Origin of the sequence: Rhizobium sp. NXC24, assembly GCF_002944315.1 — a bacterium.
Lineage (GTDB): Bacteria > Pseudomonadota > Alphaproteobacteria > Rhizobiales > Rhizobiaceae > Rhizobium.
This window is the reverse complement of record NZ_CP024314.1, coordinates 1036228-1093898: the sequence shown is the minus strand read 5'-3', so window position 1 is coordinate 1093898 and position 57671 is coordinate 1036228. Positions and strand designations below refer to the sequence as shown.

Below are 57671 nucleotides of genomic sequence, written 5' to 3'. Positions count from 1 at the left end.
CCATCGGCACGAAGGCGATCGGTTCCGGTCCCTTCAAGCTCGACAATTGGGTTCCGAATTCCAAGGAAGTCCTGAGCGCCAACAAGGCCTGGGCCGGCGGCACAGTCGGTGTCGATGGCATCGACATCAGCGTCCTTCCGGATGAAACGGCGATCCTGGCATCGCTTCGCACCGGCCAGATCGATTTCGCGCTTCTGAACGATCCGCTGGTAGCGACGCTGGTTCCGAAGGAGCCGAAGCTACAACTGACCCGCACGCCGGTGCTTTCCTACAACGTCCTGCAGCTCAACCCCTCGCACAAGCCGATGGATCAGTTGGGCGTGCGCCAGGCAATCTCCTGCGCGATCGACCGGCAGGATGTGCTGGATACGGCAGCGCTCGGCGAAGGCAAGGTGACGGGCCCGTTGACCATGCCACTTTATGCGACCGATCCGAGTCAGCTCTTCTGCTATAAGCGCGATGTCGAAAAGGCAAAGAAGCTGATGGCCGGCGCGGGCTTTGCCAACGGCTTCTCCGCAACCGTGATCGCCGCCACTGGCGAGCCGCCAACCGCCACTGCCGAAGCCCAGGTCATTCAGTCGCAGCTCGCCGAAATCGGCATCAAGCTCGATATCAAGGTCATGGAACTCAACGTCTACGTCGATGCCTGGTTGAAGGGCAATTTCGATATGGCGGTTGCGTTGAATGGCGGCAGCGCCGATCCCTATTCGATGTATAACCGTTACTGGACCAAGACCGGCAACCTGCAAAAGGTCGCGAACTATATCGACGATACCTTGGACAGCCTGATGCAGAAAGGTCGTGTCGAAACCGATCCCACCAAGCGAAAGGTCATTTTCGGCGACTTCGAAAAGCACATTGCCGAAGTCTCGCCGTGGATCTGGCTCTACACCGCCTATGGCTACACGGCCGAGCAGAAGAACGTGCAGGGCTTCGTGCCGACACCGACGGGCTCTCTCTTCGGCCTCAGCAAGGTATCCATCCAGTAAGGATAGGTATCTGGTTCTAGAGGAAGTCCCATGGGTTACCTGACGCGCCGGCTGATGACATTCCCGCTGATCATGTTGGGAGTGTCCGTCCTCATATTCGTCGCCATCCGGCTGGTGCCGGGCGATGCGATCACGGCTATGCTCGGAACCAATGCCGGCCTGCTGACACCCGAGCAGAGGCAGGCGCTGGCGGCCTATTTCGGCATCGACCAATCATGGTTCGTGCAGTACTGGCATTGGCTGTTCGGTGTGCTGCAGGGCAATCTCGGCATTTCCGTCACCTACGGCAAACCGGTGCTGGACATCATCCTCGAGCGATTTCCGCTGACGCTTGAGCTTGCGCTGCTCTCCATGGTGATCGCGCTGCTGATTGGCCTGCCGGCAGGCGTCTTCGCCGCGACAAGAAATGAAAGACTGTCCGATCTCGCGGTACGCGTCGTTGCCATGGTCGGGCAGTCCACCCCGAATTTCGTTCTCGGCCTTCTCATCATCTATACCCTTTCGGCAGGCTTCGGTGTCCTGCCGGCTATGGGCGCCTTCACGCCGTTCTTGCAGGATCCGCTTGGCAATCTCGGCCAGATGATCCTGCCGGCATTGACACTCGGTTTTGCCTTCGCCGCTTCGGTCACGCGTGTCGTGCGCTCGGCCATGCTCGATGTGCTGAGTGACGACTATGTCCGCACTGCGCGCAGCCGCGGCGTGCCAGCCCGGGGCGTCATCTGGCGTCATGCGCTGCCCAACGCACTCATTCCGGTGGTGACGCTGAGCGGCGTGGAATTTGGCTATCTCCTTGGCGGCGCCGTGCTGGTCGAGCAGATCTACGCGCTGCCCGGTCTCGGGCGGCTGGTGCTCGATGCGATCCAGCAACGCGATTACGCACTCGTTCAAGGCTGTGTCCTGTTCATTGCCTTCAACTTCATGATCGTCAATCTGCTCGTCGACCTCGCCTATGTCGCGCTCGATCCGCGCGTTCGCTTGGGAGAAGGCTGATGCGCACCGTCAAAGCCATTTTCGGGCACACGAGCGGCTGCATTGGCGGCGCCATTGTCGTCGTTTATCTCATCCTTGCCATTCTCGGCATGCTGGGACTGACCCCCTATGATCCGGTAACACGGAGCCCGCTCAATCGATTGCACGCTCCAAGTGGCGCCTTTTGGATGGGGACGGACTTGCTAGGGCGCGATGTTGCTAGTCGGCTAATGAACGGCATCGGCGAGTCCTTCATCGTCGCCTTTCTCTCCGTTGCGCTTGCAAGTCTGATCGGCACCGTGCTCGGCCTGACCGCCGCCTGGTTCGGCAAGCGCTGGGACGGGGTGATCATGCGCACGATGGATGTATTGCTGGCATTCCCCGCCATCCTTCTCGCGCTATTGATCATCGCCATAGTCGGCCCCGGCACCTGGACCAGCGTCGCGGCGATCGCCATCGTCTATACGCCGATCTTTACCCGCGTCGTGCGCGGGCCGGCCCTCTCGCTGAAATCGCGCGATTTCGTCGATGCCGCTCGCACGTTCGGCAGCAGCAAACCCTATATTCTGACGCGGCATTTGCTTCTGAACCTCGTCGCGCCGTTGACGGTCCAGATCACCCTGGCGCTGGCATGGTCTCTCCTGACCGAGGCCGGCTTAAGTTTCCTCGGCCTCGGTACTCAGCCGCCGGCCTCTTCGCTCGGCTTGATGCTCAGCGACAGCCGCAACCTGATGGAAACCGCACCCTGGCTGCTGATCTTCCCCGGCCTTACCATCATGATCAGCATCCTCGGCTTCAATCTGCTCGGCGATGCCTTGCGCGATGTTCTCGATCCGAAAATGCGGAGGTCCAGCCTGTGAACCCTCTGCTTTCTGTATCAAACCTGCAAGTGGGCTTCGGCCGCAATCCTGAGGCCAACAAGATCGTCCGTGGCGTCAGCTTCGATCTCGAAGCCGGTGAGACGCTGGCGATCGTCGGAGAGAGCGGCTCGGGAAAATCGGTGACCGCACTCTCGATCAATCGCCTCGTCAATTTCGGCGGCGGTCGCATCGTCGGCGGCTCGATCAAGCTGAGGCGGGCCGACAACAGCATTCTCGATCTGACGACGGCGACGGAAGCGGAACTCACCAAAATCCGCGGCGCCGAGATCGGCATGATCTTCCAGGAGCCGATGACCTCGCTCAATCCGGTGCTGACCATCGGCACGCAGATCGAAGAGTCTTTCCGCCTGCATCGCGGGCTGACCGGTCGTCAGGCGACCGCTGCAGCAAAGGATGCACTGGATCGCGTCCGCATCCCCGATGCTGCGCGGCGGCTGAAATATTGCCCGAACCAGCTCTCCGGCGGCATGCTGCAACGTGTGATGATCGCGACCGCGCTTGCCTGCAATCCGCGCCTGCTGATCGCCGATGAGCCGACGACGGCGCTCGACGTGACGGTGCAGGCGCAGATCATGGCGCTTCTGGCCGAGCTGAAGCGCGAGACCGGCATGTCGATGATCTTCATCACCCACGATATCGGTCTCGTCGCCGGTATCGCCGACAAGGTCATGGTGATGCAGGCTGGCGAGGCGGTCGAGCAGGGCGAGTTGAATCAGATCCTCGATAAACCCAGCCATCCCTACACCCAGCATCTCCTTCATTCCGTGCCGCATTTTTCGACCGGCCGCGCGACCCGTTCGGATTTTAGCCGCGATGAGACCGCAGAGGCTGCGCCGGCGCTTAAGGTTGATGGGCTGACAGTTCGCTTCCCGGTATCGGGCGGCTTCTTTTACCGTCCGACTGGCGCGGTGCATGCGGTCGAAGGCGTCGGTTTCGATCTTCTGCCCGGCGAAACGCTGGCGATCGTCGGCGAAAGCGGCTCGGGTAAATCCACTACGGCGCGGGCAATTCTCGGATTGGTGAAGTCGACGCGGGGCACATTTACCGCAAATGCCGGAAAGACGGCGGACCGGACGAGCGCCGTGCAGATGGTGTTCCAAAACCCCTATGCCTCGCTCAACCCGAGGCTTCGCGTCGATAGCATCCTGGCGGAACCCGTCATCGCCGCCGGCGGACGGGCGTCGGGGGAAACACGCAACAGGATGGCCATGCTACTGAAGCGCGTCGGACTGCCCGAAAACAGTCTCGAACGCTATCCGCATGAATTTTCAGGCGGGCAGCGCCAGAGACTGTGCATTGCACGCGCGCTAATGCTGAACCCTTCGGTTCTGGTGCTGGACGAAGCCGTCTCGGCGTTGGATGTTTCCGTTCAGGCTCAAGTCTTGGATCTTCTGATCGAATTGCAGCGGGAGTACCGGCTTGCCTATCTTTTCATCTCGCATGACATGGCGGTGGTCGAGCGGATTGCGCACCGGATCGCGGTGATCTATGCCGGCCAGATCGTCGAGATCGGCGATGCCGTGTCGGTGCTGTCGCAGCCGAAGCATTCCTATACCAAGCGGTTGATCTCGGCCGTTCCGGCGGTTGATCGCCGGCGGGAGAATTTTGCGCTGGATACGCGTCAGGTCCCCTCTCTGGTGCGCCCGCTCGGGTTCGAGCCGGCGGCAACCGAATGGCGACAATTCGCTCCGGATCATATAGCCCAGGCGGAAGCCTGAAAGAGAGACGCGGGGGAAGCATGACGGCGACAGGGAAGACGGAATTCGCGCAGCGCTTCGATCGGGCATTCCAGCCCGTTGAAGCCGCCGTTGCGACCGGGCGCATTCCCGGCGGCGTGCTCGGCATTATCGATCGCGACGGCGATCGGATGGTCCGCGCGGTCGGCTCAGCGCAGAAGGTTCCGATCACGCGGCCAATGCTTGCCGATACTTGGTTCGATCTGGCCTCCCTGACCAAGGTCATCTTCACCACGCCGCGCATCCTGGCCTTGGCGGAAGCCGGCACGATCGATCTCGACGCGCCGCTGATTTCGTTGCTGCCGGATCTGCGCCAATATGATGCGGCTGCCTGGGAGCGGAAGGTGACCTTTCGCCAGTGCCTCGGCCATCAGACGCCCTTTCCGGCCGTCGAACCGCTTTATACCTACGGCCGCGATCCCGATCTGCTGCGCGCCTTTGTTCTACAGCGCGAATGGCGAGCCGTGCCGCCCGTTTATTCCGATATCAATTTCATCTTGCTCGGCTTCGCCTTGGAGCGCCTGACGGGTCAGACGATCCGCGACATGGATGCCGGCCCGGGTTTTGCGTTTTCCGCTACATCCGATCAGGCTGCCGCGACGGAGGATTGCACCTGGCGCCACCGCATTCTCTCGGGCGAAGTCCATGATGATAATTGCTCCGCTTTGCAGGGTGCCGGGCATGCCGGCCTGTTCGGAACGGCCGACGCGGTCCTCGATTTTGCCGTGGGTTTGCTTACAGGCTCCGGCGCCTCCGAGCGCTCCATCGCGTTGATGCGCTCGCCGTTATCGGCGACCCGCACGCATGGATGGGAGCGGCCTTATGACGGCTGGTCGGGTGGCAGCTTGTGCTCGCCGGGCACGATCGGCCATACCGGCTTTACCGGCACCGGCCTCTGGATCGATTTCGACAAGGGAAGGGCCTGGACGCTGCTCACCAACCGTATTCACCCGACACGCCATTTCGACAGCGGGATCGTGGCGCTTCGCCAGACCGTCGGCGATCTCGTCAACAAAGCTTAGGAGCTTGATCATGGAACCAATCTGGGCCGTGGGTCTGATGACCGGAACCGTTCTCGACGGCAATATCGATGTCGCCCTGCTCAAGACGGATGGCGAGCGGATCGAAGAGTTCGGTCCCTATGTGCTGGCGCCCTATCCGGAGTGGATCAAGACATTGCTGGAAGAGACATTGGCCCAGGCCCGGGTCTGGAATTTCAACGGGCCGGAGCCGGAAATCTTCAGACAAGCCGAGGAGGCCTTAACGCGTGCGCAATCGGACGCGGTCAAGGATCTTGTTGAAAGCCACGGGCTGACGATGGCCGATATCGGTGCGGTTGGTTTCCACGGCCAGACCGTGCTGCATCGCGCGCCGCAAAAGGAGCGTCGCGGCGATACACGCCAGCTCGGCGACGGCGAATTGATGCGCTCCATCCTTGGCACCAAGGTTGCCTATGACTTCCGTTCCGCCGATGTACGCGCCGGCGGGCAGGGTGCGCCTCTGGCGGCCGTCTATCATACCGCCCTGTTGCGGCGTGCAGGCGCCGGAGACGATACCGCCATCCTCAATCTCGGCGGTGTCGCCAACATCACTTGGTCGGACGGGGAGGGCAATTTCGTCGCCTTCGACACCGGGCCTGCTAACGCGCCGCTCAATGATTTTGTCAAATCCCATGGCCTTGGCGAGATGGACAGGGACGGCGCGCTCGGCCGAGCGGGTACGGTGGATGAGGCAAGGCTCGCGAAGCTGCTGCAACACCCTTATCTCAGCGCCCCCTATCCGAAATCGCTGGATCGCTTCGACTTCGGAGCCTCCATGGCTGACGGACTTGGCCCCGAGGACGGCGCGGCAACGCTTTCGGCCTTCACCGCATCCGCTGTCGGCAAGGCGCTGGACCTGCTGCCCCGCCGCCCGAAGAAGCTGGTGGTCAGCGGCGGCGGCCGCCGCAATCCGACGATCATGTCGATGCTCAGGACCCGCGCTGGCGTCGAGCCCATCTCGGCGGAAACGCTCGGCTGGCGTGGGGATGCCGTCGAAGCCGAATGCTTTGCATTCTTGGCCGTGCGCGTCTTGCGAGGCCTGCCGATCAGCTTTCCAGGCACGACGGGCGTCCCAACGCCGATGTGCGGTGGCCGGCTTGCAGAATAGGTCGGCTTCGGCGGAGATCACACTTCGATTGTAATCGCACCATTGCCGAGCGAAAATCACTTATGGTGAAGCGGACGTATCCTGTTTCAGGAGGACGAAGTGAGAACCGTTGAACCAAAAATCTTGTATTTTGGAACACCTATTGCACTGATCAGCAGCCTGAACGAGGATGGTTCGACGAATTTGTCACCGATCTCGTCATTTTGGGCACTTGGCTGGACGATGGCACTTGGCCTGTTGAATGATGCCAAGCTCGCGGAGAATCTCGCGCGGCACCCGGAATGCGTCGTAAACCTTCCTTCTCCCTCAATGTGGCAGATGGTCGAAAAGCTTGCGCCGCTGACGGGCAAAGACCCAGTACCCGAACTGAAGTCCAGACAATTCAGGACGGAGAAAGACAAATTCACAGCAGCGGGATTTTCCAGGCACGACAGTGAGCTGGTTCGCCCGGTCCGGGCTGCAGAATGCCCGGTTCAAATGGAAGCCCGTGTCTTGTCACGTCATGAAATGGGCGGAACAAGACTGGCTGAACTTGGAGGCGGCCTTGTTGCGGTTGTTGAGATCTTGCGCGTGCATGCCTGCGAAGAGTTCTTGAAAGGAGATAGCGATCATATCGATCCGCATAAATGGTCTCCGCTGGTTTACAATTTTCGTCATTATTACGATTTGTCCGACACTGAGCTTGGGAAAACATTCCGGGCATAAGATCTCTATCCGGCTGTCTCATAGCGCGCGCGGCTGAGGCTGACGCAGCTAGAGACCGCCGCGCAGATGCCGGCCAAAACAAGTGCGAAACTGGGCGCGCTTGTCTGCGGCATGGCTTCGAAAATGATCGACATACAAATGGCACCAAAAGTTTGCCCGAGCAGACGTGCCGTGCCCTGCATGGCTCCCGCAGCGCCGCTGCGCGCCTTCGGTGCGGTGAGAAGGAGAATGCGGTTGTTTGGGGTCTGGAAAAGGCCGAACCCGACGCCGGCGATCACCGTACCGACTAGAAACGCAATTCCCCGGGGATCGGCGGGACTTAGACCCGCGATGAAAAGGCCTGCGGCCAGGAGCGCGCCTCCAGTGGCGCAGAGCCACGCCGTCTTGATGCGACCCGCCAGCCGCCCGGAAATCGGAGCAATGATGATGGTCGCGGCGGGCCAAGGCATCATGTAGAGCCCCGCCAGCGCCGGCGGCATGTGCAAAGTGTGCTGCAGGTAGAACGGCAGCGCGACGTAGCTCAGCATTTGGCCGGTGAAACACGCGACTGACGCGATGACGGCAACCCGAAAGGCAGGATCGGCCAAGAGGTCCGTCGGCACAATGGGCGTAGTGTTCTTACGCTCAAGACGCAGCAGCGCGATGAGGGACAGAACGGAGCCGCCGATCAGGAAAGAGCCGCTGATCGGTGCGCTGGTTGCGCCAAGCGGTATGTTGACGGCAAACAGCCAAGGCCAACTGGCCACAGAGAGGATTGCCCCGGCGACACCTGGCCCTGCGGCCGACGAAATGGCAATGATCATCGCGTTGATGCCGATGATCGTTCCCAATAGTTGTTGCGGCACCGCAAAGCGCAGGTTCATCATCGCCAGGGCCATGATCGCGCCGGCACCCAACCCCTGAGCAAATCGCGCCGCGACCAGAACGGGCAGATTTCCAGCGAGGGCACAGGCTGCGGAAGCTAGCGTGAAGAGAGCGACACCCATCAGGAAGACACGTCGCGGGCCGTGAATTTCACCCAGCGCGCCACAGGGCAGGAGGGCGACAAGCACAGCAAGCTGGTAGCTGGATACGACCCAGACGGTGTCGCTGGCATCGGCACCAAGCGAGGCCGCGATGGATGGCAGCGCGACATTGGCGATGGCCCCGTCCAACACGACGAGGACGAGCGTCATAAGAAGCACGGCAACGGCCATGTATCGTCGCGGATAGGGCAGGCCGTCATGGGCAGTGGTACCGATTGATGCTACGGACATAGAAGCTCACTTTGTTCGTTTGTTTGCGCCATGGATATCCGCGGTGTATGACTTGCGCCAGACGCAACGCAGGAAACTGAGCGTTGCGTCGAACGCCTCGCCTCGTTAAAACCAGCCTATGCCCGATGTCGACTTGAACCTGCTGGTAGCCCTGGACGCTTTGCTTCGTGAGCGGAGCGTATCGGCTGCCGCGCGAAAGCTTGGATTAAGTACGTCCGCCATGAGCCGGACGTTGTCGAGGCTTCGGATAGCGTTGAGCGATCCCATTCTGGTTCCGGCCGGCCGTGCGATGGTCGCGACACCCCATGCCGAGGCGATAGCAGACCAGGTGCGTTCGCTGACCGCTGCTGTCCAGGCCGTGCTTAGCCCGCAGCCAGCGGTCGAAATTCGCGAGCTGCAACGCGATTTCACGATCCGTGCCAATGAGGCATTCGTGCTCTTACATGCCGCGCGCCTCAGTATCGCCGTCACGAATGCCGCGCCCGGTGTGCGGCTGCGTTTCGCGCCCAAGCCAAACAAAGAAATTCAGCCCCTGAGGGATGCAACGATTGACCTGGACATCGGGGTCATCTCGGGTGATGGCGCGGAGTTGCGCGGGCAAACACTGTTTGAGGACTCCTTTGTCGGCGTGGCGCGGGCTGGACATCCTCTTTTGAGGGCGGAGCATATAACCCCCGAGCGATACGCGGCATGCGAACATGTGATCTCCTCCAGGCGAGGGCATTTCACGGGTCCCGTTGACGAAGCTCTCACCGAACTCGGCCTTTCGCGAAAGGTCAACCTCGTCGTGCCGAGCTATCCGGCAGTTATCGCCGTCGCGGCAGCATCCGATCTTATCGGATTGGTGCCGCGTTCGTATTGCCAGCCGGGCGCTGCGAGCCAGATCGAGATGTTTGAGCTGCCAGTGGCCACCCCCGGCTTCGTCATCGCGCAGACGTGGCATCCGCGCATGGACGCAGACCCTGTCCATCGATGGCTGCGGGCATTGATCTTCGAAGCTTTCAGGCCATAGCCGACCGTTGAACGGAGGTTATCCGGAAGCCTCCAGCAGCTTCCTAGTTTTCGTCGTCGCGCATCGATGCTATCAAGAAGGCAATCTAGCGATTTCGATTTCAAACGGGTTTCGCAGGGATGGCAGGCAACCAGCATCGGTCCGGCTTTGTCGTAAGGGTCACAGGTTTTGTTATTGCGTCCGGCTTCGTCGTCTCGGCCGCTTGCCCCGCGAAGGCCCAGCCTGAATGGAGCGTTGCGTCACCGGCCTGCATTTCCGGACCTTTGGTAACGGATACCGGCAAGACACTTTGCATCCGCAAGGAGAGCTACAATCGCGACCTCTGCGACGCGATCGACTATTTTGCCCACGCCAATCATCTGCCATCGGATTATCTCGCCAGGCTCATCTGGCGCGAGAGCACATTTCGCCCCGATGCGATCAGCCCGAAGGGCGCGCGAGGCATTGCGCAGTTCATGCCGGGGACAGCACGGTTGCGCGGCGTTCAGGACAGCTACGACCTGCTGGAGGCACTGGGCAAGGCGGCGGCCTATCTGGACGAATTGCGCAACCGTTTCGGCAATCTCGGCTTGGCCGCCGCCGCCTATAATGCCGGCGAAAACGGCCTCGCAAATTTCCTCAATTCCGGCAATCTTCCCTATGAGACACGCAGCTATGTGATTGCCATCACGGCACACACGGTCGAGCAATGGAAGGATGACCCGCCCGATACCGTCGCGCCGGAACTCGACAAAGGCAAGCCTTTCGCGCAGGCCTGCATGGCGCTTGCCGGCAGCCGCCGGCTGAAGCAGGTCGCTTTGGAGCAGGAGCGACCCTGGGCGCCCTGGGGCGCCCAGCTTGCGGAGCACCTCCAACTCGATACCGTCCGGCGGCTTTTCTCCGAAGACGTCAGCAAGCTTCCATCACCATTGAATGAAGAAAAGCCGCTTATCGTGCGCCAGCGCAATGCAGATTTCGGTTTCCGCATCCGATACGCCGCCCGTATCGGCCGGCAGACGCGTGAAGAGGCAGATGCCGTTTGCGCTCAAGTCCGCCAAAAGGGCGGCGCTTGTTTCGTCTTCAAGAATTGAGGGTTTCGCCGGGTTCGGAATGCAGCGAAATGCACAATGGGTTTATCGCTCGCTGCTTCTCAATGTGCAAATACTCGTCAATCGGCTAGTCTCATTCCCGGGTCTCGGGCGGGCAACCAAAGGAGCGTGCTATGGCGAAGAAGCGCGAAGTTCCGGGAATTCGTACCTACAGCAATCCCGCGGGCGGCTGGGGTGCCTTGAGGGCGACCGCCAAGGCCGTGCGCGAGCAGATGGATGTCACGGAAGCGCCGCTGCTTCTTCTGCGCACCAACAAGCCTGATGGTTTCGATTGCCCCGGCTGCGCCTGGCCGGACAAGGAACACACATCGACGTTTCAGTTCTGCGAAAACGGCGCAAAGGCCGTCACCTGGGAAGCCACGAACAAGCGCGTGACGCCCGAGTTCTTCGCCAAGCATACCGTGACTGAACTGCTCGAATGGAGCGATTACGAGCTGGAAAATGAAGGGCGGCTCACGCACCCGATGGTCTATGACAGGGTAACCGATACCTATCGGCCGATCGAATGGGACGCGGCGTTTGCCCGCATCGGCGAGATCATGCGCAGCCTGCCAGATCCAAATATGGCGGAGTTCTACACGTCCGGCCGCGCCTCCAACGAAGCCGCTTTTCTGTTCCAGATCTTTGCGCGCGAATACGGGACCAACAATTTCCCCGATTGCTCCAACATGTGCCACGAGGCGACCAGTGTCGGCCTGCCGCAATCGATCGGCATCGGCAAGGGTACGGTCTCGCTGGAGGACTTCGACCGTTGCGAGCTGATCATCTCCATGGGCCACAATCCCGGCACCAACCACCCGCGCATGATGGGCACGATGCATGAATGCTCGCGGCGCGGCGTGCCGATCATCGTCTTCAATCCGCTGAAGGAACGGGCGCTCGAACGCTTCGCCGATCGCAGAACCCGATCGAAATGAGCACCTTCGGTTCGACGCGGATTGCCTCTTCCTACTATCAGGTGAAGATTGGCGGCGATGCGGCGGCGCTGAAAGGCATCATGAAGGCAATACTGGAGTTGGCCGAGGCGGCGGAAGACGTTGTCGACCGAGCCTTCATCGCCGAACACACCAACGGTTTCGATGCCTTCGCCGTCGACCTCAAGCAGACGGCATGGGCGGATATCGAAAGGGCCTCCGGCCTTGCGCGGGCAGAGCTGGAACGGGTCGCAGCCGCTTATGCTAAATCGAATGCCACGATCGTCACCTACGGCATGGGTATCACCCAGCACGCCAAGGGTACCGCGAATGTGCAGCAGATTGCCAATCTGCTGCTGCTGCGCGGCAATTTCGGCAAGCCCGGCGCCGGCATCTGCCCGTTGCGCGGCCATTCCAACGTGCAGGGCAATCGCACGGTCGGGATCAGCGAGAGGCCCAATCCTGCGATGTTTGCCGGCATCGAGCGCGCGTTTGGCTTCAAATCGCCCGAACACCATGGTCACGATGCGGTCGCCGCAATGCAGGCGATGGCGGAGGGGCGATCTAAGGTGCTGCTCTGCCTTGGCGGCAATTTTTCGATCGCGCTGCCGGACCCGGAACTCTGCGCCGCGGGCATGCGCAAGCTCGACCTCGCCGTTCACATGAATACCAAGCTCAACCGCTCGCAACTGCTGATCGGCAGGGAGTCCATCATTCTGCCGGTGCTTGGGCGCACCGAGCAGGATATCCAGTCCTCCGGGCCGCAATCGGTGACGATCGAAGACTCGATGTCGATGGTGCATGCCTCGCGCGGCAAGCTGAAGCCGGCCTCGGACCATCTGCGTTCCGAACCGGCGATCGTTGCCGGTATGGCGCAGGCAACATTGCCCAATAGCAAGGTCGCCTGGATGGACCTGGTAGCCGACTATGATCGCATTCGTGACAAGATCGAAATCGTCTTTCCCGATTTCGCGCGCTACAATGAGCGCATCCGTGTACCGGGCGGTTTCCGCCTGCCTCTTGGTCCAACCGAGCGCATTTGGAAGACGCCTTCCGCCAAAGCGGAATTCCTGCTGTTCCAGGGGCTCAACGAGGATGTCGCAGTGGCAGACGCCGGCCTGCTCAAACTCGCGACGATACGCAGCCACGACCAATACAACACGACGATCTATGGTCTAGACGATCGCTATCGCGGCGTTTTCGGGCGCCGTGACGTATTGTTCATGAATGACCGCGATCTGGCGGCGAAGGGGCTGGAGCATGGCGATCTCGTCGAGATCGAAACAGCGCTGCCTTCGGGCGACAAGCGGCTGCTGAAACTGACAGCGATCTCCTACGACATCGCGCCGGGTTCGGTCGCCGCCTATTATCCGGAGGCAAACTGCCTGATCCCGATCGACTATCAGGACAAGGAAAGCGGCACGCCGTCTTATAAGTCGGTTCCGGTGCGCATCAGCAAAGCCGCGTAACATATTGTTTTTGAGGCGGTTCTTATTCTCGCGGAATCGAAGCATCCGAACTGGCGAACTTCAGTAACTCTTTCCGATCATCTCCGCTGCCTTGGAGCCGATCGCCATTGCCGGCGCATTGGTATTTCCCGACGGGATGAAGGGAATGATCGAGCAATCGATAACCCGCAGGCCTTCAATGCCGCGCACGCGCAGCTTTCCGTCGACCACCGACATCGGATCATTGTCCGGTCCCATGCGCAGGCTGCCGGAAGGGTGGTAATTCGTCTTGACGGTCTGGCCGGCGAATTTTGTCAGAGCCTCCTCGTCCTGCAGCGCCCGGCCGGGCAGGATTTCGTCCGCGATCTTCGATTTGAACGGTTCCGTCTCCAGCAATTGCCGGGCGACCTTCAGCGAGGCAAGCGTCAGGCGCAGGTCGTCCGGATCGCCGAAGAAGTTGCAGTCGACCAATGGCTGATCCGCCGGGTTGCGCGAGCGTAGTTTGACGCTGCCGCGTGCCTTCGGGCGTAGCAGGCAGGAGGTGAAGGTGACCCCATAGCTGGGCTTGGCGGAGGAAACGTCACGGTCGAGATAGACGATCGGGGCGCAATAGAGCTGGATCGATGGCCGTTCGCTGCCGTCCGGATCGTAGAACAGGCAGGATTCTATGCCCGTCGTGGTGACCGGGCCCGAGTTGAAGAGCAGGTATTGCAGCCCGTTGCGAAGCATCGGCCAACCCTTGTCCTCGCCGAAATAGCCGGATTTGGCTTTGGTCGTGGCGATGACCGGCACTTCATGATGGTCCTGCAGATTGGCGCCGACGCCGGGAAGATCGAGCGTAACGGCGATATCATGTTCGCGCAGATGATCGGCCGGGCCGATGCCTGAGAGCATCATCAGTTTGGCGCTGTTGTAGGTGCCCGCAGCGATAAGGATTTCCCGCGCTGCATGGATCGTCTGGCTTTCTCCGTTGCGCGTACAGGTTACACCGGTCGCGCGGCCGTTTTCGATGACGATGCGGTCGACGCGGGCATCCGTAATGATCTCCAGTCTCTTGTCACCGGCGAGTGGATCGAGGAAGGCCTTCTTGGCATCGGAGCGCTCCATCTTGCCGTTCCACTGGCCGTAGGTGTGCTGCATGATGCCGACGCCGTTTTGCCTGACGCCGTTGAAGTCGGGATTGTAGGGATGACCGAGCCCTTGCGCCGCCAGCAGAAAATCCTCGGTCGTGTCCGAGATATGTCCCGGCTCGGAGACGCGCAGATTGCCGGATATGCCGTGATATCTGTTGTTGAAGCGCGTATTGGCTTCGATCCCTTTGAAGTGCGGCAGCATGTTGGCATAGGACCATTCTATCCCATGGCCGAGATGGGCGGCCCAGCCGTCGTAATCCTCTTTCTGCCCGCGCATGTAGACCATGGCATTGACGGCGCTGCCGCCGCCAAGTGCCTTGGCGACCGGAACGATCGGCCCGCGACCGCCAAGCTGCGGCTGCGGAACCGTATGATGCATTTCGAGGAAATCGTCGCGGGCAAGATATTTCATATAGCCCGCGGGAAATGCCATCAATTTCGCGGTCCTGCGCGGCCCACGCTCGATGACGAGCACGGAAAAGCCGAAATCACGCACCAGCCGCATAGCGGCGACGCAAGCTGCCGAACCACCGCCGGCAATGATGAAATCATAGGTCTTCGCCACCAAAGCTCCCCCCTTGGCCAATATTCACTGTCTTAAATTGATCGGATCGTGCCCTCGTCGACCCTGATCCGCGCGCCTAATCTCTTGCTTGACCCCAGCACCAGTGCCTCCTTGCTCGCCAGCCCGAGCGTCATGCGCCGATCTCCTGAAGACGGCGTGCCTGCCGGGCAAGCAGGCGTTCGACGTCCTTCACGTCGAGCGGCGAAAGCTTGGCGCCGGGCTTACGCAAGGCGGCGGATTTGATGACACCGCGTTTGGCGAGGACATATTTGCGGGCGGCGAGGCCAATGCCCTGTTGCTGCTCGTAGCGTGCCAGCGGCAGATAGGCGTCGAAGATTTCATGCGCCCGATCGATATTGCCGGCACGATAAGCCTCTACGACGCCAACCATCATTTCCGGATAGCAGAAGCCGGTCATGGCGCCATCGGCGCCGCGGTCCATTTCCTCCGGCAAAAAGAGGCCGCCATTGCCGCAGAGGATAGAGATACGCCGCGTTTCACCACTGTCGCTGGAGGCACGCAGCGCGGTAATCTTCGACAGACCCGGCCAATCCTCATGCTTGAGCATGACGCAGTTCGGCACGCCCTTGATGATCCGGTCGATGACCTTGGGCGCGATGGTGACATTGGTCGTCAGCGGATAGTCCTGCAGCACGAAGGGCGTATCGCCTAATGCTTCACCGACCGATTGATAGAAGGCAAAGGCCTGGTCGTCGGTCTTGATCGTCCACGGCGGCGCGACCATCACGCCCGCCGCGCCCTGATCCATTACCGCCTCGGCCAGCTCCTTCATCGGCGCAAGCCCCGGCGCGGAGACACCGACGACAACGGGCAGGCGGCCATCGAGGCGCTTCAGCACGCGTTCGACGACGGCGCGCGATTCCTCCGCCGTCAGTTTCGGCGCCTCGCCGAGCTGACCTAGCACCGTCAGCCCGGTCACCCCAACGCTTTCGTAGAAATCCACCATGCTGTCGATGCTGGCGAAATCGAGCGCGCCTTCGTCGGTGAAGGGTGTAACGGCGATCACATAGACGCCCCTGGCGTCTTCGGTCAGTCTGGCCATCCTGCCGCCTCCAAATTCATTCGCCGAAACAGATGCTCCCGCGCTACCGGCAAACATCGTCATAATTTTAGTTGTTCGTCAAATGATTAGGCAGCGCCGCTTTGAAGATGATCCTTCAACGGAGCCGGTTCCCCTGTCCGTCGAAATAGCGGCGTCTTTCCGGCGGGCAACGCAGGTAAAGCGTATCGCCGCGCTGAACATCGGGACCTTCGCGATATTCGGCGATCAGGTTTTGGCCGTCCTCCGTTTGGCAATAGAGATAGCGCGTGCCGCCGAGATATTCGTCGAAATCGACGGTCACGCGGATCGCATCATTATTGTCGGATACGACGACCAGATGTTCCGGGCGCATGCCCAGCATCAGCTTGTCGCCGGCCGCAAGGCTCGCCTGTCCTATGTTCGCCTTGATGGAGCCGCCTGGTACTTTGGCGGAACCATCAGAGGTCCATTCGGCTTCGATCATGTTCATGCGCGGAGAACCGATGAAGCCGGCGACGAAAATATTGGCCGGATCTTCATAGACCTCGCGCGGGCTGCCGACCTGCTCGATCTTGCCGTCCCTGAGGACGACGATCTGGTCGGCGAGTGTCATCGCTTCGGTCTGGTCGTGCGTCACATAGATCATCGTGTTGCCGAGCTCGCGGTGCAGCCGGGCGATTTCGATGCGCATGGAGACGCGCAGTTCCGCGTCGAGATTGGAGAGCGGCTCGTCGAACAGGAAGACATCCGGCTTCCGCACGATTGCCCGGCCGATGGCGACGCGCTGGCGCTGGCCACCGGAAAGCTGGCCGGGACGGCGGTCCAGCAAATGGTCGATCTTGAGGATCGCCGAAGCGGCCCTGACGCGCGCTTCGATCTCTTCGGCATCGGTCCGGGCCATTTTCAGCCCGAAACCGAGATTTTCACGCACGCTCATATGCGGATAGAGCGCATAGGATTGGAAGACCATGGCGATGCCGCGCTCGGACGGGTCGAGATCGGTGACATCCCGGCCCTTGATGGCGATCTCGCCGTCGGTCACTTCCTCCAGTCCGGCGATCATCCTAAGCAAGGTCGACTTACCGCAGCCGGACGGGCCCACGAAGACGACGAATGCACCTTCCTGCACTTCGAGATCGATACCGTGAATGACCTCCAGCCCGCCGTAACTCTTGCGGACGCCGGTCAATCTCATGCTGTTCTTGCCCATGTCAGGCTCCGTGTTGCGTCTGGCCGGCGCGGACCCAGACCAGCATCTCACCCGGCTCGCGATTATCCCACAAATGATAGGGAACGAAACGGGCGGTGGCGGAGCGGCTCTTCGGCGGCGCCGTTCGATAGAGGTCCGTTCCCCAATCCGACTCATCGCGCTTCACCGGAATATCGAGCGCGACTGCGCCCTCCAGTGCGGCAATTTCCGCCGTCTGCGCCAACGCGGGATCGCCGGTAAGCGAGATGCCGTTGAGATCGCGGCCATTATCGGTCGTCTCGACGCAATAGACCAGCGGTCCACGCATTAGCGCTGCACGGCCGGCGTCCTGGCGCACTCTGGGATTGGCAAACAGGGTACGCGGGATCAACGGAATATTGAGGTCGACCTTGTCGCCACTCTGCCATTCGCGCTCGATGCGAGCATAGCCGTCGATGGTGATCGTGGAAAGATCGATGGGCGCGCCGTTGACGGCGAGCGTCGCACCATCAGCCCATCCGGGGATGCGGAGCGATAGCGCGAAGCGGGCGCTGCGGTCTGGATTGACGCCAAAACGGATGGCGCCTTCCCAAGGATAATTCGTCTCCTGAGACAGTTCGACCGTGACGCCGCTTGCAAGCGGAACGCGGGCCTTGCTCTTGCCATAGAGATGGACGGCGATTTCGTTATCCGCAGCCGCATACATGTAGGAACCGACGGAGGCGAGCAGGCGGGCAATGTTCGGCGGGCAACAGGGGCAGTTGTGCCAGATCCAGCGATGATGCTTGCCGGCGCTTTCCAGCGGGTTTTCGTAGAAAAATGTCTTTCCGTCGAGCGACAGTCCGGCCATAGCACCATTGTAAAGCGCCTGTTCCATGATGTCGGCATAACGCCGGTTTGGCCCGCGCCCCAGCATGCGGTTGGCCCAGAAGACCAGACCGACCGAGGCGCAGGTTTCGGCATAGGCGCTTTCGTTCGGCAGGTCGTAATAGTCGGTGAAGCCTTCGTTGGAGGCGGCCGGCCCGATGCCGCCGGTGACGTACATCTGCTTGGTAGTCAGATCGTCCCACAGCGTCTCCAACGCAGAGGTCAGGCTGTCATCATTATATTCCGTGGCGATGTCGGCCATCCCGGAATAGAGATACATGGCCCGCACCGCGTGGCCGACGACCTTTGTCTGCTTGCGCACCGGCTGATGCGCCTGGTTGTATTCATAGGTCTTCTGCACGAATTTTGCCGGATCGCGGCCGTCGCGCAGCGCCTCCTCTGTGAAGAAATGCGGTTCCTGGCCACGTTCGTCGATGAAATATTTGGCGAGGTCGAGATATTTCTTCTCGCCGGTGACGCGGCCAAGCTTCACTAGCGCCAGCTCGACCTCCTCATGGCCGCAATAGCCGCGCAATTGCCCCTCACCATGGCCGAAGACGGTGATCATGTAATCGGCAAAACGGCTCATGACGTCGAGAAGCTTGCGTTTTCCCGTCGCCTGGTAATAGGCGACGGCGGCTTCGATCAGGTGTCCAGCGCAGTAGAGCTCGTGATGGTCGCGCAGGTTGGTCCAGCGGCGGCCTGGCTGCACGCGCTGGAACCAGGCGTTCAGGTAACCGTCCTCCTGCTGCAGCTTTTCATACATATCGATGATTGCATCGGCACGAGCTTCGAGTTCTGGATTGGGGCGACGATAGAGCGAATAAGCGATGGTCTCGATTGATTTGCCGAGATCGCTGTCCCAGAACATCTGCGTCGAGCCCGACCACGTCTGCAGCGGGAGGATAATGCCAGGGCTTGGCTTGTCGACGTCGATGGCCCTGACCATGCCGGCCTCGACGCAGCGGTCGAGCAGGGTGGCGGCCGTGGAGTTGCAGATCGCGTCCTGCCGGGCACCGAAAAGACCGTGAAGTTCGACATTCGGAACGGGCAGGGGGCGGAATTGGCGATTTTGCTTGTCTGACATGGCTTTCATCCGTTTCGTTTGAGGTTCATTTCACCGCGCCGGCCATCAGACCGCGCATGTAATAGCGTTGCAGAAGCAGGAAGACGATGACGCAGGGTAGGGTCATGACGGCAATGCCGGCCTGAACCGCGCCCCAGTTGACGGCGCCGAGCCGCCCGGTCCGGACCGCGATCATCAACACCGGCAGCGTGAATTTCTCATTGCTGGAAAGCAGTACCAGCGCTGCCAGGAACTCATTCCAGGCATTGAGGAAGGCAAAGATCGCAACGGTCGCTACACCCGGTAGCACCAGCGGGAAGAGGACGCGAAAAAGGAGTTTCAGATCGCGTGCGCCGTCGATGCGAGCGGCTTCCTCGATCTCCTTGGGCACCGCGTCGAAGGCGTTGCGCATCATGAAGACCGAGAAGGGTAGCTGGAGGGTGACATAGACGAGCGTCAGCCCGAGCAGCGAATTGTTGAGGCCGAGCCTTGCCAGGATGATGAAGAGCGGCGTCAGGATCGACTGGAACGGGATCATCAGCGTTGCGATGATCAGAATGAAGAAGGCGCCCTTGAACGGAAACTGATAGCGCGAAAAGCCGTAGCCGGCGAGCAGGCTGACCATGACCGTCAGGATGACCGTCGCTACCGAAACGAAGAGCGAGTTCAGCGTATGCTGCACGACACCGGCACCGAAACCGTCGAGGGCACGGTAGGCATCGAAGCTGAAGCCCGATGTCGGCCACGGCGGCAGGGGCGGAAGGCTCGCCTCCGTACCGTGCCGGAACGATGATAACAGCGCGATTGCGAAGGGTGCGAAGAAGAAGATGACGATGATGACGCCGACGCCGTGGTAGCTGACGGCACTCCACATTTTCCGCCGGGCACGACGCTCTTTTGCGGTTCTCACCTTTGTGGTGCTCATATTCGCGATGCTCATGGGCGATCCTCCCCGACGCGCAGCAGCCAGAGCTGGACGATGCTGATCAACACGAGAATGACGAGGAGGGCGATCGACAGCGCCGCGCCATAGCCGAGATTGAAGGACACGAAGGACTGGTTGAAGATATAGTAGACGACTGAGATCATCTGGTTCTGCGGTCCGCCGCTGGTCATGATGTAGAACTGGTCGAAGGCAAGCACGGAGCCGGTGATCGAGATGATCAAGGCAAGCGCGATCGTCCGGCGCATCAGCGGCAGGGTCAGGAATCGGAAGCGCTGCCAACGCCGGGCGCCGTCGATGCGAGCGGCCTCCGTCAGCTCGGACGGGATCGCCTGCAGGCCGGTAAGCAGGATGATCATGGTGAAGCCGGCGATCTTCCAGACCACCATCACGATGATCGTGGCAAAGGCGGTGTCGAAGTCCGCAAGCAGGTTCGGCCTTCGGTCGATCAGTCCGAGTGCCTGAGCCGCGGGTACGAAAAAGCCGCTGTCAACATTGGCGAGCCAGACCCAAAGCAGCGAAGCCGTCGCCAGCCCGACGACGACGGGCAGGAAGATGATGGTGCGGTAAAAACCAACGAGTCGCCGCTGCTTTTCGACGTAGAACGCCAGTGGGAAGGCGACGGCGAAAATAGCGATGGTGACGATGACGGTATAATAGGCGGTGAAGCGCAATGCCGCCATGAAGCGGACGTCCGACACCATCCTTGTATAATTGCCGAAGCCGATCCAGCGCGGACTACCGAGCAGGGGCCAGTTGTGCAGGCTCATCCAGCCGGTAAAGATCACGGGCAGGACAAAAAAGACCAGGACCAGCGCCATGGCGGGCGCGATGTAGAGAAATCCGTGCCAACCGGCACGCCGCCGCCGCTTGCGCTGCCGCAGTGCTGCAATAGCTCCGGGACCAGCCATGGGATGCTCCTGATGTTTTGGTGGGGAAAACCGGGAGGCCAAGCCCCCCCGGTCTGTGATGGTTTATTACTACTGGGCGTTGTCGATGATCGACTGCATTTCCGATTGTGCATTGGAGAAGGCCGTATCGACGTTGTCTCCAAAGATTGCGGCGTTGGTGAAGGCGGCCCAAGGGCCGTTGGCGCTGTTGATCAGGTCATTGAACTGCAGCGTGTAGGGCGTCTTGGCGATGGCGATCGCTTTCAGGCCCACCTGCATGCGCGGATCGAGGCCTTGAAGCACCTGGTCGGCGATATCACCACGCGTCGGCAGGCTGCCATATTTCGCCATGATCTTCTGACCGTCCATCGAATAGGTGTATTCGAGGAACTTCTTCACCGCATCGAGCTTCTTCGTACCCTTGGTGATGACGAAGTTGTCGCCGCCGGCAAAGGAGGACGGCTTGCCATCGACACCAGGGATCAGCGTCACACCGAAATGAATATCGGGGTATTGCGTGATCAGTGTGCCGATCGAGAAGGCGCCGATGCTCTGCTGGCCGATCTTGCCGTTGCTGATGCTTAGGAAGTTGGCGCCGGTGTCACTGGCGGCACCCGCCGGCACCAGATCCTTCTTGACCATGTTGCGGTAGATATCGACAGCCTTGCGCATCTGCGGCGTGTCGAGCGTCGCCTTCTTGCCGTCTTCCGAGAGAATGTCGGCGCCTGCACCCCAGACGAGCGGCGTGAAGGTGAAGATCATGCAGCCGCCGCAGCCGCCACCGGAGAAATAGAAGCCGTAGGTATCGCCGCCGAGCGCGCGGATCTTTTCGGCATTGCTCGTAATCTCATCCCAGGTCGCCGGCGCCTTGTCCGGATCGAGACCAGCTTTCTTGTAGAGGTCCTTGTTCCAGGCGAAAATGGAAGTCTCGACCGAGAGCGGCAGGCCGTAGATATGGTCCTGATAGGTGCCGAGCTTCACATGAGACGGAGAGAGCGAGTTGAAATAGGGCAGGCTCTTGGCCCAGTCGGTCAAGTCTTCCAACTGGCCGGCGGCGGCGAAGGCTGGCGTGTAGATCAGGTCCATCGACAGGGCGTCGGGCGCCTGTCCGCCGGCGATCGCGGTAGCGTATTTCTGCACCAGCTCGGAGAAGGGCACCTCGGTCATGGTGACCTTGTCGTCGTGGCTGGCATTATAAGCCTCGACGACCTTCTTGAAGGAATCGCCGATGCCGGAGCGCACCCACATCGTAATGTTTTCGGCGGCTGACGCGCCGGACATCAGGCATAAGGATATGAGGCCAGTCGCGGCCAGAAGTCGCTTCATCATGTTTCTCCTCCCATGGGGCATTTCCATCAGCCCCTCTTCCTCAACTAATGAACGGGGTGTCCCCCACACGACTGCCGCACGACCAATTCGCACGGCAATGTCCTGATCCCGGGTTCGATGGCGCGGCCCTCCGCCAGCGCCAGAACCGTAAGCCCGGCCTCCCGGCCGAGTGCCTTGAGATTCATGTCAACCGTCGTCAGCGGCGGCCGTGTTTGGGCGGCGACGATCTCCCAATTGTCGAAGCCAACCACGGAGACATCCTCCGGCACGCGCACGTCGCGCTCGCGCAGGGCGTCGACTACAGCGCGGGCGATCTGGTCGTTGCCGCAGAAAATGCCGTCCGGTTTCGGTCCGGGCGTATCCCAGATTTTCGCAACGGCCTCGTGGCCCCAGGCTTCCGACCATGTACCGTACATCACCGGCAACGCATCGCCGACGAGGCTTCGATAGGCCCTTGTGCGCTCGCGTACCGAAACGAAGCTCTCGGGGCCGGTGACATGAGCGATCCGGCGGCGGCCGAGACCCATCAGCCATTCGACGGCAAGAGCGGCGCCCTGAAAATCGTCGGCGCAGAAGGTAACACTATCGGGTGTCCCTTCCGTGAAGGCGTAGACGACGGGCACGGGCAGGTTGGACAGATCCACCGGTAGCCGGCGGTCGATCCTCTTTCCTGAAGCGATGATGCCATCGACGCTCTTGTCCAGCATGGCGTCCACATGAACCTTTCCGAGCGTAGGATCGTCTTCGATCGTGCAGAGAAATACCGAGACGCCGTGATCGACGAGCGCCTCGGTAATTCCGGCCATGACAGGGAGAGTGAAACGGCCGTAGGTATCGTTGGTCAAAAGACCGATAGTGAAACTCCGATTGCTAAGCAGACCCTTGGCCAAGGCATTCGGCCGGAACCCGATCTCAGTCGCGACGCGCTTGACTCGTTCCCGCGTATCGTCGGCCATCCGCCCGGTATTGTTCAACGCTTTCGACGCCGTCGAAATGCTGACCCCTGCGGCAGCGGCAACATCGTGAATCGTTACCCGACCGTTTCTGATCCGCTGGTTTTCCAGATGTCCTCTCCCGAACTTATTTGCAGTGAGAAAACCTTTTCTCAAAGCAAGAGTCAAGATGAGAAAAGCTTTTCTCAAATTTTTTTGATCATGCCCGCCTATGAATGTCTTTGGCTGCAGAGGTGGGATATCTGCGCGACTTCTACGGCCGGTCGAAAGACCAGCGGTTCACCATGTAGGTGCGCGGCGAGGTTCCGAGCATGCGTCGGAACATGGTGGTGAAGGCGGCAACGCTTTCGTAGCCGGCTTCCAGCGCGACGTTGGTCACCGGCTGCCCCTCCGCAAGTTGCGGCAGGCACGCGAAGACGCTCGCCTGCTGACGCCAGGTGATGAAACTGATGCCGGTTTCCTTGCGAAATTGCCGGGTGAAGGTGCGGCGGCTCATTGCCAGCTTCTCGGCCCAATCGTCCAATCTGGCATTCGGGGTCGGGTTTGCCAGATACTCACGGCAGAGCGCCGCCAGCCGTCGGTCGGATGGGAAGGGGAGGCCGAGCGGGCGTTCTTCCAGCGTCGAAATCTCTTCGATGAGGAGGGAAAGGACAAGTTCAGCCTTGCGATTTCCGACCGGCGCTTCCCGCAGCCGGATGGCTTCGAGCAGCAGACTGCGCGCGAGATCCGTCACTTCGACGACGCGGGGTGCCTCGTCCGGCGGGGTCGGGTCGCGCGGCATCACATAGACCGATTTGAGGCTGACATCGCTCAGCATCTCGACGGAGTGCTCCAGCCCAACGGGAATGAGCAAGGCATGGCCGGGCGGCACCATCCATCGGCCGCGGGTCGTCAGGATCAGCACGACACCGGCGAAAACGCAGAGCAATTGTGTGCGGCGATGATGATGCCAGGGAACAGTGTAACCCTGCGGCGGCTCCGAGCTGTGGACGAGCACGCCGGCATTCGATCCCTCCATCCAGAGCATATTTTGCTCGTGATCTCGGTCGAGTGTCGCCAGCAGCTTTTGAGAGAGCTTTTCCATTTTGGCCCGATCGCGAAAGAACTGGACCAAAACACGAAAGAAGGTCACCTGCAAGCCGTGTAAAAGCTGATCAAACGGCATGGCTGAAAGAATCGGTCGGCGCAGGAAGGAATCCTCAATGGTTGCGGCATTTTCGGGCGCGCAGGCCCGATTTGAGAAGACGACAATTTCAATCGTCGTGGCGGTCAGTGTCTGCCATCTTTTGAACGACATCATGCAATCGCTGCTGACGTCGCTCTACCCGATGTTCCGGGAGAATTACGCCCTCGATTTCGTTCAGATCGGTCTGCTGACGATGACGTTTCAGATTACGGCGTCGCTGCTGCAGCCGGTCGTCGGCATTGTCACTGACAAGTGGCCCATGCCTTATTCCCTGCCGGTCGGTATGGTCAGCACATTTTCAGGGCTGGTGCTGCTCGGTTATGCCGGCAGCTTCCCCATGCTGATGGTCGCGGCGAGCCTCATCGGTTTCGGGTCCGCGGTGTTCCATCCGGAAGCCTCGCGCGTCGCGCGGCTGGCTTCCGGCGGGCGCCATGGCCTGGCGCAGTCGCTCTTCCAGCTTGGCGGCAATGCCGGTTCCGCCATCGGCCCGCTGATCGCCGCCTTCTTCGTGCTCCAGCACGGCCAATCGAGCGTCGCCTGGCTCGCGGTTCTGGCGGTCATCGGCTTCATCGTCCTGAGCTGGGTCGGCACCTGGTATGTCAGCCATCGCCGCGAGCATGCCGCGCGTCCGGCTCCCAGCCGCGCCTTGCCGATAGCACGCAACAAGGCCGTCTGGGCGCTTGCAATCCTCATCCTGCTGACGGCAACGAAGAATGTGTATATGGCGAGCATATCGAGCTATTTCACCTTCTACGTCATCGACAAATTCCATCTCGACGTTCGCGATGCACAATTGATGCTGTTCCTTTTTCTCGGTTCTGTTGCGGTCGGAACGATCATGGGCGGTCCGGTCGGAGACCGTCTCGGAGCGCGCTTCGTGATTTGGTTCTCGATCCTGGGCGTCATCCCCTTCGCGTTGATGATGCCCTATGCGAACCTGTTCTGGACCTGCGTCCTGACGGTGGTGATCGGGCTGGTGTTTGCTTCGGCCTTCCCGGCTATCGTCGTTTTCGCACAGGAATTGATCCCCGGCCGCGTCGGGCTGATCGGCGGCATCTTCTTCGGCTTCGCTTTCGGGGCAGGGGGGCTTGGCGCGGCTTTTCTTGGCGATTTTGCCGATACGCACGGGATTTCCTTCGTCTATACGATCTGCTCCTATCTGCCGCTGCTCGGTCTGTTCACGATCTTTTTGCCGCGCATACCGAGACATTGAACGATAGCGGCGGGGTCTATTGCCCCGCCGAACATCTCGCCGCCTGGCGCGGGTGAGGAGACAAGCCCGAAAAATTGCTTCCATTTTGAGACTGGTCATCGGTCTGCTCTTCGCCATAATCTATGCCTGCTTCACGCAGGAGGAGGAGACCGTCGAGTGAGCACAGGCACCAAAGTCCCGGCCGAGGGATGTTTCTCCGGTGGCCCTTCCCATCTGTTTTTGCCGATCACATCAGCCTGATCCCGCCGTCAGCATCCTTCCTGCTTTGCAATGCCTCATTCGCGACGCCATGACCGCCCGTGCGGTCCCGGCCTGACATCAACCAAGTAGGACATGCCATGCAGCTCACCATCGCTCAGCGCCTAGACCGCCTCAAGGTACGCACCGCAGAGCTTAGCCATTGGCGCGAACGCGCTGTACTGCCAATCCACCACTGGACGTTCGAGGGCGAGGATATCGCCATCGGTGAGGCCTGGCCGCATCGCAAAGGCGTGGTGCATTTCGCCTCGCAAGGAAACGTACCCGCCGACTGGCCCCTTGAGGAAACCTGCCTGCAGCTCGATCTCGGCGGCGAGAGCCTGATTACGCTCGCTTATGAAGGAGGCGGGAGCGAAAGCTTCGGCCTCGATCCCTACCATCAGGAATTCCCGCTGAAGGATCGCAGTCTCTCGATCACGACGGACAGCGTTGCCCGTTTCCCATTCGGCGAACCGAACCGCCAGCCGAAGTTAAACCGGGCGCGGCTCGCCTGGCTGGACATTCCCGTGCACCGGCTGAACCTTTTGTTGCGGCAGATAGTGGAGGCTATCGAGGCGCTTGATGATCACGATGTCGTGCCGCATCTGCTCGATGCCGCCGAGACGGCGCTGCGCAGCCTCGACTGGCCTTCCGCGACGGCTCCCTATGTTTCCCGCACGGCGAACGCCGAATGGCAACAAAAGATCTGGGAATTGCCCGAGCTGGTCGAAAGCCCGCAGGGTCTGACCGAGAATGAGCGCGCGACGGTCGCTGCTGCCTATGACGGCCTGCTTGCCCGCATGAAGACGCTGCAGGAACGCTATCCGCAAAACGGCGAATTGCTGCTGACCGGCCATGCCCATATCGACCTTGCCTGGCTGTGGCCCTATGACGAGACGCGCCGCAAGATGCGCCGGACCTTTCATACGGCGCTGTCCTTGATGGATCGCTCGCCCGATTTCCGCTTCAACCAGTCGACGGCGCATTATTATGCGCAGATGGAGGCTGACGACCCGCAATTGCTTGCGCGCATCAAGGAAAAAGTGGCCGATGGCTCCTGGGAAGTGATCGGCGGCATGTGGGTCGAGCCGGACACGAACATGCCGACGGGCGAAAGCCTAGTGCGGCAGATCCTTTACGGCCAGCGCTATTTCGAAAAAACTTTCGGCGCGCGTCACACGGTCTGCTGGCTTCCGGATTGCTTCGGCTTTTCCGGTGCCTTGCCACAGTTGTTGCGTCAAGGCGGCATCGAGAGTTTCTTCACCATCAAGGTCAATTGGAGCGAGACCAACCGGTTCCCCTATGATCTTTTCTGGTGGGAAGGTCTGGATGGCAGCCGGGTGCTGGCGCATACTTTCGACAATCCGATGCAGGGCTATAACGGCTTTGTCCAGCCGGATTGTTTCATGCCGACCTGGAAGAATTTCCGCGCGAAAACCCTGCATGATAGCTCGCTCCTTGCCGTCGGCTATGGCGATGGCGGCGGCGGAGTGACGCCGGAGATGGTCGAGCGCGAAGCGCAGTTGCGCAATTTCCCCGCCATTCCGAAGGCCCGTTGGGGCAAGGTGGCCGATTTCTTCACGAGTGCCCATCGCACGGCGAAGGAAAAGCATGTTCCGACGTGGTCCGGGGAAATCTATCTCGAACTGCATCGCGCGACGCTGACCAGCCAGAGCGGTGTCAAGCGGCTGCATCGCAGGGCGGAGCGGGCGTTGATAACAGCCGAAACCCTGGCATCGATCGCCCATATGATCGGTGGCGCCGCGCCGCAGAGCCTGGAGGCTGACTGGCGTGTCACGTTGAAGAACGAGTTCCACGATATCCTGCCCGGATCGAGCATTCGCGAGGTCTATCAGGATGCCGAGCGCGAGCTTTCCACCGTCATCGATCACGCCAGGACGGCTCAAAAGGACGCTGTGGACGCCATTGTTTCGGCCCTGCCGAAGGGCGGCGTTGCTGATGCTCTCGTCGTCGTCAATCCGTCGCTGGATGCCCGGCCGCTGCGCGCGCTCCTCGCCGACGGCACGGTCCTTTCCACCGGCGACATAGTCTCGCCGCTTTCCATCCATGTATTCGACCGCGCCGCATTGAAGCCCGCCGGCGGTTTGCACGCCGAAGTCAACCGGCTGGAGAATGAGCATCTCGCCGTGACCATCGGCGCGGATGGGGCCGTGCAGAGCCTTGTGCACAAGGCGACCGGCCGCGAGGCGCTGGCGGAACCCGCCAATCAGCTTTGGGTCTATCCGCTCGACAAGCCGCGCAATTGGGATGCTTGGGACATCGACGCAGACTATCCGGAAAAGGGCGTTCGTCTCGACAAGCCGGAAAGCATCGAACTCGTCGAAAACAGTCCATATCGAGCCGCGATCAAGGTCGTCCATCGCTATCGCGACTCCAGCATCGTGCAACATTACGTGCTGACGGCCAACGCCAAGCGGCTGGATATCGAAACTGAAATCGACTGGCATGATCGCCGCACCTTGCTGCGCTCGCTGAGCCCGGTTGCGACGCGGGCGCGCACCGCCACGTTCGAATGCGCCTATGGCGTCGTCAGCCGCCTGACGCATACCAATACGAGCTGGGATGCTGCGATGTTCGAGGCGGTCGCCCATCGCTTTATCGATCTCAGCGAACCGGATTTTGGTGTCGCTTTGCTCAATGACGCGAAATACGGCCATAGTGCCCGCGGCAACGTGCTCGGCATGAGCCTGGTGCGTGGGCCGATCTATCCCGATCCGATGGCGGACGAGGGCGTGCAGCGCTTCACCTACGCATTGCTGCCGCACACCGGCGAATGGCATTCTGGTCGTGTGCGGGAGGAGGCCGACGACCTCAATCAGCCGCTGATCGTCGCGACGGCAGCTGGTCTCGCGGAGACGACGCTCGCTCCGATTGCCGTGACGGGCACGCCGGTCGCGCTTTCCGCCATCAAGCCGGCCGAAGATGGCGACGGGCTTGTGCTGCGCGTCTACGAACCGGCCGGCCGACGCGGCGGACTTGCCGTCATCCCGGCAAACGGCTGGACAATCAGCGAAGCCGTCAATCTGATGGAGGAGCCGGCCCAACGCGATGCGGGTCCCGATATCCTGCCCTTCGAGGTCAGAAGCTGGAAGATGATACGGGCGTGACGGCTGCGCCGACCTGGATGGTCGAATGAAGAGCAGCCGGCGCTCCACGAACAGAGCTCGGAGCAACAAATGAGTACGAAAACTCTGCGTTTGCATATCCCCCAATGGCAAGGGGGAAATTTGGAAGCCTATCATTTCGGGGCACAGTTGCTGGCGTGGCTTGCCCCGGCGGCCGCAGGGCCGGTCGCAACGGTCGAAGTGCCGGAGCCCGATGGCTCCGAACTTCCTCTCGAAGACGGCATCGTCGCGCGGAGTGCATTGCTTCGGCAACTGGATTCGACAGACCAGATCCTCAGGAAGGAAATGCCCGACAGGATTGTCGTTCTGGGTGGCGACTGCCTTGTCGATCTCGCCCCGTTCGCATACCTCAATGAGCGGTATGAGGGCGATTTGGCCGTGCTTTGGGTCGATGCTCATCCCGATGTGATGACGCCAAAGCATTTCGTGCATGCGCACGCGATGGTTCTGGGCAATTTGATGGGAGAGGGCGATCCGGATTTCACGAATAGGGTGGCCCGGCCGGTCAAGCCTGAGAAGGTGATGTATGCAGGGCTCTACGATATGTCGCCTGAGGAATGGGAGATCGTTGAAAGGCTGGGGCTCAGCATGGCGACGCCGTCCCAATTAATCGACACCAGTCAACCGGTGATCGAATGGCTTCGTTCGACGGGCGCCCGGCATGTTGCCATCCATTTTGATCTCGATGTCATCGATCCCGTCCAGTTCCGTTCCCTCAACTTCGCGATGCCGAATGCACCTTCAGACGCGTTCGAGGGAGTTCCACGAGGTAGAATGACCATTGCCCAAGTGGTTCGTCTTTTGAACGACGTAGCCAGGGAGGTGGACGTGGTGGGGCTTGGAATTACCGAACACCTGCCATGGGACGCTATCGCCATCAGAGACATGCTGAGAGCGCTTCCACTGATCGGGGAAGGGCGCGCCTGAGAAGATGGGAATCGAACCGTCAGCGGAGGAATTACACCTTCAGGAACTGTGAGGACTTGTCGAAGCTTAGGCCCGGAAAGATCTTCGAATTGAGGTCGTCGGCGCCGACACCGAACTGCCGGTAAAGCATGGCGGCGGCGATCTCGCGCACGTCTGCGGTGGGCATCAGGTCGCGGTTCTCGAAGAGGTGCTCGTCCTTAATTCCCGGCCATTTTCCGAGTACGCGGCCGCCATTGATGGTGCCGCCCGCCAGCAGGCAGCAACCGCCGGTGCCATGGTCGGTGCCGCCCGAGCCGTTCTGGCGGACCGTGCGGCCGAATTCGGTCATCGCCAGAACCACCGTCGTCTTCCACGCATCCGGGCCGAGCGTGCGCTTCAATGTCAGCACCGCCTGCGTCAGGTCGCCAGCCGCCTTGGGGAATTGGGCTGCCTGCTGCACATGAGTGTCCCAGCCGTTGATGGAGAAGCTGGCGATGCGGTATTCGCGCAGCAGCATCCTGGCGGCAAGCGCTGCGACATCGGCTATCTGTTCGCCATGTTTGGCGCCCGGCGCCTCGCCCATCTTCGCCGATTGGTCGGCGCGCATCGCCTCATCCATCGCCTTGGCGAAAGCGGGATCGTTGGCATAAAGGCGCGTCAGGAACTGCATCTCATCCGCACCCATGCCTAAACCGGAATCCGAGGCCCAGACGTCGACCGTATTGGGGCCTGATAGGATCAATTCGGTCGAGGTGTTGATGTCGATCGCCTTATGCGCGGTCGAGCGCGCGATGCTTCCGAGTGCGCGGTTCAGCCAGCCGGTCTTTTCCTCGGCGACGTGGCCGCCACCCGATTCCAGCATGTCCTGGCCGTCGAAATGGCTACGGGCGTCGCGATAGGGCGTCGAAACGGCATGGACGAAGGCAAGTTCCCGGGCCTTCCATTGCGGCAGTAGGTCCGCCGCCGCCGGATGCAGGCCGAAGAAGCCATCGAGATCGACAAGCCCGTTATCGGGAGAGATGGCGATATCCGGTCGCAAACCGGCGAAAGATGCCTCACCATAGGGCTGCACCAGATCGAGCCCGTCCATGGCGCCGCGCAGCACGATGGTCACGAAACGGTTGTCTCCCGGCATGGCCGCAAAGGTCACCGGCGTAAAGATCGGCGCAGCCGCCAGGCAGCAGGCGGAAGCGAGGAAACCGCGGCGGGAAAGCGAGAAGGCCATATTATCTGCCATGGGATGTTCCTCGCTCTAACGACGATTGAATTCGGGCGAAGCAAGCGCGAGCGTCAGACCCGTCATCTTGTTCGGCGCTTGCGTGACAACCCGGATCGTGTCGTCACGGGCCGCATCCGACAGCGTCGCCTTGAGAAACTCTCGTGGATCATCCTGCTTGCCATAACGACCGATTGCGCGCCGCGCCCAGGAAATCCGTTCGGACAATTCCCCGGCATTGATCCAGGCGTCGAAACCCTCGGGAAAGCCGGCCGGACTGGGTGGCCGCCACACAGGCTGCCCTATGCGCTGCAACGCGTAGACGCCGAGACCGCGCGGCACATAGAAGGTCGCATCGATCGCGGCCTGCCGGCGTTTTACTTCCTGCGGATCCGGTGGGTTGGCTGCCTTGTCAGGCGAGACAGAACCATTGCCCGGCATGGGCGGATTGTCGTCGGCCATCGCCTGTCCGGCACCCTCGTCATCGGCAAGCGGATCGACGACAGCGCCCGCGGCCGCATTCCTCGGAAGATCGAGCGCCCGCAGACCGGCTACGACAAAGTCAAAAGGTTGCCGGGCCTTGGCGCCTTCATTCGTCCATGCGGCGGGATGATCGAGCATCGCGCCATAGACTACCATCAGGTCACCATCCGTCTTTCGCCACATCTGGGTCATGGCATCGATCATCGCTTGCGGCGGCGTATCGGAAATGAAGTGGACCGCGAGCTTGCGACTGATATGCGCCGCCGTTTTCGGGTTCAGCGCCAGATCGTCGAGCATCTGCAGATAATCCCGCTCCGATCGCTGAGTTCGGCCATAACTGACACCCAGCACCCGATGGCTGCCGGGTTCGGCAACGGCCTTGCGGAAATCGACCTCGACCGCCTGCCGGTCGACGGTGATGCCTGTCAGCACCATTGCGGCCGCTCGCACATCGTCCTGCGTATAGCCGCTGCCGGCGCCCAGTGTGTGCAACTCCAGCAATTCGCGGGCGAGGTTCTCGTTCAGTCCCTTGTTGCGCTTGAGGCCGGCGGGAGAATCCGGCCCGAGCGATTGCGCTTGATCGAGATAGATCAGCATCGCTGGATGTTGGGTGGCGCTGCGCAGCAGATCGGGAAACGTCCCGCCGATATGGGGCCGGATCGCCTCGGCCTCGAACAGGGGAACGATGAGTTTCATCGGCTGGGTTTTGTCGACACTCACCGAGAAATGGTTTGTCCAGAAAGCGGCCAGCCGCTCGTAGAAACCGTTCGGCGAGAAGACCGCCTGGGCGATGCGCGCATCGGCATCGCGCTGGTAGCTCTGCTGAAGTTCTTTGAAGACAGCCTTCTGCTCATCCCGCTTGGCGGCATCATCGATGTCGCTGCTGCGGATGTCGCGGAGACGGTCAGCCACATTGCGGATCGCCTGCCGGCGCGCATCGATGCCGCCCACCGGAAAAAGGCAGTTGCTGTCGGCCACGCGCATCGGGTCGAGCAACGCGTCCCTGTCGGCAGGTGGCGTTTCGGTAGGGCGAAAGCCGTAACCGAACCGCAGTGCCGCCATGGTCTGAAATGAAAGGCTCATCGCTTGTCACCGCATCACCGATCCGGTGGTACGCTCGCAAGCAATTGTGTCAGGAATGTTCGGAAATTGTGGCCTTTTTCCGACATGGACAATTTGTAATTCACCTGCGGGAAACCGCGCCATCTGGCTATCGCTTAAATATCAATAATTTAACGCACACGGATGGATTAGGCACATTCTCCGCGAGCGTCCGATCCGTCGTAATTCCTCCTTAATTTCTCTTCTATCTGGCGAAGCGGAAAAGAGGTGAGCGATGGTCAAATTTATTCATCGGAACATGGCGCTTTTACTGGCAATGGCCATGACTGCGCTCGCCATAGCTATGTACAATACGATCTCCCTGCTGGTGAGACATCACCACACGGTACTGCACGACATCCGTCATGCGGCCTTCGTGCTTGTTGTCTTCGGGATCTTTTACGGAGTCGTGCGCTATATCCAGGCATTGCCGGAAGACGCCGATTAGAATTCCGTTTCGATACGACGATCAGGCCATCGCTGGCGCTAATCCAAGATACCTTTGAAAAAAGCCGGCAACTGCATATTGGCGATTGCCGGCATATTCGTGCTTAGGCCGCCTGACGGGCCTTCGAGGGGCGCGTAGCGGCTGCCTTTTCGACCATGGCGGTGACTTCGGCGCGACGTGCGCCGGAGAGCGGCAGTCGCGGCATGCGGACGCGCTCGGAGCCACGGCCCATGATCTGCTCGGCGAGCTTGATCGACTGGACGAGATCATGCTCGGCGTCGAGGTGCAGCAGGGGCATGAACCAGCGATAGATGCGGCGAGCCTCTTCCCAGTCGCCGCGCTCGGCAGCGGCAACAAGCTCTACGGATTCCTGCGGGAAGGCGCTGGTGAGGCCGGAAACCCAGCCCTTGGCGCCAAGCATCAGGCCTTCGAGCGCGACGTCGTCAAGGCCGGCGAAGATGTCGAAGCGATCGCCGAAAGCATTGATGAGGTCGGTAAAGCGGCGCGGATCCGGCGCGCTTTCCTTGACGGCCTTGATATTCGGCACCTCGGCGAGGGCCTGCAATACGTCGGCGCCGATATTGACGCGATAGGCCGGCGGGTTGTTGTAGAGCATGATCGGTAGTGAAGTTGCTTCTGCCACGGTACGGAAATGCGCGATCAGCTCCTCCGGCTTCGGGACATAGACCATGGCGGGCAGGAGCATTAGGCCGTCGGCGCCGAGCTTCTCGGCATCGCGCGCATAGGCGACGGCGCGGCGCGTATCGAATTCGGAAACGCCGGTGACGACCGGAACGCGGCCGTTTACCACTTCGACGGCCGCCTTCAGGATCGTGCGCTTCTCCTCCGGATCCAGCGAATTGTTCTCGCCGCAGGTTCCCATGACGATGAGGCCGTTGACGCCGTCATTGACGAGCGCGTCCTGAACGCGCTGCGTCGCCGCGAGATCCACGGAAAGATCCTCGTTGAATTGTGTCGTTACGGCGGGGAATACGCCCTTCCATCCTGTCGTCATTTTGGCTCCTCGATTGAAAGTACTTGCGTTATATACAAACTGTCGACAAGACTCAAGGATGGTTTGAACGACATATGTGGGTCGATGCCCGCTGTTGCTGAAAGCCGCCAGAACAAAATAATAGGATGCTTGTTTCGAAGAAGGATATCGGATGGTGAACGACACGGAGAATGTGCGGGTGCGGGGCTCGGGCACGCAGAGCGTCTATGTCGCCTTGCGCCGGGAAATCCTGTCGATGGCACTTGAACCGGGAAGCCCGCTTGACGAAGTTCGGCTTTCCGAGCGCTTCAAGATGTCGAGAACACCGATCCGCGAGGCGCTGCTTCGGCTTGCCGCGGAAGGGCTGGTGACGACACTCCCGAACCGCAACACGATCGTTGCGATGATCGACTTCGCCGGCTTGCCCACCTATTTCGAGGCGCTGACGCTGATGTATCGCGTGACGACGCGTGGGGCGGCGGGGCGGAAGGATGCAGGGATCATGCAGCGCGTGCGCGCCCGGCAGAAAGAATTCGCCGATGCCGTAGCTGCTCGAGATGCCTTCGGCATGATCGAGGCGAACCGCGAATTTCATGTCGCCATCGCTGAACTTGCCGGCAATCCCTACTACACCACCTTCTTCGCACGGCTGCTGGACGAGGGCCGGCGCATCCTGCGTCTTTACTACTCGACTTTCGACGATCGCCTGCCGCGTCAATATGTGGACGAGCATGAGGAGATGATCGCCGCTATCGAGGCCGGCGATGTCGGCCGCGCCGACCGGCTGGCGATCGATCATGCAGCGCAGATCGTGCGCCAGGTTCAGGAATACATCGCCCGCGACCTCGAACGTCCCCTTGCGATTGAGATTTCGTGATGCCTGCAGTCGCAGTCGTGTCCATTCAATAGCCGGTGTCGGCAGCTCGGGAGCCGAGCGCAACAGGAACTGGAAAACAAGATGACATGGTCCCATCCCGTCCCCCGCATCACCGATGGCGAGAGGAAGCTCCGACTGGCACGACTGAGAGAGGCGCTGGAGGCAGAGGGCATCGCCGGCATCCTGCTCGGCTCGACGGAAAGCCTGCGCTATTTCACCGGTCTCGTCTGGCATCCGAGCGAACGATTCCTTGGCGCGCTGGTCACACCAGCAGCACTCTATTACATCGTCCCGGGTTTCGAGCGCAGTCGCGTGGAAACGCTGCCGCATCTGCCTGGCGAAATTTTGGTGTGGGAGGAGGAAGAAAACAGTGCCGGGCTCGTGTCACGGCTGCTGGGTCAAGTCGGCTCGCTTGCACTAGACGATGAGCTGCCGCTTTTCTTTTACCACAGGCTCGCTGCGGCCTTTGGCGCCGAAAGATTGAAGGATGGCGGTCAGATCATCCGGAGGCTGCGGCGCATCAAATCTCCAATCGAGATCGCTCTCATTCAATACGCCATGAACCTAACGCTCAATATCCAGAAGCAGGCGCATGCGCTGATGAAACCAGGCATCAAGGCTTCAGAGGTCGTCGACTTCATCGACCGGCAGCATCGCCAGGCCGGGGCAGACGGCGGCTCAACCTTCTGTATCGTTTCCTTCGGAACGGCGACCTCTCTGCCGCACGGCGCCGACGGCGACCAGACGCTTGGCGCCGACGACGTCGTGCTTGTCGACACCGGCTGCCAGATCGACGGCTATCATTCCGATCTCACTCGGACCTATGTGCTCGAAAGCGGCAATCGCGAATTCGAAGCAGCCTGGGCCATCGAACGGGAAGCCCAGCAAGCGGTCTTCGGTGCGGCAAAGCTCGGCACACCCTGTTCGAGCCTCGACGATGCCGCCCGCAGGGTGCTTTCAAAACACGCCCTTGGCCCGGATTACCATCTCCCGGGACTGCCCCACCGCGCCGGCCACGGTCTCGGTCTGCAGATCCACGAGGAGCCCTATATCGTGCGTGGCAATGCGACGCCGCTCGCCGCCGGCATGTGCTTCTCCAATGAACCCATGATCGTCTTTCCCGACAAATTCGGTATTCGGCTGGAAGATCATATCTATATGACGGCGGAAGGACCGCATTGGTTCACCGATCCCGCCAAGGGGCCGACCGAGCCGTTTTCGTAGTTGACGGACCGCGTTCGGAAAGGCTGACAGAAAACAACGCGTCATGTTTTCGTGACGGTCTGGTTGGCTTAACGGCGAACCGGATTGCGCCTCTATGACCTCGCCCGCCTGTAACTTTCGATTGGAAGTCCGCGCCTCAGCGGAACCAATCCGCGTTTCCGTAGTTTACCGGGCGGCTCGGAGACCGGAATGGCATCTGCGAAAGCGCGCCCCGGTCATCGATGCAATCAGAAGTGCGGAGAGCGACTTGTTGGGTTTTGAAAAGATTACGCGTGATTTTTCTGGACGAAAGAAAGCAGAAACAGAACTCAGGCGGAGTGAAGAACAGTTTCGCATTCTCGTTCAGGGTGTCGCGGATTACGCCATCTATATGCTCGATCCCCGAGGTTACGTCTCCAGTTGGAACCTCGGTGCGCAGCGCATCAAGGGCTACTCGCAGCAAGAAATCCTCGGCCAGCATTTTTCCCAGTTCTATACGGAGGAAGACCGCGCGACGCAGCTTCCGTGGAGGGCGCTCGATATTGCCGCCAGAGAGGGCCGGTTCGAAAACGAAGGTTGGAGAGTCCGGAAGGACGGGTCCCGGTTCTGGGCAAGCGTCGTCATCGATGCGCTTCGCGACGACGATGGAACGCTTCTGGGGTTTGCGAAGGTCACGCGCGATATTACCGAGAAGAGAGAGGCTCAGCGCAGGCTTGAACAGGTGCGGGAAGAGTTGTTTCAGGCGCAAAAGATGGAAGCGGTCGGCCAGCTAAGTGGGGGAATGGCTCACGATTTCAATAATTTACTGATGGCCGTTCTCGGAAGTCTGGAAATCGTGCGCAAGCGGACTGCTGACAATCCCGATATCACCCCGTTGATCGACAACGCCATCCAAGGCGCACAGCGCGGTGCGGCGCTGACGCAGCGCATGCTCGCCTTCTCTCGGCGTCAGGAGCTCAAGATCGAGCCGCTCGACCTGGTCGAACTGGTTCGCGATATGACCGGCCTGCTGCAGCGCACGGTAGATCCGTCGATGACGATCGAAACGCATTTCCCCCTCAGCCTTCCAAGGGTGACCTCCGATCCGAACCAACTTGAGAACGCTCTTTTGAATCTCGTCGTGAATGCGCGCGACGCGATGCCAAAGGGCGGACGGCTCGTCATTGCCGCCGAACTTCGCAGCATTGCCAGGGACGAAGCGGACGGACCGAAAGCGGGGGCCTATGTATGCCTCTCCGTCAGGGACGAGGGAGAGGGGATGGACGAAGCGACGCTTGCCAATGCAACCACACCATTCTTTACGACCAAGGGCGTTGGCAAGGGAACAGGACTTGGCCTGCCCATGATCCAGGGATTGATGGCGCAATCTGGGGGCAAGCTGATCCTGAAATCGCGCAGGGGCGAGGGAACCACGGCCGAGCTATGGCTTCCTGTCACAGCGGAGACCGAGACGAGGAAGGATGAGCCGGCGATTGAAGCAGCCCCCGCAGCCGGCGGCCTGTTCAATATCCTGGCGGTGGACGACGACGTGCTGGTGCTGATGAACACAGCAATCATGCTGGAGGATCTCGGCCATACCGTGCTGCAGGCTCATTCAGCCGAGGAGGCGCTGAAGCTGCTTGAGGATCACGACGATATCCATATCGTCATTACCGATCACGCCATGCCGAGGATGACCGGTTCACAGCTCGCCGCGGAGATCGCCGAGCGGCGGCCGGGTTTGCCGATCATCCTTGCTACCGGATACGCCGAGCTTCCGGCGGGCAGCAACAACGATCTGCTCCGCCTGCCGAAGCCATTTAATCAGAGCCAGCTTGCCGCGGTGATCATCAAAGCCGTGACCGAAACTCCAGTTGCCGGCATCGTGACTGCCGGCGAGGCATAGGCATCGCCGACGCAAGATCCGCTCAAGCATGTCCGTAGGTGAGCTTCGGATACCAGTCTCTTGCCCGGCCTTCGGGTGTCATGTCTAGGATCGTCCAGAGCGGCATAAGATCGGGCGCTCCGCGTGGATCCTGACCGGGGTCGGCGGTGACCGGACCCATCTCCTCAGCCCAGAAATGCCGGATCGTTCCATCTCTGCGGGTAAAGACATTCACGGCGGCATTGTCGTTGCCGTTGGCTCCGAGCGCACGGTAATCGCGGCTATATTCGCCGGTCGGGTCGGAATAGAGTGGCAAATTCTGCCAGCGGCGCTCTGTCTTGAAATCAAGCAGTCTCTCGATCGGCGACCGAGCCACGACGGCAATTGCCATTCGCTGTTCGATATCGAGTATTTCGCCCTCCAGTGCCGAAAGAAACGACGTGCACATCGGGCAGGGCCGCGACCGCTCCGGGCCGAACATGTAGCTGTAGATCAGCAGGGTTTCCTTATCATCGAACAAGTCCTCGAAATTGACCGGACCGTCGGGGCTAATGAACTGATACCGCTTCTTCACCATGCCGCCCGGCGGCAGCGCGCGCCGCTGCGCGGCGACACGCTCTATTTGCCGCCGAAGTTCGATCTCTTCTGCCAGCAGAGCATCTCGCGCCTGCCGGTATTCGCTGCTTTCGTTGGGAAATCTGGCACCGTTTTTTTGCGCCAATTCTGCCGCAGGCGTGTATCCATCTTCGTTGATCATGATGTCCTCCCTTGTGCGATCGATGAGCCGATACTGGTCGTATGGCACCGTCGGAATTCGACCTGACGCGGGAGAAAACCCGGTTGCCGATCGAAAGTTCCAGCATTCAGCAGGGCATCGGGTTAACGGGAATCACTGGGCGGCGGAGCGGACCCCGGGGGTGTCATCCCATTCGACATCCGATATCGGTTCCTCGTTCTCGAGCATCGGCGCGTCCATGACATAGAGATAGCCGTCGAGCATGTCGCAGGCACGTTCGGTGGCGTCAATCTTGGCCTCCGTTTCGCTGATCGCGGTCGCGATGGCCTTGATGCGTGCGCGCAGCATATGGCCAACGACATCCTTGCCGGGGCGTTTTCCCAGACGATCCAAATGAAGGCGGATGCGGTCGGAATGACGCTCCAGCTCGCTTTTGCTGAAGTGTGCCTTGCGGATTTCTTCCAAAAGACTGGCGCGCATATGGGCGACCGGATCGAAGGTTCCGGGTTCGCGCTCGTCCAGAACCATGTCTGTAATGAGCTTCTCGATGGCGACTAGGGCCTGCAAATCAACGGCGTCGGTGAGTTCGACGTCATAGCCGGTATCGTCGAACACCTTTCGGCGCACCGGGTCCAGAAGCAGCTCGTACGCCTTCTGGAGCTGTCCGAAAGCATCGGTGTCGCCGCCGGAATCCGGATGCGCCGACTTCGCCCGCTTGCGATAGGCGGTCTTGATCTGCTCTTCGCCCGCATCGCGTCCGATGCCGAGAATCTCGTATGGATCGGTCACTCCAACTCCTGCTGCCGCTCAGCCCCGTCCAAAGTCCTGAAGCTCTTATGCCGTCGATGATCCCGGCAGAACGCAGCGCCTACCGGAGGACGGTTCGTATCCGTCCCCGCTTCTTCTCTATCATCACCGCGGCAGAGTTTGGACAAAAACTATGATGACGCGACGCAGAAACGTTCTTTCTGTTGAAGCTGCCGGTCTCTGGAGGAAATTATTTGGACAAAGACTTCAGGGCCGGCTCACGCATTATGCGCGTGACCTCTTCCGCCGGAATAGGCTTGCTGAACAAGTATCCCTGGATGGCATGGCATCCGGCCTCCGACAGGAAGCGCGCCTGCTCTTTAGTCTCCACGCCTTCCGCGATCACGTCCAGTTCCAGCGATCGTGCAAGCGAGATGATCGCGGATGTGATCGCCATATCGTCGGCATCATCGGGAATATCGGCGATAAAGGACCGGTCGATCTTGAGGCGCGACAACGGGAAGCGTTTCAGCGTGCTCAAGCTGGAATAGCCCGTACCGAAATCGTCGATGGCGAGACTGACGCCCAGCGCGTTGAGTTCGTGCATTTTCATGATCGCCCCCTGCACGTCGCGCATCAGAAGGCTTTCAGTGACCTCGATTTCGAGCCATTGCGGATCAAGGCCGCTCTCGGCGAGGGCTGCGGCCACCTGACGAGTCATGCCCTGTTCCTGGAACTGGCGGGCAGACATGTTGACGCCGATCTTCACGGGTGGCAGCCCCTGTTTCTGCCATTCTTTCGCTTGGCCGCAAGCCTTGCGCAGGACAGCCTCTCCAATCGGAACGATGAGGCCGGACTCCTCGGCGAGGGGAATGAAGTCTCCGGGGAAGACGAGCCCGTCGGTCGGATGGTTCCAGCGCACGAGCGCCTCCACGCCGATAATCTCGCCGGAGGTCATGTCCTTCTGCGGCTGGAAATGCAGGACGAACTCGTCCCGTTCGACCGCGCGTCTCAGCTCCTCCGATCGCCCGAGTTTCTGCCGTGCATTCTCGGCCAGTACCGGATCGAATACCTGGATACTGTTTCGGCCATTCTCCTTGGCGCGATACATTGCCATATCTGCGTTGGCGAACAGTTCCTTGGCGGTCCTGCCATGTATGGCAAAGCTGGCCATGCCAATGCTGCAGGTGAGCTGCAGGTCCATTCCGGCCAAGGTAAGTGGCCGCGCCACGGCCTCGCGAATGCGCGTCAGCCATGGGACGAAGTCTTCATCGGTCTGCTCGAGTGCCAGAATGAATTCGTCGCCGCCGATGCGCGATATCAGATTGTCTTTGCCAATCTCCTCGGAGATCCGGTTCGCCACGATCTTGAGCAGCTTGTCGCCGGCCGCGTGACCGAGGCTGTCGTTCACGAGCTTGAAGTTGTCTATGTCGAGGAAGACGACCGCAACTTTCCTTGACGTTTCGTTGGCACGCCGCAGCATATCGTCGAGCTTTCGGTCGAGCAGCGTACGGTTCGGCAATCCGGTCAGGGCATCGTGCTCAGCAAGGAAGATGATACGCTCGGCATCGTAGTGACGGTCGATCGCGATACCGATCGTTTGTGCGACGCCCGTCAGGAACTCCCACAGACTCGCTTCATGGCAGGATACTTGGACGGCGAGCGCGCCGTGCTGGCCGCCGTCACCCGACGAAATTGCAAAGCGACGCCACGATGCCGGGTTGTCGAGGATATCTGCCGGCGAAATCGAAGCCGCGCGTGCCGACGGGGACGCCGCCGCCATATAAAATTGCTGGGCACCTTCCTTGTGCAGGAGTACAGCGGCGGCAGTGCCGGGGATGACCTCTTCGAGCAGGTTTGCGACGTCACTGAGGAACGGGTCAAGGCGTACTCCTTTGGCGACCGCCTTGAGAAGCTGCGCCTGGGCCTTCATCAGGCTTTCCCCACGTTTACGGGCCGTGATATCCCGCGAGGCCCCAACGACGCCGATCACCTTTCCCGTTTTATCCCTCAGCGGAACGCGCGACATCATCAGCCAGCCGTTGCCTCTCAGACGGCGTTCCTCGAAACCAAGATCGGGCTCACCCGTCTCCATGACATGTCGCTCGATGGCAGCTATAGTCTCGGCTGCCGCCGAAGGATGGATATCGTAATCCGTCAGCCCGACCATATCCTCCACGCGCTCAAGTCCATTGTTCAAGACGATGGCCCTGTTGGCGAACAGGAAACGGCCCTCCAGATCCTTTGCATAGATGTAGTCCGGCACATGGTTGATCATGGCCTCGAGCCAGTCGTAACGCTCGGCGAGACTGGGCTCCTGGGACTGCGGAAGCTCCTCCGCCGCGCGCCCGCGGGTAATCGGCTCTTCGGTATCCACTGGTACCGCGTCCACAACCTCTTCTCCGACTGCCGCCTTGCGCATGTTTCCCTCACAATCCACGCCACGCTACAGTGTGAGCAAATCGTTATGTATCAGTGAAAGACCGATTGTGGGAGTGTGACATGTCAGCCTTCTGTGGCGACATCGTAAACTATTGGTTGACAATAGTATTGTCGTTCAAAATTCCCCCTCGCTCACGATAGCGCCGGCGCGAGGCTATGCACCTTGCTGCACCGTTATGGTGGGAATTGCGGACGCAATCGCGAGAAATAGATACGCCTCGCCTCCAGTGACGGAGACGAGGCGCTTTTACCTTTCAGGAGAGATGCTTAGGCAGCCGAGAACGGCACTGCCACGAAGGTCTTGTCGCCGCCGCGTTCGATCAGCAGCAGAACCGACTTGCGGCCTGCTTTGCCGGCTTGTGCAACTGCGTTTTGGGCATCGTGGGCACTGTGGACCGGCTGGTCGTTGACGGAGACGATGATGTCGCCCGCCTGGATGCCGGCAGCGGCGGCCGACTTATCGGGATTGACGCTGGCGACGACGGCACCTTCGACACCGTGCGGAAGGTTGAGCTGCTCGCGCAGATCCGGGGTCAGATTGGCGAGGCCGACGCCGATGCTCGGCTGATTGGACGGTTGGACCTTCCCGTCACCGCTGTCATTGGCAGCCTGTTTGCTGTCGTCATTGCCGCCGAGGGTGACGTTCACATCCATGCTCTTGCCATCGCGCCAGACCGTGAGCGAGCGCTTGTCACCGGGAGAAAGATCCGCAACCAGGCGCGACAAATCCTTGGGCGACTTGACGGTCTCGTTACCGACGGCCGTGACGATATCGCCGGTCTTGATGCCGGCACGTGCAGCCGGCGTTCCGTCATTGACGCTGGCGACCAGGGCGCCTTGCGGCTGCGAAAGGCCGACGGCATCGGCAACATCGGCCGTCACGGGCTGAATGGCGACCCCGAGATAGCCGTGATCGATCGAGCCGTTCTTTTCAAGCTTGGCGACGATCGCCTTGGCTTGATCCGAGGGGATGGCGAAACCGACGCCGACGCTGCCGCCATTCGGCGAATAGATGGCGGTGTTGATGCCGACGACATTGCCGTCCCGATCGACCAGCGGGCCGCCGGAATTGCCGTGATTGATCGGAGCGTCGATCTGGATGAAATCGTCATAGGGGCCGCTGTGCAGATCGCGGCCACGGGCCGAAACGATGCCAGCGGTGACAGTCGTGCCAATGCCGAAGGGATTGCCGATCGCCAGGATCTGGTCGCCGAGCTTCAATTTATCGGAGTCGCCCCAGGCCACGGTGGCGAGAGGCTTCGGCGCCTTGATCTTCAGGACAGCCAGATCGGATTTTGCGTCAGCGCCAAGGAGCTTGGCCGGTAGTTCGGTGCCGTCATCGAGCGTCACCTTGATATCCGTGGCATTCTGAATGACGTGGTTGTTGGTGACGATGACCCCGTCCGGGCTGATGAGGAAGCCGGAGCCGAGTGCCATGGCGCGCTGCGCCGGACGATGCTGCGGCGCCTCCTGCTGCGGGAAGGGGATGCCCTGGTTCTCGAAGAACTGGCGGAATTGCTCGTCCATCGGGGAGTCGCCGGCATCCGCGCTGGTATCGGTGACCTTCATCGTAGTGGTAACGGTGACGACTGCCGGCTTGTCGGCGTCGACGATCGGCGCGAAAGAGCCGCCAGGCGCGATGATGCCGCCAGGTTCGGCCGTCGCGGCAACGGCAGCGGGGGTGCTGAAGGCGAAGGGCAGGGCCCCTGCGCCGACTATGATGGCCGCTCCGACGATGGCAGCGGCGCGATGCTTGCGAAGTAGATTTGACATGGCAGATGTCCCTTACGAGATCGTTGGCGATATGGCGTCTTGGGTCCATGTCAGGGACCAGGCGTCGAACGGAGTGCCATTTCTATTCTTTCCGGGGAATCTCTATTATCCGAGTTTACTGCGGAGCTTGCAGTAGAAAAAAGAATTGGCGCTGGAGATTTATATGATCCGCCTGATGAATTTTACAAATTAAATATTGATCATGTTTATATTGCAATTTTGTAAGACATTACTGGAATTTAACGTTGTAATGCCCGAATTTCTTCACCTTTATTATTTAAGCGCCATCCGCCTGCGGCCAGCGCTTCAATGCTTCCGAACCGAGTCCGGTCAGGGCGTAAATGCCGCGATCGACGCGCTCGAACCAACCATAGACATTGTGCTGCAGTATTTTGGCGGCTTCTGGGGCGCTGGCGCGAATATCTCTGGGACGCTGCTGTCCATTCTGGATCGCCATCGCACAGGCAAGTGCCTGCTGACGGTAGGCGGTCATGATCGGCGCGCGCGTGCTGCCCCCAAGGGCGGGATCGCCCTTGCGCCGCTTATGTTCCTCAACAAGACGTGATCGCCGGCGGATATTCTTGCGCGGCATCGGCGCGACCGGGCTGACGATGATATCAACGGTGTCGTTGTCGGAGACAGCCAGCATGCCGAAACCGAGGCGGCGGCAGAGATCGCGAAAACGGCGGTCGCTCTCTCGTCCCTTGCCCTTCGCCGAGACGCGGGCGGCAATCCACACTTCATCGCTTGCCGCCGCACGATCAACCGCCTGCAGCACGAGTTCCAAATTGAAGGTTAGCTTCAATTCGCAGATGACGACGACGGGCGGTTCATCCTTGCTCAGACCGACAAGATCGCAACTACCGATTTCGCCCTTTACCGCGTAGCCGGCGGCTTCCAGGAAATTCTTGATCGGAAGATAAAGCGCCGTCTCCAAGTCCTGCCCTCTGCTTATCTGATGGTCATTGCTGTTTTACGTGATTCGCGATGCCAAAAAGTCGATAAAGGCGCGGATGCGTGCGGCAAGATAATCATGGCCGGCATAGACGGCGTGGATCAGCTCGATATCTCCCGCATTGAAATCCTCCAGTACCGGCACCAGTGCGCCGGTTTCGATATCGGGCTGCACATGAAAATATCCGACTCGGGCAAGGCCAAGACCGGCGAGACAGAGGCTGCGCACCGTCGGTCCATTATTGGCCTGCAGATTGCCGTAGACCGGCTTCACGAACTCTGATCCGGTGGCCGGATCGCGAAAGGGCCAGCCTTCGGCGGTCGGGCGGAAGTTGAAGGTCAGGCAATTGTGGTGGTCGAGATCATCCGGCGTCACCGGTAGGCCGTGCCTTGCGACATAGGCCGGTGAAGCAACGATGACGCGTCGTCTTTCCAGCAGCTTGCGAGCTTTCAGCGAACTGTCACGCAATGGCCCAACACGAATGGCGACATCGGCGCGTTCGCCGACGATATCGATGATGCTGTCGCTGAGCGAAATATCCAGTTCTATTTCCGGGTAGAGTGCCAGGAAATCCGGAATGAGTGGCACGATGCAGCGCACGCCAATGGCAACGGAGGCGCTGACGCGCAGAGGTCCGCGCGGGACCGTGGCGCCTCCTGCTGTCACCATGCGCTCCGTCTCCGCTATTTCGGCGAGGATGCGTTGAGCGCGCTCGAGATAGACCTCTCCCTCCGGCGTCAACTGCAGCGAACGCGTGGTGCGCACGAGAAAGCGTGTGCCAAGCCGGTCCTCAAGGCGTGTAACGAGCTTGCTGACGGCAGAAGGTGACAGGCGCAATTTCCGCCCCGCTGCCGAGAAACTGCGAAGCTCGGCCACCTGCACGAAGACGTCCATTTCACCGGCGCGATTGTCCATCACTCCACTCAAGCTTTGAATTGAATTCACAAGTGTTGAGTTGATATAGCCAATTATCGATCGAATGTCCTGAGACCATATTCTCATCGAACAAGAACCAGTGCAGCCGGATATTTCCGGATGCCTTTCGATCGGGCCATCTCATGCCATTAGCTCTTTTTGCCTTGACGATCGCGGCCTATGCGATCGGCACCACCGAATTCGTTATCGTCGGTCTGCTGCCGACGGTTGCGGGTGATCTTCCCTGCCGCTCGCCGGTCTCATCGTCAGCGTCTATGCGCTTGGCGTTACCTTCGGCGCGCCGATCCTGACGGCACTCACCGGCGGTATCGAGCGCAAGCCCCTGTTGCTCGGCCTGATGGCGCTCTTCGTCGCCGGCAACGGCATGGCCGCCTTAAGCCCCGGTTACGAACCATTGCTTGTCGCCCGCGTGCTTTCCGCCTTCGCCCACGGCGTCTTCTTCTCCGTCGGATCGACCATCGCGGCCGATCTGGTGCCGGAAAACCGGCGTGCCTCGGCAATCGCCATGATGTTCATGGGGCTGACGGTCGCGATCGTCACCGGCGTGCCGCTCGGCACCTTCATCGGCCAGACCTTCGGCTGGCGCGCCACCTTCGCTGTCGTCGCGGCTCTTGGCGTCATCGCCTTTGCTGGCATTGCGCTGCTGCTGCCGTCAAACCTGAAGAAGGCGCCGCCGGCCGGGATCGGCGAGCAGGTCCGCGTGCTGGCAAGCGGCCGGCTCCTGATCGTCTTCGCCATGACGGCGCTGGGTTACGGCGGCACCTTCGTCGCTTTTACCTTCCTGGCCTCGATCCTGCAGGAAGAGACCGGCTTTGCGGCCTCCGCCGTCAGCCTGATCCTGGTGCTTTATGGCGTTGCCATTGCCGTCGGCAATGTTGTCGGCGGGCGTCTTGCAAACGGCAATCCCGTCAAGGCGCTGACGGGACTCTTTATTGCCCAGGCGATCGTGCTCGTGCTGTTCAGTTTCACGGCCGTTTCGCCTTGGCTGGCAATTCCGACGCTGGCCGCTCTCGGCTTCCTGTCGTTTGCCAATGTGCCGGGCCTGCAGCTCTATGTCGTTCAGCTTGCCCGCCAGGTGCGCCCGGCCGCGGTCGATGTCGCTTCGGCGCTGAACATTGCCGCCTTCAACCTCGGCATTGCCGCCGGCGCCTGGATCGGCGGCCTGGTGGTGGAATCCGCGCTCGGCCTCGGCTCTACCCCTTGGATCGGAGCGATCCTGGTCACCGCTGCCCTCGTTCTTACCCTCTGGAGCGGCGCACTTGATCGTCGCTCAACCTCCGTAGCGCAGCCTGTCTCCTGCGCCGCCTGATTGCTACGTCATCGCGGTCGTTAAATTCCGTAACAAATAAGAACACAACGCAAAATGCGGGTGAGCATAGTGGGTGAGCTGGGTGCGACGGATGAGCCGAAAGGCCAAGTCTGCTGCCCAGCCAACTCCAAGCGCCTCGGCACAAGAGGCCTGCATATCAAAGCTGAAGGGACCGGTGCCGGGAGCCCACTAAATCGCTCCCCTATTGGAAAGAAACGACAAAGGAAATGCCAATGAGGGTTACCTTCATCGCCTTGGGCGTGACGGCCGCAATTACGATGGGCCTCGTCAGCCCCGCTATTGCTCAGGTTGTCATTCTCGAGGATCAGTCGTCGGACGGCTACGATTCTGACCGGGACCAAACGGAGTCCGATTTTCTTCACGCCTGGAACCGGCATCACGATGCAACCAATAGATGGGGCGAGCGTCGCGACAATTTCGGCCCGGATGACGTTATACGCCTCCTGGAACGGCGGGGTTATCACGTCAGGAACGTAAAGGACGTCGGGGTGCGTTATCTGGTTGAGGCAACGCGCGGCAACGACAATCTCCTCGTGAGCGTGTCTCGAGGAGGGGAAATCATGGGCGTGGTGCACGATAACCGCTATTGAGAGGCAGGTAAGGCCATCGCATATGACCTCATACCCCCCCAGCCGCAAATTCAAAGGGAGCCGCAACAAGCGGCTCCCTTCGCGATTACGCCTCAAAATCCAGTTCGATCTTGGAAACGGCAACCGACGCCGGCAATAGCGGTTTGTGGATACGTTCGCCGAATTGCCGTTTGAAGCCGAAGACGTTGTTGATCAGGCTTTTCGTAAAAAGCCCGGGACCGCTCGAATAGATGCGCCAGCCGCCATCGACAGCGATACCGCCCGCCTTGACGCGATCCCAATCATCAGAGGCGTGATAGCGATCGTGGAATGCGGCGTCGCTGCTGCTGAAATAGGTGTTGCGCTGGCGCAGCGAGGCATGGTCGAGCCGGCCGCTGACCGCGATCGGATTGGCGAGTGCCAACGCGTTCCAGACACCGTCGGCATCGTTGTCCAGCGCCAGCGCCTCGCAATAGCGCAGATGCGCATGCACATACATCAGCCCGATCTCGCGCCCGAAGAAAGACGAGGATTCGGCGCGGCGGAACAATGTCTCCGGTCCGCCGGCATAGGTCGCCGGCTTTTCCATCAGTCTCACACCATCCGGGAAAAGCAGATTGTCACTGATCAGCTTCATATGCGCATGCCGCTGTTCCGGCGTGAAGAGGCCGCCCAGCATCGGCTGCGTCATCGCGATCAGCGAATAATGCAGGCCGGTGCGCGTATCCTGCGGATGCAGCAGCAGTTCGACGCCATCATGGCTCGGATCGAAGACGCCGTAGCCGGCGACGACACCGTCGCGCATCAGGAGGCGGTTGAAATCGTCGCGCATGGCGGCGGCGGTTTCCTTGAGCGTCTGCGCCTCGTCGTCCCGGCTGGCAAGCGTCAGGATCGCAGCGTAGCGCACCAGTTGCTCGTAAAGCAACGAGACGGTCCAACTGCTGACCATCCAATCGCGCAAATGCGGATCGGCCGGCTGCAGGCTGTCATTCCAATCGCCTTCGCCATAGCGGATGAGGCTTGTGCCGGGTACGAAGCGGCTGCGTACGGTGTCGAGCAGCTTATCGACATGCGCGGAAATCGTCGCCGTCTCTTCGGTCCGTTGCATGGTGTCGTCGGCCCGCCACGGCACGGTTTCGGCTAGGAAGGCGAGATCGCCCGTCGTCTCGATATAGTCGCACAGCGCCTTCAGCGGCCAGACGACGATATCACCATGGCTCTCGCCAGCGCGGATGTTGGCATAGGGCTCCAACATGAACCATTGCGGCCAGTCGCCCCGGTCGCGATACTGCTCGGAAAAGACGGTGCTCAGAATCTGCTTTACTTCGGCATCATGTTCATAAGCGAGCAGGAATTCCACTGGTCCCTGGCAGGCGTCGCGCGTTCCCCAAGCCGCGCCGGTATATTGTTCGAGGCCATGCGGCACGCTCAGATGCACGATCGCGTCATGCGCCAGCCAAGGCAGCATCACAGCCTGCGCCGTGACGTCCCGCCCTTCTCCTTCGATGCGCACGCAGCGCGTCACATGGCTCCAGAAGCGTTGCGCGGGAGCAAGCATGTCAGCGCTGCTGACGCCGTCCTTGTAGCGCACGGCAAGACGTTCGCCTGCCGCCGCATCGGTCATCGATCCGGTGACCGCAAAGCTGAAGCCTTGAACCGGATGCGATTTGAGCGCGATGAAGGGGCCGTTGCGAGGCGTGCCGTCGCTGTAGAGAAGCTCATCGCCGCCGATTGCCTCGAAGGCACCCGGCGTCGAGGTGACGAGATGGTAGGCCGCATGCGGATAGCGATCCCAAAGCCAAGACGGCTGGGGCCGGAACGATATCTGCTTGGCAGCAGTGTCGATCTCGATGTTTGCGACGGCTTCGTAGTCACGTTCCCCGAGCACGATATGACCGAAGACCAGGAAGCGGCAGGCCCCGCCGTCGACCGCTACGGTCCACTGCATGGACGGATCGTCGCCGGAAGCGATGGCCGTCACCGTAATGGTGCGTCCGGCAAGGCGGTAGATCCAGCGGACATCGCTTAACCCCATGTCGAAGACCGCGGGAACGCCAAGCAGGCGCCAGCCTTCGCCGAGGTCCACGAGCACGCGCAGCCCGCTCGCTCGCGTCAGATTGTAGGGGTCGCGGGAGACCGAGAAGAGCTTGTGGAAGGACGTATTGCCGATCGTCAACTGCGCGGCAAAGATGCCCTGCATCCAACAGGTTGCGGCCAGCGTCTGGTCGTCCAACAGCATATTCTGGCCGCTGCGGACGATGGCGCCATGACGGCGTGCAACAACGCGCTCTTTCTCACGCAGTACGATGTGGCGATTAAGCGAGCCATCCGGCACGAAGAAGGAATAGAGCTGGCCGTCAATGCGCTCTTCCAGCATCCGCTTGGGATAGAGCCGCTCGATCGTCGCTTCGTCCAAAGGCTCGGTCACGAATAGCGGCGCGTCCTGCACCAGGCTGCGAGCCGGGGCATCGCCGGCAATATCGCTCGTCGCGAGTTCGTTCAGCGCCTGCGGTAGGGCGTCAAGCCTTGCAAGATCGGCATCGCTGGAGGCTGCGGGGTGATCGGCGGCGAACAAGCCGAAGAAGGTTGCGGTTGCGATCGTCTTTGGTGCGAGCGCGAGAGGTTTCGATTGGATCGCCGGACACGCGACTTCGTGCTGCCGGCGCGTGCTCGGCAGGCTTTCACCAAAGCGCGGCACCATCTGTGCATCGCCGCCTGGGGCCGGCACCGCCAACTGGATCGCATCCGTGGCATAGGCCGCCGCCCCATCGAGGCAGCCCTGCGCCAGCCAAGGATTGCGCCCGCCGCCTTGCTTCAGATTTTGCCGGTTCATCACCACCGGCCCAAAGGCGGAATGCTCGGCAATATGATGGTCGATATACTGCGAAGCATAGGCCTCGCTGTTCATCAGGAAACCGCGATCGCCGAGGCCGACATCCTGGATCAGCACGAGATCGGCTGAAAGCGCCGCACCGGTCGTATTTTCAAGCGAAACCCGCCAGAACCAGGCGCTATCGCCGGGATGGAGCTGCAGCCGGACCGTATGCTTGACACCGGACGTCTCGCCGCTCCAGCAAAAGCCCGCCTCATCATGGCCGAAGCGCACCGCGGCCTTCGGGCCGACAATTTCGGCGACTTCAGGCTGCGAGCCGCCGATGCGCAGATAGAGGCGCCCGATGCCGCCGTAAACGGGCGATCCCAGCACCTGGTTGATCATGACGCTGCCCTGCTGGTCGACGAAGTCGATGGCAAACAGCGTGCCGTTCGGCAGCGCAGATACTGACAGGCCGGCGCTATTGGCAAGCGTGGAAAGACCGAGTTCTTCGCGCCGTGGCGTCTGAAAGCTACGATTGGATTCCAAGGACATAACCGGTGTCTCGCTGATTCATGGGTCGGGTGAACGCACTAGATCACAAGCCGTCGCACGATCATAGAAGGCAATTTACCGTTTCGATCGCAATGTTTCGTCAGGGTCGTTTCGGCCTGTGGCTGGCAGAGTTCTGCCTCACCGGGGGTGCGCTGTGCCTGCAACCTGATTGGCTGTACGCACGATAGCGGAAAGATCAGCGTCATCCCAGGCCTCTTTCGACAGGCCCCTGATGCGGAAGGTTTTGCTCTCGCCCGGCATCAGATTGACCAGCATATCGTCGACCTCGGCATTTGGGCTGATGCGGTCGGCAAACAGGCAGAGATCGCGCAGGAAAGATTGCGCCGTGATCGTGACGGCGACGCCGTCGGCGATCGGCTCGGCCTCTAGATCGAAGCGAGGCTGCGGATATTGCAGTTTCATATCCTTCTCGAAGAACCACCAGGCTTCGGCATCGCCGAGGCGGGCGCGCAGGAATTCGCGCTCAGGGTTGCCCGGCGTCGCCACATCCTTGGGGATGGAGATCTCGGCATTTTCGAAGCGGTCGCAAAGGATACGCCAGACGGAGTGGCGAGCGAGCAGCGTGCCGCTGAAATCGAAGCGTTCGATGGTGAAGGGCACGCGCCAGAACAGTGTCGCATCGTTAACGGCGATGGCGGCAAGACCGTCGCCGCGCGGCTGGATCGTGAGGAGATGCGGTGCATAGCTGTTGCGCAGGGCGTACCAAAGCGGCTTCTTCCGGCCTGCACCATCGACCGCTGCCCAGGAGGTCACCGGCCAGCAATCGTTGAGCTGCCAGACGATCGCGCCCATGCAGGTGGGGCGATGCGAACGCATGTGGTCGATCCCGACGCTGATGGCGCGCGCCTGGTTCAGTTGCGTGACGAAAAGCCAGTCGTCGAAATTTTCCGGGGCGGGAAACCAGTCTTCCAATCCCTTGATCAGCTTGTCGTTGCCACTGGTCGCCTTCTGGTGATGTAGGACACCGGGGGAGGCGGGCGCTCGACTTTTCTCTCGCACGGATTCGGTAAGCGTGGCGTAGGTCGAGGGCGCCTGCCAGCCGAATTCGGAGCAGAAACGCGGTATATAGTTGCGGTAGGTCTCGTATCCGACCTCGTTCCAGACGTCCCAGATGTGCTTGCAGCCATGCTCGTCGGCATTCGGCGCAATATCCATCGAGCCGGAATAGGGGCTTCCGGGCCAGTAGGGACGGGTCGGATCGATCTCAGCGACCAGTTTCGGTAACAGGTCAAGATAATAGCCGGCGCCCCAGGGGCGATTGGCGAGCACATCCTGCCAGCCCCAGTCGAAATACCCCCAGATATTTTCGTTGTTGCCATTCCAGAGCACCAGCGAGGGGTGCGGCATCAGCCGGGTGATCGCTTCGCGCGCCTCCGCCTCGATCTCGCTGTACACCGGCTCCTCCTCCGGATAGGCGGCGCAGGCGAAGAGGAAATCCTGCCAGACCATGATGCCGGCGGCGTCGCACTCTTCGAAGAAGGTATCGGACTCGTAAATGCCGCCACCCCAGACGCGGAGGATGTTCATATTGGCATCGCGTGCCTGGGCGATCCGCTCGCGATAGCGTTCCCGCGTCACGCGCGGCAGGAAGCAATCCTCCGGAATCCAGTTGGCGCCACGAGCGAAGACCTGCACGTCGTTGACGACGAGGGTAAAGGCAGAACCGATCTCATCGGGCGCGGTGTCGAGGCGCACGGAGCGAAAGCCAACGCGGCGCTGCCAGCGATCCAGCATCGCTCCGTCTGAGCCCAGAAGCTGGAGGTCGAGGTCGTAGAGCGGCTGGCCGCCAAGCCCGTGCGGCCACCAAATTTCCGGATTGTCGATACGGCATTCCGCCAGAGCATGCGTCTCGCCCTGCGCAATTCGGACTTCGGTTCGTTTGCCGCCGATCGACATCACCAGAGCCGCGCTGTCCGTGCCTTCGTCCGCCCATTCGACCTCGATACGCAGGCGCGCAATACCGTCACCGCCCTGCAAGGTAATTTCCGGTCGGACAATGGCGAGACGTGCCTTCGACCAGCTTTCAATGGCGACTGGCTTCCATATGCCTGCTGTGACGACGCTCGGACCCCAGTCCCAGCCGAAATTGCAGGCCATCTTGCGGATGAGGTTACCGGGTCCGGGATAGTTGGCCGGGATATCGGCCGCTGAACCGAGCGCGCTGCGGACCGCCTCGCCATGGGCATAGGCGGAATCGAAGTCAACGATTAACTCGTTCCGGCCCTCCTTGAGCTGCTCGCGAACGTCGAAACGATAGCTGCGATGCATATTGCAGGTTTCCCCGAGCAATATGCCGTTCAGTTCCAGGCGTGCCGCGGTGTCGAGCCCGAGGCAGGAGAGATCGACCCGATCCGCCTCTTCGTCATCCCAGTCGAAAGCCATCCGGTAACGCCAGGCCGAGCGGCCGATCCAGTCCTGGGAGATCTCGTTGACATCCAGATAAGGGTCGGTGATGAGCCGGGCCGACAGCAGATCAAGATGCACATTGCCAGGCACGGCAGCCGGAATCGTCGCCGGGAGCGTCGGGGCGGTCGAAGGTGCGCGTACGCGAGAAAGGGTCCAGCCGGTGTCGAGTGGCAGTTTCTTCATGATTATCTGTCCGTCAGGAAATGGATTGTGTCAAATCTGTCGCGGTTCTTGGGGAGGCTGGATGAACTGCAACCCGGCGTGAAGATGACGGTTCATATGGTAGGCATAGGCGATTCGGTCACGCTGTTGGAGCGCGACGATGATGTCGCAATGTTCGTTATAGGCACTTTCGACGGCGGCCCGGGAGCGCTTGCCGGCTTCCATCAGCCGCTGCAACAGTGGCTGTAGAATGCCATAGACCTGTGACAGTGTGCGATTGTTGGCAAGGCTGACGAGTTCGGCATGGAACTTGAAGTCGAATTCCGCAGCCTCCGACAGTTCCGGCGCCAGCTTCATGGCGTCGTTGATTGCCTTCAGCCGCGCAATGCTGGTGTCGTCGATAGTCTCGAAGAGAAGATCGGAGAGATTGACCTCGATCAGCCGGCGAAAACCCTGAATGTCCAGGAAGCTTTCGGCCGATATGTCGATCGCGAAGGAGAACAATTCCATCAGCGCCTGTTGGCGGCGGTCGGTGATGACGGCGCCGACCTTTTGCCTGCTTTCGACGATGCCATAGGCCTTCAGGATGCGGATTGCTTCGCGCACTGTATTGCGGCTGCTGTTGAACATAGCCGCCAGCTCGATTTCCGATGGCAGGGCGTCGCCGAGCCCCAGATTGCGCTCGCGCATCAGCCGCCGGATCTCGTCGACCACCTGGTCCACCGCCGATCCTTTACTCTCGATCTCAGCGGATTCCATCGCCATGCATCCCCCATCCATTGAAAGGATATTGTTGGTCAATAAGGGATGTCAAGCAGACATGGTGATGGACTTTCGCCGATGTAGCGATATGTTGACCAACAAATAAGGGAGGCATTGCATGGAGAGCTGTTGGCGCTGGTTCGGGCCGAAGGATCTCGTTCCACTCATTCACGCGCGTCAAGCCGGCGCAACGGGCATTGTCACGGCCCTGCACGAGATCTCCCATTCCCGCACTTGGACGCCGGGGGAGATCGGGGCTCGCAAGGCCCTGGTGGAAGCAGCCGGTATGCGCTGGAGCGTCTGCGAATCGATCCCGGTCCCAAGCGCCATCAAGCTTGGCGGCGCCGGCGCTACTCAGGCGATCGGCGTCTGGAAGGACACGCTGGTCAATCTCGCCCGATCCGGCATCAAGACGATCTGCTACAACTTCATGCCGGTGGTCGATTGGACGCGCACGAACTTGCGCTTCGAGATGCCGACGACGGCGCTTGCCCTTCGTTTCGACATGGTGGAATTCGTTGCCTATGATGTTTTCGTTCTGCGCCGGAAAGGTGCCGAGGCAAACTATGGGCCGGAGCTTTTGCAGCGTGCCGAGGAGCGGCTGAAGGGGCTCTCGGAAGAGGCGGTTCGTCGACTGGAGAGCAATATCATCGCCGGTCTTCCGGGCGGCGAGGATAGCTACGGGCGTGAGGCGATCCGTACTGCCATCGAATCCTTTGACGGGCTGACGACGGAGGACCTGCAGACGAACCTCGACAATTTTCTGCACGAGGTCGTGCCGGTCGCCGCCGAAGTTGGAGCACGACTCGCCATCCATCCCGACGATCCTCCGATTTCGCTCTTTGGCTTGCCGCGAGTGGTTTCGACGGCGGAAGATCTGCGTCGCATCACTGGCTGCGTCGATCATCCCGCCAACGGCCTGACACTTTGCGTCGGCTCCCTTGGTTCGCGCCCCGACAATGACGTGCTTGCCATCGCCCGCGAATTTGCGTCGCGCATCAATTTTGCCCATTTGCGCGATGTGGCGATCGAGCCGGATGGTTCCTTTGTCGAAGCCGCCCATCTGGAAGGGCGCAGTGACGTGTACGCGATCCTGCGCGTACTTCTGGCGGAGGAGGCTCGCCGCCGCACCGATGGCCGAGCCGACCACATGATTCCGATGCGCCCCGACCACGGCCACCTGATCGGCGACGATGTCGATAAGCCGACCAATCCCGGCTATTCGCTGATCGGGCGGCTCAAGGGCCTGGCCGAGCTACACGGCGTCATCCACGCCATTGGCAAGATCGATGACTACTCACGCTATTGGAAAAGCTTTTAGAGATTCCTGCTCGGCAAGCCGATGCCGCCTTCATCGCTTTAATCTGACGGGAACAAAGACATTCCAATGTCTTTCCCAACTGCCGTCGATCGTCCTGCTGCAGGTCACTGCGACATTCGGCGCGGACAGGCCATAGGCTTTGGGAACCCATTTCACCGTCAGCGGCACAGCGCATCTCGGCACCTGAATCTTCAGATTGGGGCAAGCGCCTCCCAATTGGTGCCATCAGACACATTTTCCCTGGCGATGAATTGCCTCGCCTCTTCCCTTATCTCGAAAAGGCCGTGTTTTACGCCGCTCGTCCTGTCGTCTTCTATGCCGCGATAGGCGAGGCCGGACGCCAAGCAAGTTGGAGCCACCCCGGCAAACAGCCCTAAGGACAGAAACAGTGTTTGCCATCGGGTCATGTGTCTCTCGCCGTTCTTGGGATGCAAGGTTCTTTGCCACGAAATGATCATATCGAAAAACCTTCACCGCGCGTGTCGGAAAATCGGATCGAAGCTCGTCCTTGGGACAGCCCGTCCAATGGGCACTAGCAAAATCCGTTCCGAGGAGTCGATCATGACCGATGCAACAGAACAATCGCAGCAGCCCAAGGTGCCGGTGCTTGGCGGCCTGGTGGCCTATTTGACGGTGGATGGCGCCATGAAGGCCGCCGAATTCTACAAGCGCGCCTTCGGCGCCGAACAGGTCTTCATGTATCCGGCTGACGAGCAGGGCCGGACGATGCATATCCATCTCTATATCAACGGCAGTTCGTTGATGCTCTGCGACGCTTATCCCGAACATGGTCACGCGCTGCAAAAGCCGCAGGCCTTTACCCTGCAACTGCTTGTCTACGACATCGATGCCTGGTGGAAACGCGCCGTCGATGCCGGCGCCGAGGTCCTCATGCCAATCGAGGTGATGTTCTGGGGCGACCGCTGGGGCCAGCTTCGCGATCCCTTCGGCATCGTCTGGGCCATGAACGCGCCCGTCAAGAAATAAACTTTGCAGAAAGGACCGGGTTCGAAGAGTTCGAGCCCGGTCCCATTCGTCGAATGTCGTTGCAATGTTGAACCAGACGCGGCTTTCAGGATGAAGCCTTGTCTATTATTCAGAGAGCAGGGTCCGTGTCAGGGGATGCATGGGATCAGTCAGGCCATCCAATATCGTGAAATGATTGCGATCCGGCTCGATGACAGCGGCCGTTGCCGCTCCGAGGCCGGTCCAGATATTGGCAAGCAGGGCATTCTGGCGGATGAATTCGGCACGCTCCGCGCCGCCGACCCAACAGGTGAGGCGGACATTGTCTGCGGGCTCCAGCAGCGCCGGGCTTTCGGCCGCGGCTTCAGCGGCATCGATGCGCAGATATTCATTCATAGCCCTCTTCATGATCGGTCGCAGGTCATGCACTCCGGAGATGGAGACCACATGGCGGATGCGGGCCTGGATGGATGCCGGTAATGGTGATGTCGTTGTGACGATGCGAGTTGCGAGCTGGCCGCCGGCCGAATGTCCTGTCAGCATCAGAGGGCCGTCGACCATATCCGCGGCGGCGCTAATCGCGGCCGCAACCTCTTTGGCGATGCCCGTGAGGCGGTTCTCAGGACAAAGCGTGTAGGAGGGGATGGCGACGGCGTAACCATTGGCGATCGGGCCAGCGGCGAGATGCGACCAAAAGCTTTTGTCGAGCTCCAGCCAATAGCCGCCATGGATGAAGACCACCAATCCCTTTGGCGCCTCGGTGGGCAGGAAGAGGTCGAAGCGATTGCGCTTGCCAGACCCATAGGCGAGATCGAGTTTGGCGCGACCGGTCGTGGCCAGGCTATCGCGGAAGGTTTGCGCCGGCTCCACCCAGGCGGCCGGCCAGCGGTCACCGCCGACCACATAGGCGTCGCTGGTGTAGGCACTTTCCCAGTCGGTGATCCTGAAATAGCTCATCGCCATGTCCCCCCGCTTCGCGAGCGCCAATTCCCTATCAGGTCACAGTCGACCGCACGGCAAACCGCGCGTCCCTCCACGATCCGCTGCTCAGAATATCCTCTAGCACCTCCGCCGCCTGCCAGACGTCGCGGTAACCGACATACAGCGGCGTGAAGCCGAACCGCAGGGTTGCGGGCGCGCGGAAGTCGCCGATCACGCCGCGTTCGATCAGTGCCTGCATC

The 57671-nt window shown here is 60.6% G+C and carries 43 protein-coding genes and 3 pseudogenes (2 of these 46 only partly in view); 21 read left to right on the top strand and 25 right to left on the bottom strand.

Features of this window, described 5'->3' with window-relative positions; translation table 11 throughout:
• The 7 genes from NXC24_RS29060 to NXC24_RS29030 form a co-directional block, all read left to right on the top strand.
• Window positions 1-989 carry the 3' portion of an ABC transporter substrate-binding protein gene (locus NXC24_RS29060; RefSeq protein ID WP_104826823.1) on the top strand. It extends 532 nt beyond the left edge of the window, so 989 of the gene's 1521 nt are visible here — the last part of the coding sequence; the start codon falls outside the window, past its left edge; the stop codon is at window positions 987-989.
• A gap of 30 nt (window positions 990-1019) precedes the next feature.
• Window positions 1020-1979, top strand: a complete 960-nt coding sequence (locus NXC24_RS29055; RefSeq protein ID WP_104826822.1) for an ABC transporter permease — start codon at window positions 1020-1022, stop codon at window positions 1977-1979.
• Window positions 1979-2818 (top strand): ABC transporter permease, encoded by an 840-nt coding sequence (locus tag NXC24_RS29050; RefSeq protein WP_104826821.1) that lies wholly within the window; start codon window positions 1979-1981, stop codon window positions 2816-2818. The genes NXC24_RS29055 and NXC24_RS29050 overlap by 1 nt, the downstream gene beginning before the upstream one ends.
• On the top strand, window positions 2815-4557 hold the full coding sequence (locus tag NXC24_RS29045) for an ABC transporter ATP-binding protein (protein WP_104826820.1): 1743 nt from the start codon (window positions 2815-2817) through the stop codon (window positions 4555-4557). The genes NXC24_RS29050 and NXC24_RS29045 overlap by 4 nt, the downstream gene beginning before the upstream one ends.
• A gap of 20 nt (window positions 4558-4577) precedes the next feature.
• Entirely contained in the window at window positions 4578-5597 is a 1020-nt protein-coding gene (locus tag NXC24_RS29040; RefSeq protein ID WP_104826819.1) for a serine hydrolase, read from the top strand.
• Window positions 5598-5607: 10 nt separating this feature from the next.
• Complete coding sequence (locus NXC24_RS29035) at window positions 5608-6723, top strand: anhydro-N-acetylmuramic acid kinase (RefSeq protein ID WP_104826818.1); 1116 nt, start codon at window positions 5608-5610, stop codon at window positions 6721-6723.
• A 99-nt stretch (window positions 6724-6822) separates the two neighbouring features.
• A complete protein-coding gene (locus tag NXC24_RS29030; protein ID WP_245464184.1) occupies window positions 6823-7428 on the top strand; it encodes a flavin reductase family protein in 606 nt (201 codons plus the stop codon).
• Window positions 7429-7433: 5 nt separating this feature from the next.
• Here the strand turns inward: NXC24_RS29030 and NXC24_RS29025 are convergent, their stop codons facing one another.
• Complete coding sequence (locus NXC24_RS29025) at window positions 7434-8612, bottom strand: MFS transporter (RefSeq protein WP_104827888.1); 1179 nt, start codon at window positions 8610-8612, stop codon at window positions 7434-7436.
• Between the two features lie 190 nt (window positions 8613-8802).
• Between NXC24_RS29025 and NXC24_RS29020 the strand changes: the two genes are divergently transcribed.
• From NXC24_RS29020 to NXC24_RS29010, 3 genes and pseudogenes are all read left to right on the top strand, one after another.
• Window positions 8803-9696 (top strand): LysR family transcriptional regulator, encoded by an 894-nt coding sequence (locus NXC24_RS29020; RefSeq protein WP_104826816.1) that lies wholly within the window; start codon window positions 8803-8805, stop codon window positions 9694-9696.
• 119 nt (window positions 9697-9815) lie between these two features.
• Window positions 9816-10766, top strand: coding sequence for a lytic transglycosylase domain-containing protein (locus NXC24_RS29015; protein ID WP_104826815.1), 951 nt, complete (start codon window positions 9816-9818; stop codon window positions 10764-10766).
• Between the two features lie 131 nt (window positions 10767-10897).
• Window positions 10898-13167, top strand: a pseudogene (locus tag NXC24_RS29010) (FdhF/YdeP family oxidoreductase).
• A 60-nt stretch (window positions 13168-13227) separates the two neighbouring features.
• Here the strand turns inward: NXC24_RS29010 and NXC24_RS29005 are convergent.
• The 9 genes from NXC24_RS29005 to NXC24_RS28965 all read right to left on the bottom strand — a co-directional run bounded on the left by NXC24_RS29005 (window position 13228) and on the right by NXC24_RS28965 (window position 24207).
• Window positions 13228-14844 carry a GMC family oxidoreductase N-terminal domain-containing protein gene (locus NXC24_RS29005; RefSeq protein ID WP_104826814.1) on the bottom strand — a complete coding sequence of 539 codons (1617 nt, stop codon included), beginning with the start codon at window positions 14842-14844 and terminating at the stop codon, window positions 13228-13230.
• A 130-nt stretch (window positions 14845-14974) separates the two neighbouring features.
• Window positions 14975-15907 carry a dihydrodipicolinate synthase family protein gene (locus NXC24_RS29000; RefSeq protein WP_104826813.1) on the bottom strand — a complete coding sequence of 311 codons (933 nt, stop codon included), beginning with the start codon at window positions 15905-15907 and terminating at the stop codon, window positions 14975-14977.
• A gap of 115 nt (window positions 15908-16022) precedes the next feature.
• Window positions 16023-17096 carry a sn-glycerol-3-phosphate ABC transporter ATP-binding protein UgpC gene (gene ugpC / locus NXC24_RS28995; RefSeq protein WP_104826812.1) on the bottom strand — a complete coding sequence of 358 codons (1074 nt, stop codon included), beginning with the start codon at window positions 17094-17096 and terminating at the stop codon, window positions 16023-16025.
• Window position 17097: 1 nt separating this feature from the next.
• Entirely contained in the window at window positions 17098-19029 is a 1932-nt protein-coding gene (locus NXC24_RS28990; RefSeq protein ID WP_104827887.1) for a glycoside hydrolase family 127 protein, read from the bottom strand.
• A gap of 25 nt (window positions 19030-19054) precedes the next feature.
• Entirely contained in the window at window positions 19055-19918 is an 864-nt protein-coding gene (locus NXC24_RS28985) for a carbohydrate ABC transporter permease (protein ID WP_104827886.1), read from the bottom strand.
• 26 nt (window positions 19919-19944) lie between these two features.
• Window positions 19945-20862, bottom strand: a complete 918-nt coding sequence (locus NXC24_RS28980; protein ID WP_104826811.1) for a sugar ABC transporter permease — start codon at window positions 20860-20862, stop codon at window positions 19945-19947.
• Between the two features lie 69 nt (window positions 20863-20931).
• Complete coding sequence (locus NXC24_RS28975; protein ID WP_104826810.1) at window positions 20932-22170, bottom strand: sugar ABC transporter substrate-binding protein; 1239 nt, start codon at window positions 22168-22170, stop codon at window positions 20932-20934.
• 44 nt (window positions 22171-22214) lie between these two features.
• The gene (locus NXC24_RS28970; protein WP_104827885.1) at window positions 22215-23234 is read right to left on the bottom strand and encodes a LacI family DNA-binding transcriptional regulator; all 1020 of its coding nucleotides are present in this window, start codon (window positions 23232-23234) and stop codon (window positions 22215-22217) included.
• Window positions 23235-23376: 142 nt separating this feature from the next.
• Window positions 23377-24207 (bottom strand): helix-turn-helix transcriptional regulator, encoded by an 831-nt coding sequence (locus NXC24_RS28965; protein ID WP_104827884.1) that lies wholly within the window; start codon window positions 24205-24207, stop codon window positions 23377-23379.
• Window positions 24208-24325: 118 nt separating this feature from the next.
• Here NXC24_RS28965 and NXC24_RS28960 point away from each other — a divergent pair, with 118 nt between their 5' ends.
• The 3 genes from NXC24_RS28960 to NXC24_RS28950 all read left to right on the top strand — a co-directional run bounded on the left by NXC24_RS28960 (window position 24326) and on the right by NXC24_RS28950 (window position 29832).
• Window positions 24326-25522, top strand: coding sequence for an MFS transporter (locus NXC24_RS28960; RefSeq protein ID WP_104826809.1), 1197 nt, complete (start codon window positions 24326-24328; stop codon window positions 25520-25522).
• 338 nt (window positions 25523-25860) lie between these two features.
• A complete protein-coding gene (locus tag NXC24_RS28955) occupies window positions 25861-28887 on the top strand; it encodes a glycoside hydrolase family 38 C-terminal domain-containing protein (RefSeq protein ID WP_104826808.1) in 3027 nt (1008 codons plus the stop codon).
• 69 nt (window positions 28888-28956) lie between these two features.
• A complete protein-coding gene (locus tag NXC24_RS28950; RefSeq protein ID WP_104826807.1) occupies window positions 28957-29832 on the top strand; it encodes an arginase family protein in 876 nt (291 codons plus the stop codon).
• Window positions 29833-29863: 31 nt separating this feature from the next.
• On the opposite strand, the gene NXC24_RS28945 is transcribed toward NXC24_RS28950, so the two are convergent.
• Both NXC24_RS28945 and NXC24_RS28940 read right to left on the bottom strand, forming a co-directional pair.
• Window positions 29864-31048 carry a DUF1501 domain-containing protein gene (locus tag NXC24_RS28945; protein WP_104826806.1) on the bottom strand — a complete coding sequence of 395 codons (1185 nt, stop codon included), beginning with the start codon at window positions 31046-31048 and terminating at the stop codon, window positions 29864-29866.
• Between the two features lie 15 nt (window positions 31049-31063).
• Window positions 31064-32593, bottom strand: a complete 1530-nt coding sequence (locus NXC24_RS28940) for a DUF1800 domain-containing protein (RefSeq protein WP_104826805.1) — start codon at window positions 32591-32593, stop codon at window positions 31064-31066.
• Window positions 32594-32846: 253 nt separating this feature from the next.
• On the opposite strand from NXC24_RS28940, the gene NXC24_RS28935 reads away from it, so the two are divergent.
• On the top strand, window positions 32847-33059 hold the full coding sequence (locus NXC24_RS28935) for a hypothetical protein (protein ID WP_104826804.1): 213 nt from the start codon (window positions 32847-32849) through the stop codon (window positions 33057-33059).
• Between the two features lie 103 nt (window positions 33060-33162).
• Here NXC24_RS28935 and NXC24_RS28930 read toward each other — a convergent pair whose 3' ends face one another.
• Entirely contained in the window at window positions 33163-34074 is a 912-nt protein-coding gene (locus tag NXC24_RS28930) for a dihydrodipicolinate synthase family protein (RefSeq protein WP_104826803.1), read from the bottom strand.
• A 151-nt stretch (window positions 34075-34225) separates the two neighbouring features.
• On the opposite strand from NXC24_RS28930, the gene NXC24_RS28925 reads away from it, so the two are divergent.
• The 3 genes and pseudogenes from NXC24_RS28925 to NXC24_RS28915 all read left to right on the top strand — a co-directional run.
• Window positions 34226-34930 carry a GntR family transcriptional regulator gene (locus NXC24_RS28925; RefSeq protein WP_104826802.1) on the top strand — a complete coding sequence of 235 codons (705 nt, stop codon included), beginning with the start codon at window positions 34226-34228 and terminating at the stop codon, window positions 34928-34930.
• 81 nt (window positions 34931-35011) lie between these two features.
• Window positions 35012-36154, top strand: a complete 1143-nt coding sequence (locus tag NXC24_RS28920) for a Xaa-Pro peptidase family protein (protein WP_104826801.1) — start codon at window positions 35012-35014, stop codon at window positions 36152-36154.
• Between the two features lie 214 nt (window positions 36155-36368).
• Window positions 36369-38018: pseudogene (locus NXC24_RS28915) on the top strand (PAS domain S-box protein); the annotation flags it as partial.
• Window positions 38019-38040: 22 nt separating this feature from the next.
• Here NXC24_RS28915 and NXC24_RS28910 read toward each other — a convergent pair.
• The 6 genes from NXC24_RS28910 to NXC24_RS28885 all read right to left on the bottom strand — a co-directional run bounded on the left by NXC24_RS28910 (window position 38041) and on the right by NXC24_RS28885 (window position 45565).
• Entirely contained in the window at window positions 38041-38754 is a 714-nt protein-coding gene (locus NXC24_RS28910; protein ID WP_104826799.1) for a DUF899 family protein, read from the bottom strand.
• Window positions 38755-38886: 132 nt separating this feature from the next.
• Window positions 38887-39522, bottom strand: a complete 636-nt coding sequence (locus NXC24_RS28905; RefSeq protein ID WP_104826798.1) for a J domain-containing protein — start codon at window positions 39520-39522, stop codon at window positions 38887-38889.
• Between the two features lie 208 nt (window positions 39523-39730).
• Window positions 39731-41902: a GGDEF and EAL domain-containing protein gene (locus NXC24_RS28900; protein WP_104826797.1), complete on the bottom strand. Its 2172-nt coding sequence runs from the start codon at window positions 41900-41902 to the stop codon at window positions 39731-39733.
• A 287-nt stretch (window positions 41903-42189) separates the two neighbouring features.
• Window positions 42190-43695, bottom strand: a complete 1506-nt coding sequence (locus NXC24_RS28895) for a DegQ family serine endoprotease (protein WP_104826796.1) — start codon at window positions 43693-43695, stop codon at window positions 42190-42192.
• A gap of 277 nt (window positions 43696-43972) precedes the next feature.
• On the bottom strand, window positions 43973-44632 hold the full coding sequence (locus tag NXC24_RS28890; RefSeq protein ID WP_104826795.1) for a DUF2161 family putative PD-(D/E)XK-type phosphodiesterase: 660 nt from the start codon (window positions 44630-44632) through the stop codon (window positions 43973-43975).
• A 36-nt stretch (window positions 44633-44668) separates the two neighbouring features.
• The gene (locus tag NXC24_RS28885) at window positions 44669-45565 is read right to left on the bottom strand and encodes a LysR family transcriptional regulator (protein ID WP_104826794.1); all 897 of its coding nucleotides are present in this window, start codon (window positions 45563-45565) and stop codon (window positions 44669-44671) included.
• 143 nt (window positions 45566-45708) lie between these two features.
• On the opposite strand from NXC24_RS28885, the pseudogene NXC24_RS28880 reads away from it, so the two are divergent.
• Window positions 45709-46895: pseudogene (locus NXC24_RS28880) on the top strand (MFS transporter).
• 233 nt (window positions 46896-47128) lie between these two features.
• Window positions 47129-47506: a hypothetical protein gene (locus NXC24_RS28875; protein ID WP_104826793.1), complete on the top strand. Its 378-nt coding sequence runs from the start codon at window positions 47129-47131 to the stop codon at window positions 47504-47506.
• Window positions 47507-47591: 85 nt separating this feature from the next.
• Here NXC24_RS28875 and NXC24_RS28870 read toward each other — a convergent pair whose 3' ends face one another.
• The 3 genes from NXC24_RS28870 to NXC24_RS28860 all read right to left on the bottom strand — a co-directional run bounded on the left by NXC24_RS28870 (window position 47592) and on the right by NXC24_RS28860 (window position 54206).
• Window positions 47592-50852, bottom strand: a complete 3261-nt coding sequence (locus tag NXC24_RS28870) for a cellobiose phosphorylase (RefSeq protein WP_104826792.1) — start codon at window positions 50850-50852, stop codon at window positions 47592-47594.
• Between the two features lie 138 nt (window positions 50853-50990).
• Window positions 50991-53462: a glycoside hydrolase family 2 protein gene (locus NXC24_RS28865; protein WP_104826791.1), complete on the bottom strand. Its 2472-nt coding sequence runs from the start codon at window positions 53460-53462 to the stop codon at window positions 50991-50993.
• A 30-nt stretch (window positions 53463-53492) separates the two neighbouring features.
• Window positions 53493-54206, bottom strand: a complete 714-nt coding sequence (locus tag NXC24_RS28860; protein WP_104826790.1) for an FCD domain-containing protein — start codon at window positions 54204-54206, stop codon at window positions 53493-53495.
• Between the two features lie 115 nt (window positions 54207-54321).
• Here NXC24_RS28860 and uxuA point away from each other — a divergent pair, with 115 nt between their 5' ends.
• Window positions 54322-55524, top strand: coding sequence for a mannonate dehydratase (uxuA, locus tag NXC24_RS28855; RefSeq protein ID WP_104826789.1), 1203 nt, complete (start codon window positions 54322-54324; stop codon window positions 55522-55524).
• Window positions 55525-55715: 191 nt separating this feature from the next.
• Here uxuA and NXC24_RS35975 read toward each other — a convergent pair whose 3' ends face one another.
• Window positions 55716-55931, bottom strand: coding sequence for a hypothetical protein (locus NXC24_RS35975; protein ID WP_245464183.1), 216 nt, complete (start codon window positions 55929-55931; stop codon window positions 55716-55718).
• Between the two features lie 154 nt (window positions 55932-56085).
• Between NXC24_RS35975 and NXC24_RS28845 the strand changes: the two genes are divergently transcribed.
• Window positions 56086-56511, top strand: coding sequence for a glyoxalase/bleomycin resistance/extradiol dioxygenase family protein (locus NXC24_RS28845; RefSeq protein ID WP_104826788.1), 426 nt, complete (start codon window positions 56086-56088; stop codon window positions 56509-56511).
• Window positions 56512-56616: 105 nt separating this feature from the next.
• Here the strand turns inward: NXC24_RS28845 and NXC24_RS28840 are convergent, their stop codons facing one another.
• Together NXC24_RS28840 and kynU are read right to left on the bottom strand one after the other, a co-directional pair.
• Window positions 56617-57447: an alpha/beta hydrolase gene (locus NXC24_RS28840; RefSeq protein ID WP_104827883.1), complete on the bottom strand. Its 831-nt coding sequence runs from the start codon at window positions 57445-57447 to the stop codon at window positions 56617-56619.
• A 37-nt stretch (window positions 57448-57484) separates the two neighbouring features.
• On the bottom strand, window positions 57485-57671 hold the 3' portion of the coding sequence (gene kynU, locus NXC24_RS28835) for a kynureninase (protein WP_104826787.1). The gene runs 1061 nt beyond the window's last position; 187 of the gene's 1248 nt are visible here — the last part of the coding sequence; the start codon falls outside the window, past its right edge; the stop codon is at window positions 57485-57487.

Excerpts from the sequence above, each read along its gene's own strand:
- NXC24_RS28925 (WP_104826802.1), top strand. The coding sequence starts at position 34,226 with ATGGTGAACGACACGGAGAATGTGCGGGTGCGGGGCTCGGGCACGCAG.
- NXC24_RS28990 (WP_104827887.1), bottom strand. The coding sequence starts at position 19,029 with ATGTCAGACAAGCAAAATCGCCAATTCCGCCCCCTGCCCGTTCCGAAT.
- NXC24_RS28980 (WP_104826811.1), bottom strand. The coding sequence starts at position 20,862 with ATGGCTGGTCCCGGAGCTATTGCAGCACTGCGGCAGCGCAAGCGGCGG.
- NXC24_RS29040 (WP_104826819.1), top strand. The coding sequence starts at position 4,578 with ATGACGGCGACAGGGAAGACGGAATTCGCGCAGCGCTTCGATCGGGCA.
- uxuA (WP_104826789.1), top strand. The coding sequence starts at position 54,322 with ATGGAGAGCTGTTGGCGCTGGTTCGGGCCGAAGGATCTCGTTCCACTC.
- ugpC (WP_104826812.1), bottom strand. The coding sequence starts at position 17,096 with ATGGGCAAGAACAGCATGAGATTGACCGGCGTCCGCAAGAGTTACGGC.
- NXC24_RS28870 (WP_104826792.1), bottom strand. The coding sequence starts at position 50,852 with ATGTCCTTGGAATCCAATCGTAGCTTTCAGACGCCACGGCGCGAAGAA.
- NXC24_RS28950 (WP_104826807.1), top strand. The coding sequence starts at position 28,957 with ATGAGTACGAAAACTCTGCGTTTGCATATCCCCCAATGGCAAGGGGGA.
- NXC24_RS28885 (WP_104826794.1), bottom strand. The coding sequence starts at position 45,565 with ATGGACAATCGCGCCGGTGAAATGGACGTCTTCGTGCAGGTGGCCGAG.
- NXC24_RS35975 (WP_245464183.1), bottom strand. The coding sequence starts at position 55,931 with ATGACCCGATGGCAAACACTGTTTCTGTCCTTAGGGCTGTTTGCCGGG.
- NXC24_RS28965 (WP_104827884.1), bottom strand. The coding sequence starts at position 24,207 with ATGGAAAAGCTCTCTCAAAAGCTGCTGGCGACACTCGACCGAGATCAC.
- NXC24_RS28935 (WP_104826804.1), top strand. The coding sequence starts at position 32,847 with ATGGTCAAATTTATTCATCGGAACATGGCGCTTTTACTGGCAATGGCC.
- NXC24_RS28955 (WP_104826808.1), top strand. The coding sequence starts at position 25,861 with ATGCAGCTCACCATCGCTCAGCGCCTAGACCGCCTCAAGGTACGCACC.
- NXC24_RS28895 (WP_104826796.1), bottom strand. The coding sequence starts at position 43,695 with ATGTCAAATCTACTTCGCAAGCATCGCGCCGCTGCCATCGTCGGAGCG.
- NXC24_RS29055 (WP_104826822.1), top strand. The coding sequence starts at position 1,020 with ATGGGTTACCTGACGCGCCGGCTGATGACATTCCCGCTGATCATGTTG.
- NXC24_RS28900 (WP_104826797.1), bottom strand. The coding sequence starts at position 41,902 with ATGCGCAAGGCGGCAGTCGGAGAAGAGGTTGTGGACGCGGTACCAGTG.
- NXC24_RS28945 (WP_104826806.1), bottom strand. The coding sequence starts at position 31,048 with ATGGCAGATAATATGGCCTTCTCGCTTTCCCGCCGCGGTTTCCTCGCT.
- NXC24_RS29035 (WP_104826818.1), top strand. The coding sequence starts at position 5,608 with ATGGAACCAATCTGGGCCGTGGGTCTGATGACCGGAACCGTTCTCGAC.
- NXC24_RS29020 (WP_104826816.1), top strand. The coding sequence starts at position 8,803 with ATGCCCGATGTCGACTTGAACCTGCTGGTAGCCCTGGACGCTTTGCTT.
- NXC24_RS28910 (WP_104826799.1), bottom strand. The coding sequence starts at position 38,754 with ATGATCAACGAAGATGGATACACGCCTGCGGCAGAATTGGCGCAAAAA.
- NXC24_RS28840 (WP_104827883.1), bottom strand. The coding sequence starts at position 57,447 with ATGAGCTATTTCAGGATCACCGACTGGGAAAGTGCCTACACCAGCGAC.
- NXC24_RS28960 (WP_104826809.1), top strand. The coding sequence starts at position 24,326 with ATGGTTGCGGCATTTTCGGGCGCGCAGGCCCGATTTGAGAAGACGACA.
- NXC24_RS28940 (WP_104826805.1), bottom strand. The coding sequence starts at position 32,593 with ATGAGCCTTTCATTTCAGACCATGGCGGCACTGCGGTTCGGTTACGGC.
- NXC24_RS28920 (WP_104826801.1), top strand. The coding sequence starts at position 35,012 with ATGACATGGTCCCATCCCGTCCCCCGCATCACCGATGGCGAGAGGAAG.
- NXC24_RS29015 (WP_104826815.1), top strand. The coding sequence starts at position 9,816 with ATGGCAGGCAACCAGCATCGGTCCGGCTTTGTCGTAAGGGTCACAGGT.
- NXC24_RS28875 (WP_104826793.1), top strand. The coding sequence starts at position 47,129 with ATGAGGGTTACCTTCATCGCCTTGGGCGTGACGGCCGCAATTACGATG.
- NXC24_RS28845 (WP_104826788.1), top strand. The coding sequence starts at position 56,086 with ATGACCGATGCAACAGAACAATCGCAGCAGCCCAAGGTGCCGGTGCTT.
- NXC24_RS28865 (WP_104826791.1), bottom strand. The coding sequence starts at position 53,462 with ATGAAGAAACTGCCACTCGACACCGGCTGGACCCTTTCTCGCGTACGC.
- NXC24_RS29000 (WP_104826813.1), bottom strand. The coding sequence starts at position 15,907 with ATGGCCAGACTGACCGAAGACGCCAGGGGCGTCTATGTGATCGCCGTT.
- NXC24_RS29050 (WP_104826821.1), top strand. The coding sequence starts at position 1,979 with ATGCGCACCGTCAAAGCCATTTTCGGGCACACGAGCGGCTGCATTGGC.
- NXC24_RS28975 (WP_104826810.1), bottom strand. The coding sequence starts at position 22,170 with ATGATGAAGCGACTTCTGGCCGCGACTGGCCTCATATCCTTATGCCTG.
- NXC24_RS28860 (WP_104826790.1), bottom strand. The coding sequence starts at position 54,206 with ATGGCGATGGAATCCGCTGAGATCGAGAGTAAAGGATCGGCGGTGGAC.
- NXC24_RS28930 (WP_104826803.1), bottom strand. The coding sequence starts at position 34,074 with ATGACGACAGGATGGAAGGGCGTATTCCCCGCCGTAACGACACAATTC.